Source organism: Marinobacterium sp. xm-a-127, from assembly GCF_013283425.1.
Classification (GTDB): Bacteria; Pseudomonadota; Gammaproteobacteria; order Pseudomonadales; family Balneatricaceae; genus Marinobacterium_E.
In genome coordinates, this window is sequence record NZ_WBYH01000004.1 from 230686 (window position 1) to 287156 (window position 56471).

The 56471-nt window shown below is 47.5% G+C and carries 59 protein-coding genes and 9 tRNA genes (2 of these 68 only partly in view); 19 read left to right on the top strand and 49 right to left on the bottom strand.

Annotated elements, in window-relative coordinates; all coding sequences use genetic code 11:
• On the bottom strand, nucleotides 1-910 hold the 5' portion of the coding sequence (gene alr, locus XMA127_RS08950; RefSeq protein WP_173484614.1) for an alanine racemase. 158 nt of this gene lie to the left of the window's left edge; 910 of the gene's 1068 nt are visible here — the first part of the coding sequence; it begins with the start codon at nucleotides 908-910; its stop codon lies off the left edge, out of view.
• Nucleotides 911-912: 2 nt separating this feature from the next.
• Nucleotides 913-1302 carry a RidA family protein gene (locus tag XMA127_RS08955; RefSeq protein WP_173481365.1) on the bottom strand — a complete coding sequence of 130 codons (390 nt, stop codon included), beginning with the start codon at nucleotides 1300-1302 and terminating at the stop codon, nucleotides 913-915.
• 109 nt (nucleotides 1303-1411) lie between these two features.
• Between XMA127_RS08955 and XMA127_RS08960 the strand changes: the two genes are divergently transcribed.
• Nucleotides 1412-2176, top strand: a complete 765-nt coding sequence (locus tag XMA127_RS08960) for a TlyA family RNA methyltransferase (RefSeq protein WP_173484613.1) — start codon at nucleotides 1412-1414, stop codon at nucleotides 2174-2176.
• Between the two features lie 35 nt (nucleotides 2177-2211).
• Here XMA127_RS08960 and ftsZ read toward each other — a convergent pair whose 3' ends face one another.
• From ftsZ to XMA127_RS08980, 4 genes are all read right to left on the bottom strand, one after another.
• Nucleotides 2212-3417 carry a cell division protein FtsZ gene (gene ftsZ, locus XMA127_RS08965; RefSeq protein WP_173481367.1) on the bottom strand — a complete coding sequence of 402 codons (1206 nt, stop codon included), beginning with the start codon at nucleotides 3415-3417 and terminating at the stop codon, nucleotides 2212-2214.
• Nucleotides 3418-3482: 65 nt separating this feature from the next.
• Nucleotides 3483-4760 carry a cell division protein FtsA gene (gene ftsA, locus XMA127_RS08970; RefSeq protein WP_173481368.1) on the bottom strand — a complete coding sequence of 426 codons (1278 nt, stop codon included), beginning with the start codon at nucleotides 4758-4760 and terminating at the stop codon, nucleotides 3483-3485.
• Between the two features lie 47 nt (nucleotides 4761-4807).
• On the bottom strand, nucleotides 4808-5269 hold the full coding sequence (locus tag XMA127_RS12090; protein WP_173481369.1) for an Lrp/AsnC family transcriptional regulator: 462 nt from the start codon (nucleotides 5267-5269) through the stop codon (nucleotides 4808-4810).
• Between the two features lie 521 nt (nucleotides 5270-5790).
• Nucleotides 5791-6147, bottom strand: coding sequence for a hypothetical protein (locus XMA127_RS08980; RefSeq protein WP_173481370.1), 357 nt, complete (start codon nucleotides 6145-6147; stop codon nucleotides 5791-5793).
• A 50-nt stretch (nucleotides 6148-6197) separates the two neighbouring features.
• Here XMA127_RS08980 and XMA127_RS08985 point away from each other — a divergent pair, with 50 nt between their 5' ends.
• The 3 genes from XMA127_RS08985 to XMA127_RS08995 all read left to right on the top strand — a co-directional run bounded on the left by XMA127_RS08985 (nucleotide 6198) and on the right by XMA127_RS08995 (nucleotide 8241).
• Complete coding sequence (locus tag XMA127_RS08985) at nucleotides 6198-6509, top strand: hypothetical protein (RefSeq protein WP_173484612.1); 312 nt, start codon at nucleotides 6198-6200, stop codon at nucleotides 6507-6509.
• 11 nt (nucleotides 6510-6520) lie between these two features.
• Nucleotides 6521-7171 carry an O-methyltransferase gene (locus XMA127_RS08990; protein WP_173481372.1) on the top strand — a complete coding sequence of 217 codons (651 nt, stop codon included), beginning with the start codon at nucleotides 6521-6523 and terminating at the stop codon, nucleotides 7169-7171.
• Nucleotides 7172-7281: 110 nt separating this feature from the next.
• Entirely contained in the window at nucleotides 7282-8241 is a 960-nt protein-coding gene (locus tag XMA127_RS08995; protein ID WP_173481373.1) for a hypothetical protein, read from the top strand.
• Here the strand turns inward: XMA127_RS08995 and XMA127_RS09000 are convergent.
• The 5 genes from XMA127_RS09000 to XMA127_RS09020 are packed head-to-tail and all read right to left on the bottom strand — an operon-like array spanning nucleotide 8238 to nucleotide 12668.
• Entirely contained in the window at nucleotides 8238-8612 is a 375-nt protein-coding gene (locus tag XMA127_RS09000) for a translation initiation factor Sui1 (protein ID WP_173481374.1), read from the bottom strand. The genes XMA127_RS08995 and XMA127_RS09000 overlap by 4 nt on opposite strands.
• Before the next feature lies 1 nt (nucleotide 8613).
• Nucleotides 8614-9933 (bottom strand): deoxyguanosinetriphosphate triphosphohydrolase, encoded by a 1320-nt coding sequence (locus tag XMA127_RS09005; protein ID WP_173481375.1) that lies wholly within the window; start codon nucleotides 9931-9933, stop codon nucleotides 8614-8616.
• Nucleotides 9934-9974: 41 nt separating this feature from the next.
• Nucleotides 9975-11360 (bottom strand): deoxyribodipyrimidine photo-lyase, encoded by a 1386-nt coding sequence (locus tag XMA127_RS09010; RefSeq protein ID WP_173481376.1) that lies wholly within the window; start codon nucleotides 11358-11360, stop codon nucleotides 9975-9977.
• 55 nt (nucleotides 11361-11415) lie between these two features.
• Entirely contained in the window at nucleotides 11416-12066 is a 651-nt protein-coding gene (locus XMA127_RS09015) for a ChrR family anti-sigma-E factor (RefSeq protein WP_173484611.1), read from the bottom strand.
• Nucleotides 12063-12668, bottom strand: coding sequence for a sigma-70 family RNA polymerase sigma factor (locus tag XMA127_RS09020; protein ID WP_173481378.1), 606 nt, complete (start codon nucleotides 12666-12668; stop codon nucleotides 12063-12065). The genes XMA127_RS09015 and XMA127_RS09020 overlap by 4 nt, the downstream gene beginning before the upstream one ends.
• Nucleotides 12669-12830: 162 nt before the next feature.
• On the opposite strand from XMA127_RS09020, the gene XMA127_RS09025 reads away from it, so the two are divergent.
• The 5 genes from XMA127_RS09025 to XMA127_RS09045 are packed head-to-tail and all read left to right on the top strand — an operon-like array spanning nucleotide 12831 to nucleotide 18041.
• Entirely contained in the window at nucleotides 12831-14189 is a 1359-nt protein-coding gene (locus tag XMA127_RS09025; protein WP_173484610.1) for an NAD(P)/FAD-dependent oxidoreductase, read from the top strand.
• Nucleotides 14189-14983: a DUF1365 domain-containing protein gene (locus XMA127_RS09030; protein WP_173481380.1), complete on the top strand. Its 795-nt coding sequence runs from the start codon at nucleotides 14189-14191 to the stop codon at nucleotides 14981-14983. The genes XMA127_RS09025 and XMA127_RS09030 overlap by 1 nt, the downstream gene beginning before the upstream one ends.
• On the top strand, nucleotides 14970-16205 hold the full coding sequence (locus XMA127_RS09035) for a cyclopropane-fatty-acyl-phospholipid synthase family protein (protein WP_173483381.1): 1236 nt from the start codon (nucleotides 14970-14972) through the stop codon (nucleotides 16203-16205). The genes XMA127_RS09030 and XMA127_RS09035 overlap by 14 nt, the downstream gene beginning before the upstream one ends.
• Nucleotides 16177-17493 carry an MFS transporter gene (locus tag XMA127_RS09040; protein ID WP_173499155.1) on the top strand — a complete coding sequence of 439 codons (1317 nt, stop codon included), beginning with the start codon at nucleotides 16177-16179 and terminating at the stop codon, nucleotides 17491-17493. The genes XMA127_RS09035 and XMA127_RS09040 overlap by 29 nt, the downstream gene beginning before the upstream one ends.
• 29 nt (nucleotides 17494-17522) lie before the next feature.
• Nucleotides 17523-18041 carry a DUF3833 domain-containing protein gene (locus tag XMA127_RS09045; RefSeq protein ID WP_173481476.1) on the top strand — a complete coding sequence of 173 codons (519 nt, stop codon included), beginning with the start codon at nucleotides 17523-17525 and terminating at the stop codon, nucleotides 18039-18041.
• On the opposite strand, the gene XMA127_RS09050 is transcribed toward XMA127_RS09045, so the two are convergent.
• Genes XMA127_RS09050 through XMA127_RS09060 form a run of 3 tightly spaced genes read right to left on the bottom strand, consistent with a single transcriptional unit; the run spans nucleotide 18013 to nucleotide 19884 of the window.
• The gene (locus XMA127_RS09050) at nucleotides 18013-18438 is read right to left on the bottom strand and encodes a nuclear transport factor 2 family protein (protein ID WP_173481383.1); all 426 of its coding nucleotides are present in this window, start codon (nucleotides 18436-18438) and stop codon (nucleotides 18013-18015) included. The genes XMA127_RS09045 and XMA127_RS09050 overlap by 29 nt on opposite strands.
• Nucleotides 18435-19169 (bottom strand): SDR family NAD(P)-dependent oxidoreductase, encoded by a 735-nt coding sequence (locus tag XMA127_RS09055; RefSeq protein ID WP_173481384.1) that lies wholly within the window; start codon nucleotides 19167-19169, stop codon nucleotides 18435-18437. Before XMA127_RS09055 ends, XMA127_RS09050 begins: the two co-directional genes overlap by 4 nt.
• Nucleotide 19170: 1 nt before the next feature.
• Nucleotides 19171-19884 (bottom strand): DUF6134 family protein, encoded by a 714-nt coding sequence (locus XMA127_RS09060; RefSeq protein ID WP_173481385.1) that lies wholly within the window; start codon nucleotides 19882-19884, stop codon nucleotides 19171-19173.
• A 100-nt stretch (nucleotides 19885-19984) separates the two neighbouring features.
• Between XMA127_RS09060 and XMA127_RS09065 the strand changes: the two genes are divergently transcribed.
• Nucleotides 19985-20539: a peptidylprolyl isomerase gene (locus tag XMA127_RS09065; RefSeq protein ID WP_173481386.1), complete on the top strand. Its 555-nt coding sequence runs from the start codon at nucleotides 19985-19987 to the stop codon at nucleotides 20537-20539.
• On the opposite strand, the gene XMA127_RS09070 is transcribed toward XMA127_RS09065, so the two are convergent.
• Genes XMA127_RS09070 through XMA127_RS09095 form a run of 6 tightly spaced genes read right to left on the bottom strand, consistent with a single transcriptional unit; the run spans nucleotide 20536 to nucleotide 26278 of the window.
• Complete coding sequence (locus XMA127_RS09070) at nucleotides 20536-22743, bottom strand: heavy metal translocating P-type ATPase (protein ID WP_173481387.1); 2208 nt, start codon at nucleotides 22741-22743, stop codon at nucleotides 20536-20538. The two genes, XMA127_RS09065 and XMA127_RS09070, sit on opposite strands and share 4 nt — an antisense overlap.
• Nucleotides 22744-22752: 9 nt before the next feature.
• A complete protein-coding gene (locus XMA127_RS09075) occupies nucleotides 22753-23193 on the bottom strand; it encodes a YiiD C-terminal domain-containing protein (protein ID WP_173481388.1) in 441 nt (146 codons plus the stop codon).
• Complete coding sequence (locus tag XMA127_RS09080) at nucleotides 23186-23746, bottom strand: nitroreductase family protein (RefSeq protein ID WP_173481389.1); 561 nt, start codon at nucleotides 23744-23746, stop codon at nucleotides 23186-23188. Before XMA127_RS09080 ends, XMA127_RS09075 begins: the two co-directional genes overlap by 8 nt.
• A gap of 11 nt (nucleotides 23747-23757) precedes the next feature.
• Nucleotides 23758-24582 carry an NADPH-dependent 7-cyano-7-deazaguanine reductase QueF gene (queF, locus tag XMA127_RS09085; protein ID WP_173499156.1) on the bottom strand — a complete coding sequence of 275 codons (825 nt, stop codon included), beginning with the start codon at nucleotides 24580-24582 and terminating at the stop codon, nucleotides 23758-23760.
• Complete coding sequence (locus XMA127_RS09090; RefSeq protein ID WP_173483389.1) at nucleotides 24582-25355, bottom strand: ABC transporter permease; 774 nt, start codon at nucleotides 25353-25355, stop codon at nucleotides 24582-24584. The genes queF and XMA127_RS09090 overlap by 1 nt, the downstream gene beginning before the upstream one ends.
• On the bottom strand, nucleotides 25355-26278 hold the full coding sequence (locus XMA127_RS09095; RefSeq protein ID WP_173481392.1) for an ABC transporter ATP-binding protein: 924 nt from the start codon (nucleotides 26276-26278) through the stop codon (nucleotides 25355-25357). The genes XMA127_RS09090 and XMA127_RS09095 overlap by 1 nt, the downstream gene beginning before the upstream one ends.
• 82 nt (nucleotides 26279-26360) lie before the next feature.
• On the opposite strand from XMA127_RS09095, the gene XMA127_RS09100 reads away from it, so the two are divergent.
• Complete coding sequence (locus XMA127_RS09100) at nucleotides 26361-26774, top strand: PA2817 family protein (protein WP_173481393.1); 414 nt, start codon at nucleotides 26361-26363, stop codon at nucleotides 26772-26774.
• Between the two features lie 11 nt (nucleotides 26775-26785).
• On the opposite strand, the gene XMA127_RS09105 is transcribed toward XMA127_RS09100, so the two are convergent.
• The 6 genes from XMA127_RS09105 to XMA127_RS09130 form a co-directional block, all read right to left on the bottom strand.
• A tRNA-Gly gene (locus tag XMA127_RS09105) sits at nucleotides 26786-26861 on the bottom strand.
• A 5-nt stretch (nucleotides 26862-26866) separates the two neighbouring features.
• Nucleotides 26867-26942, bottom strand: a tRNA-Glu gene (locus XMA127_RS09110).
• A gap of 16 nt (nucleotides 26943-26958) precedes the next feature.
• Nucleotides 26959-27034, bottom strand: a tRNA-Gly gene (locus XMA127_RS09115).
• Between the two features lie 3 nt (nucleotides 27035-27037).
• Nucleotides 27038-27113 (bottom strand) — tRNA-Glu (locus XMA127_RS09120).
• 151 nt (nucleotides 27114-27264) lie between these two features.
• On the bottom strand, nucleotides 27265-28107 hold the full coding sequence (locus tag XMA127_RS09125; RefSeq protein WP_173481394.1) for a pirin family protein: 843 nt from the start codon (nucleotides 28105-28107) through the stop codon (nucleotides 27265-27267).
• A gap of 33 nt (nucleotides 28108-28140) precedes the next feature.
• Entirely contained in the window at nucleotides 28141-28728 is a 588-nt protein-coding gene (locus XMA127_RS09130; RefSeq protein ID WP_173495283.1) for an FMN-dependent NADH-azoreductase, read from the bottom strand.
• 114 nt (nucleotides 28729-28842) lie between these two features.
• Here XMA127_RS09130 and XMA127_RS09135 point away from each other — a divergent pair, with 114 nt between their 5' ends.
• On the top strand, nucleotides 28843-29721 hold the full coding sequence (locus XMA127_RS09135) for a LysR family transcriptional regulator (protein ID WP_173495282.1): 879 nt from the start codon (nucleotides 28843-28845) through the stop codon (nucleotides 29719-29721).
• Here XMA127_RS09135 and rmuC read toward each other — a convergent pair.
• Nucleotides 29703-31142, bottom strand: coding sequence for a DNA recombination protein RmuC (rmuC, locus tag XMA127_RS09140; protein WP_254443872.1), 1440 nt, complete (start codon nucleotides 31140-31142; stop codon nucleotides 29703-29705). The genes XMA127_RS09135 and rmuC overlap by 19 nt on opposite strands.
• Nucleotides 31143-31246: 104 nt before the next feature.
• Between rmuC and XMA127_RS09145 the strand changes: the two genes are divergently transcribed.
• Entirely contained in the window at nucleotides 31247-32275 is a 1029-nt protein-coding gene (locus XMA127_RS09145) for a Gfo/Idh/MocA family oxidoreductase (RefSeq protein WP_173495281.1), read from the top strand.
• On the opposite strand, the gene XMA127_RS09150 is transcribed toward XMA127_RS09145, so the two are convergent.
• Together XMA127_RS09150 and XMA127_RS09155 are read right to left on the bottom strand one after the other, a co-directional pair.
• Entirely contained in the window at nucleotides 32272-32889 is a 618-nt protein-coding gene (locus XMA127_RS09150; RefSeq protein WP_173481399.1) for an L-threonylcarbamoyladenylate synthase, read from the bottom strand. The two genes, XMA127_RS09145 and XMA127_RS09150, sit on opposite strands and share 4 nt — an antisense overlap.
• Before the next feature lie 15 nt (nucleotides 32890-32904).
• The gene (locus tag XMA127_RS09155) at nucleotides 32905-33753 is read right to left on the bottom strand and encodes a PHP domain-containing protein (RefSeq protein WP_173494821.1); all 849 of its coding nucleotides are present in this window, start codon (nucleotides 33751-33753) and stop codon (nucleotides 32905-32907) included.
• A 54-nt stretch (nucleotides 33754-33807) separates the two neighbouring features.
• Between XMA127_RS09155 and XMA127_RS09160 the strand changes: the two genes are divergently transcribed.
• The 4 genes from XMA127_RS09160 to XMA127_RS09175 all read left to right on the top strand — a co-directional run bounded on the left by XMA127_RS09160 (nucleotide 33808) and on the right by XMA127_RS09175 (nucleotide 35874).
• Nucleotides 33808-34359: a septation protein A gene (locus XMA127_RS09160; protein WP_173481401.1), complete on the top strand. Its 552-nt coding sequence runs from the start codon at nucleotides 33808-33810 to the stop codon at nucleotides 34357-34359.
• Between the two features lie 8 nt (nucleotides 34360-34367).
• Complete coding sequence (locus XMA127_RS09165; protein WP_173481402.1) at nucleotides 34368-34667, top strand: YciI family protein; 300 nt, start codon at nucleotides 34368-34370, stop codon at nucleotides 34665-34667.
• A gap of 108 nt (nucleotides 34668-34775) precedes the next feature.
• Nucleotides 34776-35384, top strand: a complete 609-nt coding sequence (locus XMA127_RS09170; RefSeq protein WP_173484601.1) for an OmpA family protein — start codon at nucleotides 34776-34778, stop codon at nucleotides 35382-35384.
• 67 nt (nucleotides 35385-35451) lie between these two features.
• Complete coding sequence (locus tag XMA127_RS09175) at nucleotides 35452-35874, top strand: DsrE family protein (RefSeq protein WP_173481404.1); 423 nt, start codon at nucleotides 35452-35454, stop codon at nucleotides 35872-35874.
• Nucleotides 35875-35941: 67 nt separating this feature from the next.
• Here the strand turns inward: XMA127_RS09175 and XMA127_RS09180 are convergent, their stop codons facing one another.
• Nucleotides 35942-36607 (bottom strand): response regulator transcription factor, encoded by a 666-nt coding sequence (locus XMA127_RS09180; RefSeq protein ID WP_173481405.1) that lies wholly within the window; start codon nucleotides 36605-36607, stop codon nucleotides 35942-35944.
• Nucleotides 36608-36744: 137 nt separating this feature from the next.
• Nucleotides 36745-38697, bottom strand: coding sequence for an acetate--CoA ligase (gene acs / locus XMA127_RS09185; protein ID WP_173484600.1), 1953 nt, complete (start codon nucleotides 38695-38697; stop codon nucleotides 36745-36747).
• Nucleotides 38698-38889: 192 nt separating this feature from the next.
• Here acs and XMA127_RS09190 point away from each other — a divergent pair.
• Both XMA127_RS09190 and XMA127_RS09195 read left to right on the top strand, forming a co-directional pair.
• Nucleotides 38890-38966: transfer RNA gene (locus tag XMA127_RS09190), tRNA-Arg, on the top strand.
• Nucleotides 38967-39089: 123 nt separating this feature from the next.
• Nucleotides 39090-40040: a diguanylate cyclase domain-containing protein gene (locus tag XMA127_RS09195; protein WP_173481407.1), complete on the top strand. Its 951-nt coding sequence runs from the start codon at nucleotides 39090-39092 to the stop codon at nucleotides 40038-40040.
• 71 nt (nucleotides 40041-40111) lie between these two features.
• Here XMA127_RS09195 and XMA127_RS09200 read toward each other — a convergent pair whose 3' ends face one another.
• The 18 genes from XMA127_RS09200 to XMA127_RS09285 form a co-directional block, all read right to left on the bottom strand.
• Nucleotides 40112-40690 (bottom strand): response regulator, encoded by a 579-nt coding sequence (locus XMA127_RS09200; RefSeq protein ID WP_173484598.1) that lies wholly within the window; start codon nucleotides 40688-40690, stop codon nucleotides 40112-40114.
• Nucleotides 40691-40879: 189 nt separating this feature from the next.
• Nucleotides 40880-42181, bottom strand: coding sequence for a sodium ion-translocating decarboxylase subunit beta (locus tag XMA127_RS09205; RefSeq protein ID WP_173484597.1), 1302 nt, complete (start codon nucleotides 42179-42181; stop codon nucleotides 40880-40882).
• Between the two features lie 17 nt (nucleotides 42182-42198).
• Nucleotides 42199-43983 carry a sodium-extruding oxaloacetate decarboxylase subunit alpha gene (gene oadA / locus XMA127_RS09210; protein WP_173484596.1) on the bottom strand — a complete coding sequence of 595 codons (1785 nt, stop codon included), beginning with the start codon at nucleotides 43981-43983 and terminating at the stop codon, nucleotides 42199-42201.
• 39 nt (nucleotides 43984-44022) lie between these two features.
• On the bottom strand, nucleotides 44023-44256 hold the full coding sequence (locus tag XMA127_RS09215) for an OadG family protein (RefSeq protein ID WP_173481411.1): 234 nt from the start codon (nucleotides 44254-44256) through the stop codon (nucleotides 44023-44025).
• A gap of 399 nt (nucleotides 44257-44655) precedes the next feature.
• Nucleotides 44656-44732, bottom strand: a tRNA-Arg gene (locus XMA127_RS09220).
• A gap of 23 nt (nucleotides 44733-44755) precedes the next feature.
• Nucleotides 44756-44832, bottom strand: a tRNA-Arg gene (locus XMA127_RS09225).
• A gap of 51 nt (nucleotides 44833-44883) precedes the next feature.
• Nucleotides 44884-44960, bottom strand: a tRNA-Arg gene (locus tag XMA127_RS09230).
• 10 nt (nucleotides 44961-44970) lie between these two features.
• Nucleotides 44971-45060, bottom strand: a tRNA-Ser gene (locus tag XMA127_RS09235).
• Between the two features lie 61 nt (nucleotides 45061-45121).
• Nucleotides 45122-45313: a carbon storage regulator CsrA gene (csrA, locus tag XMA127_RS09240; protein WP_173481412.1), complete on the bottom strand. Its 192-nt coding sequence runs from the start codon at nucleotides 45311-45313 to the stop codon at nucleotides 45122-45124.
• 75 nt (nucleotides 45314-45388) lie between these two features.
• Nucleotides 45389-46624, bottom strand: coding sequence for an aspartate kinase (locus XMA127_RS09245; protein ID WP_173481413.1), 1236 nt, complete (start codon nucleotides 46622-46624; stop codon nucleotides 45389-45391).
• Between the two features lie 30 nt (nucleotides 46625-46654).
• Entirely contained in the window at nucleotides 46655-49249 is a 2595-nt protein-coding gene (gene alaS / locus XMA127_RS09250; protein WP_173499161.1) for an alanine--tRNA ligase, read from the bottom strand.
• Between the two features lie 165 nt (nucleotides 49250-49414).
• Nucleotides 49415-49903 carry a regulatory protein RecX gene (locus XMA127_RS09255; protein WP_173495280.1) on the bottom strand — a complete coding sequence of 163 codons (489 nt, stop codon included), beginning with the start codon at nucleotides 49901-49903 and terminating at the stop codon, nucleotides 49415-49417.
• A gap of 38 nt (nucleotides 49904-49941) precedes the next feature.
• Nucleotides 49942-50988, bottom strand: coding sequence for a recombinase RecA (gene recA, locus XMA127_RS09260; protein ID WP_173483400.1), 1047 nt, complete (start codon nucleotides 50986-50988; stop codon nucleotides 49942-49944).
• A 98-nt stretch (nucleotides 50989-51086) separates the two neighbouring features.
• Nucleotides 51087-51557, bottom strand: a complete 471-nt coding sequence (locus XMA127_RS09265; RefSeq protein WP_173484594.1) for a CinA family protein — start codon at nucleotides 51555-51557, stop codon at nucleotides 51087-51089.
• 581 nt (nucleotides 51558-52138) lie between these two features.
• Nucleotides 52139-53656: an aldehyde dehydrogenase family protein gene (locus tag XMA127_RS09270; protein WP_173483401.1), complete on the bottom strand. Its 1518-nt coding sequence runs from the start codon at nucleotides 53654-53656 to the stop codon at nucleotides 52139-52141.
• Nucleotides 53604-55148: an FAD-dependent oxidoreductase gene (locus XMA127_RS09275; RefSeq protein WP_173499157.1), complete on the bottom strand. Its 1545-nt coding sequence runs from the start codon at nucleotides 55146-55148 to the stop codon at nucleotides 53604-53606. Before XMA127_RS09275 ends, XMA127_RS09270 begins: the two co-directional genes overlap by 53 nt.
• An 8-nt stretch (nucleotides 55149-55156) precedes the next feature.
• Nucleotides 55157-55705 (bottom strand): gluconate 2-dehydrogenase subunit 3 family protein, encoded by a 549-nt coding sequence (locus XMA127_RS09280; protein ID WP_173495278.1) that lies wholly within the window; start codon nucleotides 55703-55705, stop codon nucleotides 55157-55159.
• Nucleotides 55706-55886: 181 nt separating this feature from the next.
• Nucleotides 55887-56471, bottom strand: the 3' portion of a protein-coding gene (locus XMA127_RS09285; RefSeq protein ID WP_173483404.1) for a sigma-54-dependent Fis family transcriptional regulator. Its footprint extends 1191 nt past the window's final position; the window shows 585 of its 1776 coding nt (coding positions 1192-1776); the start codon falls outside the window, past its right edge; its stop codon occupies nucleotides 55887-55889.

A 56471-nucleotide genomic window follows, 5' to 3' on the forward strand; every position in this document is an offset into this window, starting at 1 on the left:
CGGTAATCATATCCATTGAGACACGACCGACGATCGGTGCTTCAACACCATTAACCAACACAGGTGTACCTTGCTTCGCTTGGCGCGGATAGCCATCGGCATACCCAATGGCGATCGTCGCAATTTTACGAGGTGATTCCGCGGTATAGGTTGCACCGTAACCCACCGACTCACCCGGTGAAATATCGCGCAACGCAATAATGGCTGTTTTCAGCGTCATAGCAGGCTGCAAACCTTGCAAACCCAGCTCACTCGGCGTTCCACCATAAAGCCCAATGCCTAGCCTCTGCCAACTATCAGCAGGCGTTGCTTGGGTAAAAATTCCGGCAGAGTTAGCAAAACTACTGAGGTTAGTTTTGACTGGATTAAACCGCGACTGTGCAAACTCATTACGAGGATGGGCAGGCTGATCGGCGCAGGCAAAGTGACTCATCATAACCGGTGTAGGCAGTCCCTCTATAGAGGAGAACTGCTCCATTACACCCGCTACGGCATCTGCATCAAAACCGAGGCGATGCATACCAGAGTCCACTTTTAACCAGATCTGTGGTCGCCAATCGGTCGTCGACAGATAGCGAATTAGCCACTCAATTTGATAGTCACTGTGACAGACCACCCAAAAGTTTTGACGCTCACAAGAGGCTAACTCCTCCTCTGAAAAGCAACCTTCAAGCAGCAGAACAGGCGCTTTAAGGCCACCCTCACGCAGCTCTAGCGCTTCCTCGATAGAGGCAACACCAAAGGCATCGGCATCAGACTCTAAGGCTAGCGCCACCTTAACAGCGCCATGACCATAAGCATTCGCTTTAACCACGGCCAGAGTTTTGGCCTGCAGATTTTGCTGCTTGGCCAGTGCCAAATTATGTTTGAGGGCAGCTAAATCGATCTCAGCAACAAGAGGACGAGGCATGATTAGTCGGCTGTCACCATGATGGCATCGATCTCGATATCGACTGACTTAGGCAACTCTTTCACAGCAAACGCAGCACGCGCTGGATAGGGCTCGTCGAAGTAACGCGCCATCACCTCATTGACCTTGGCAAAGTGCGACATATCACTCAAAAGAATAGTCAATTTCACTGCTTCGTTGAGCGAGCCACCTGCCGCTTCAGCAATCGCTTTTAAATTTTCAAACACCTGAACGGCCTGCGCTTCGAAGCTTTCAGTCACCAGCTCCATCGATTCTGGAATCAAAGGAATCTGACCTGAGATGTAGACCGTGTTACCCACTTTGACAGCTTGTGAATAGGTACCAATGGCAGCCGGTGCATTGGGTGTAGAGATGGTGCTGCGATTAGACATGAAGCGCTCCTGATCAAGAATATTAAACTCAGGCCATTATCGCAGAGATCCTGGTTCTGACAAGTAGTAGAACTTTGTTTACTATTAGCCAACTAATTTGGGAGCCAAGATGAAACGCGCTGATCAACTACTGCTGGATAAAGGTCTGTGTGATAGTCGCACGCAAGCACAACGTACCATTAAAGAGGGGCGCGTTAGCTACCTTGATAAAGCCTGGCGCATCTTAAGCAAACCCGGCATCAAGCTTCCCGAGTCGACTGAGTTTCAGGTGACTCTGTCTGAAGTCGACCAGTACGTTTCGCGTGGTGCACTGAAACTGAAAGGCGCCGTTGAGATCTGCCAAATTGATCTTAACGATGTTCATGCCATCGATGTTGGACAATCAACCGGTGGCTTTACCGATTACCTCGTTCAACAGGGTGCCGCCTCTGTACTAGGTATTGAAGTGGGACATGACCAGCTGGCACAGAAGCTGAGATCCAACCCAAAGGTGACCTGCCTTGAAGGCTATAACGCGCGTGAACTCAAGCCTGAGCTAAAAGCACACAGCCCCACTGGACAGTTTGATCTAGCCGTTATGGATGTCTCATTCATTTCGCAAACCCTTATTTTGCCGGGACTTTGCCAACTACTGGACAGAGGGAGCTACCTAGTCACACTGGTGAAACCTCAGTTTGAGTTAGGAAAGGAGCACATAGGCAAGGGGGGAATCGTCAAATCGACGGATCTCTATAAAGAGCTGGAGGAGCGTTTTAAAACGCTGATGTCCGAGTTAGAGATGAGAGTAGTGACCTACATCGACAGCCCTATTAAAGGGGGTGATGGGAATCACGAGTTTCTGCTCGTCGCAGTAAAAGACCCGCTCACCCAATAATGGGGAGCGGGAAACCTGGACGGTTTAAAACTTAATTAATCGGCCTGACGACGCAGGAAGGCTGGGATATCCAAGAACTCCATATCATCAGTACCGGTTTTCTGTTGTACTGGCTCTTCCATCTCAACCGCCTGCTCGGCTTGTTGAGCCTGACGATTACGGATTACTGTTGGCAACTCAAGCTGGCTGAAATCAGAGGCCGTAGGTGGCGCCGTTTTCACCTCTACTTGAGTTGGACCACCGGTTGTCACATCACTGTTTACAACACGGGCACCCGCCTGTTGAGCCTGAGCTAAACCAGTCGCTACTACCGTGACTTTGAGCTCTTCACTCATATCTGGATCGATAACGGTACCGACCACAATGGTCGCATTGTCTGACGCGTACTCTTCAACAATTTCACCCACTTCAGCGAACTCACCCAGGCTAAGGTCCATACCCGCTGTGATGTTCACCAAAATGCCACTTGCGCCTTTCAGATCAACATCTTCAAGCAGTGGACTCTTAATCGCCGCTTCCGTCGCTTCTGCTGCACGCTCATCACCACGCGAATGACCAGTACCCATCATGGCCATGCCCATTTCAGACATCACCGTACGAACGTCTGCAAAGTCGACGTTGATCATACCCGGACGGATAATGAGGTCAGCAATGCCTTGAACGGCGCCCTTAAGTACATCGTTGGCTTCACCAAAGGCTTTGATCAAGCTGGTGTTTTTACCTAGCACAGGAAGCAGTTTCTCGTTAGGGATAATAATCAGAGAGTCGACCTGCTCCTGCAGCTCACGAATACCCTCTTCCGCAATCTTCATGCGTTTTTTGCCTTCAAATGGGAAGGGTTTAGTGACGACCGCCACCGTCAGAATTCCCATCTCTTTAGCCACTTCGGCAACGATCGGTGCAGCACCCGTACCGGTACCACCACCCATGCCAGCAGTGATGAAGACCATGTCGGCACCACGCAGAGAGTCGGCAATCTGTTCACGGTCAGAGACCGCTGCCTGACGACCAACATCCGGGTTAGCGCCCGCACCCAAGCCTTTCGTCATATCACCACCGATATGAAGGGCTGTACTAGCGGCCATTTTTCCAAGTGCCTGAGCATCGGTATTGGCACAGATAAAATCTACACCCTCTACATCCGACGCGACCATGTGGTTGACTGCGTTACCGCCACCACCACCGACACCGACAACTTTGATTACTGCGTTCTCGTTTGTATCTTCTACTAACTCAAACATATCTTCCTCCAGGTTTTATGTAAGGCAGGCCCGATCTTTGCCGGTTACTGCCAACTAAGCTCTGATTAAAAGTTACCTTTTAACCAAGATTTTGTTTTAGAGACCCACCCTTCTGATGGCTCTTTTTTAACTCGTTTTTTCTCAGGCTGATGCTCAGCAATATCGTCCGGCATCAAACCAAAATCGGTCATTGTTTCGGCATCCACATGCTGATCAAGGTCGTTATCCGCCGAGTAGAGCAACAGACCAATCGCCGTTGCGTAGATAGGGTTACTCAACAGATCATCAACACCGCCTACACCCGTTGGCTTAGCCAAACGAACAGGCATGTGGAATATCTCTTCAGCGAGCTCAACCGCACCTTCCATCTTCGAAGTACCGCCGGTCAGGACGATGCCGGCTGCCGCTAGATCTTCAAACCCACTGCGGCGAAGCTCTTGCTGAACTAGGGTAAACAGCTCTTCATAACGCGGCTCCACCACTTCAGCCAGAGCTTGGCGTGATAGATCTCGCGCAGGACGATCACCGACGCTTGGAACTTTGATCGTCTCATCAGCACGCGCTAACTGCGCCAATGCACAGGCGTACTTCATTTTGATCTGATCGGCATGCTGCATTGGGGTGCGCAATGCCATGGCAATATCATTGCTGACTTGATCGCCCGCAACAGGAATCACAGCTGTGTGACGAATTGAACCTTGAGTAAAGATCGCGATATCGGTGGTACCACCGCCGATATCAACCATGCAGACACCCAGATCCTTCTCATCATCAGTCAACACCGCGTAACCCGATGCCAACTGCTCAAGAACTACGGCATCGATCTCAAGACCACAGCGGCGAACACACTTCTCAATATTCTGAATGGCGTTAGTCGCACCGGTAATCAGATGAACCTTAGCTTCCAAACGCACACCGGACATGCCAAGCGGCTCTTTGATGCCCTCTTGGTTATCAATCAAATACTCTTGCGGAAGGATGTGCAGAATGCGCTGATCCGCCGGAATCGCGACCGCTTGAGCAGCCTCAATGACACGCTCTACGTCTGATTGAGTCACCTCTTTACTCTGCAGAGCAACAATACCGTGTGAGTTTTGACTCGCAATATGGCTACCAGAGACGCCCACACTGACTGAGTGAATTTTGACTCCCGCCATCAACTCAGCCGCTTCAACCGCTCGCTGGATCGACTGCACAGTAGATTCGATGTTAACGACCACACCGCGTTTTAAACCGCGTGATGGGTGAGAGCCGACGCCCACGACCTCAATATCACCGTCCGTACCGATCTCGGCCACCATACAGACGACCTTAGAGGTACCGATATCAAGAGCTACAATCATTTTTGAATCCACGATTCACACCCAATTTTCATTACGTTTAACCATTGTTATGCGCTCTCCGGCGCGTACTCCAAGTGATTGACGATTTCGCGTAAAGCAAACGACGTCTGCATACGTGAAACATGCGGTAAATCACTCAAAACCTTTCGGCGCAACCGTTCAAAGTCACGCAAATCTCTTGCTGCTACCTTTAATAGATAATCCGCATCGCCGCTCATTAGGTAACAGGATCTGACACTCGGGACCTTAGCAACCGCACGCTCAAACTCTGATTGAGCCGCATCAGACTGGCTATCGAGCGTAATTTCAACCATGACGGTGGCGGTATAACCAACCTTATCGGGATCTACGAGTGCGGTGTAACCAGAAATGATGCCGTCTTTTTCTAGACGTGCGATACGGCGAGACACGGCCGAGCCTGAGAGACGAACGCTATCCGCGATCTCATTCGTGGTGCGACGTCCATCTTGCTGGAGCGCACGAATTATCTCCCAATCTTTTGCATCCACAGATTACAAATCCTAAAGCCAGTGATGACGATTAAATCGTCCATTGCTCAAAATATACACAACCCAACCAAGCATTCCAACACTTAACGCAAAATATTTGCGTTTATCTTTAATTTAATGAGAAATTTTTGCAAAAACTACCAATGCAACCCATATAAATCATATAAATCATATAAATAACAATATTTTCTAATTTACGCACAAATTTTGCGTCATTATTGATAAATAGACAGTAACTTAATTATATTTACAAAAAATTAACGAAACTAATGCAAATTATAGATATGAAACAACAATACTAACACACAAATAAAACGCCAATAATTTTTAATTTATGCAAAATATTTGCATTAAAATTAGATTGTAAGCACAAAATCAAAATATATTATTGATAACCGGCAAAAAACACTCTCTTAGGTTTACATTAGATTTACACATAACATCGCAACATTTTTGCGTCTTAAGAACTAAAAACAAAAAACGCAGCCGAGGCTGCGTTTTTAGGTAGGACAAATTAACGATTAGGGCCAGTAGATATAGAGCACCGCAATAGAGGCCAAGGTAGCAGGAACTGTTAAGAATAGTGCCTTGGTAGCACCGATCAATTTGACCACCAATAACTGATGCACGATCGGGAAGGTGATGAACATTGAGCTCAATGGAATCGACCAGTGCAAGGTCTGAAATCCATAGGCCAGAGAACCCACCAGCGTTAGCGCAGCAAGATTACCGAGCACCACCATCATGACCATATTCTGCTTCACCGCAAACCATGCAGGACGATCAGATTCTGGCATTTTGTTGATGGCACCTACACTCAGCGCAGCCGACATTGAGAAGACGCCGGTTAACAGAAAGATGTATAGCGATTCGTTCATAGTTATAATCTCCTTTTAGCGATATTGTACGGACCTGCACAGAGATTAAAATGAAAGTTAGACAAATAATTTTAGGATCGCTCGCTGCACTTGCACTCACTCCAACCGCCAACGCTCTTAGCGATGAAGGAAAGCACTGGGTGTGCGAAACCGAGTCTCTCTATCGCTCGCTGTTGAGCGCACGTCTGTATGGAGTGGGCAAGGAGCCAGAACAGGGCTGCCAAACCCTACCTACCGGTGTCGCAATCAGCCAGCAAAGCTGCATTGAGTCTGATATTAAACTTTGCCAATACCTTTGGACCGAAGATGGAAAGAGCGTCACCATGTGGGGCAGCGCCATCATCTCCACCCTTAATCAATAACTGAGTATCCCATGCCTGACTTTCTCGTCGACGAACAGGTCGAAGACTATGCCTTTATCTCTACTTCAGCAGAGCCCGAACTCCTGCAGGAGTTGATCGACCAAACCAACCAAAATATGGGATGGCCACAAAAGCTATCTGGCCGCCTGGTCGGCCGAACACTTAAGATGCTCTCTGCGATTGCTCAGCCGAAACGCGCCCTTGAAATTGGTATGTTCACAGGCTATTCAGCGCTATCCATTGCGGAAGGCATGCCGGATAATGGCAAGCTTATCTGCTGTGAAACCAACCCACGCGCGATCGACTTCGCAAAAACCTTTTATGAGCGAAGCGAACACGGCAAAAAGATTGACGTGATCTTTGGTCCTGCCATCGACACCCTTGAAACTCTTGCAGATCAACTTGATGGCCCATTGGATTTCACCTTTATCGATGCCGACAAACGCAACTACCTAAACTACTACTTAAAGGTTAAAGAGCTGACTCGCCCAGGTGGCTTAATCGTACTTGATAACGTGCTCTGGTCTGGCAAGGTCATTCAACCAGAATCCGATATCGATGATGTGTTAGTTGAAACAAACCGACTGATTGCAGAGGACCCCGAGGTGGAAAACGTCTTTCTGACTCTGCGCGACGGTGTCAACGTCGTTCGAAAGCTCTAAATTGAACGTCATGCATATCTTAAGAAAAAAATTTCATGGGATATGCAATTTTCATGAAATCCACTCACGTTTATACTAAGCCACACTTAAAAGAAGCAATTGGAATAGAGATGAGCTGCTCACTTCAGGACAAATTAATCGGTACGGACCAAGGGGTTTATGTCATCGGTACTACCCCACCCAAAATGGGCACCGAAGATGAAGTGATGTCAGGCATTGCTGACAAGCTGCTGGAACGACTCGACCGTATCGCGTTCGATGGCATTATCGTTTATGACATTCAGGACGAGAGCACTCGCATCGACACACCTCGCCCATTCCCCTTTGCTCAAACACGTGACCCGCGCCACTACGCTAAATTGCTTCACGAAAAGAGCGGCTGCGGAACCATCACCTACAACAGTGTTGCTCAAGGTAGTCGACAAGAGTTTGAAGAGTGGGTAGAAGAGACGACTGAGACCTACCACCAGAACAATATCGTCCTGGTTGGCGCCCCCTCCTCGGAAGGTGACTACAAGTTCAGTTTGAATGATGCCTACCAATCACTGGAAGAGTCTCATAAAACAATTGCCCTTGGCGGTGTCTGTATCGCAGAGCGCCATCAGAAAAAAGGCGATGAACACGAGCGCATGGTGACCAAGCAGAAAGAGGGCTGTCACTTCTTCATCTCGCAAGCGGTTTATAACGCACAAGCGACCATCGACATGCTGACCTCCTATGCTCGTCGCTGCAAACAGCTCGATATGGAGCCGGCACGAATCATTTTGACTTTCACACCTTGTGGCAGTGAGAAGACCCTTGAGTTTATGAAGTGGTTGGGTATTTCGGTACCAGAGGCGACCAGCTACCGAATTTTGGATGCCGATCAGCCACTTAAAGAGTCTATTAAGATCTGTTACACCAACTTGCAGATGATTTTGGAATCTTGCGCCGAATTGGATCTACCGCTGGGCTTAAATATCGAGAGTCTTACGAACCGCAAAGAGGAGATTGATGCGGCAATACAGCTTTACTCTTTGCTGCGCGCCCGAATGGAACTGGCACTCTCGGAGCGAGCAATCGGCCTCTAACCGCCCGCTAACTTAACGGTAAAACCCTCTTTCTCTAAGAGGGTTTTAAGTTTGTCGCGGTGATCACCTTGAATCTCAATAATTCCCTCTTTGACAGCACCGCCTGAACCACACCCCTGCTTCAACTTTTTCAGAAGCGTCTTTAATTCAGACTCAACTCTTGGCACACCGGAAATGGTAGTGACGGCTTTGCCTTTTCGCCCAGAGGTTTCACGACGAATGCGAACTACCCCATCCATTGCGGCAATGCGCGTCTGCTCTGCCTGCTCTGAACAGATACAAGCGGTTAACGCTTCGCCACAATCAGGACAGAGGTTACCTTTTTCCGTGCTGTAGACGAGTCGACTAAGCTGATCTTGAAGTGATGCCATATTAAACCTTTATTCCTCCACCGATCTGTCGAGCAAGGTAGCTTGCATAGGAGTCGGTCATACCGCTAATAAAGTCCAAGGCACGCATGTAGCCTTGATAGAGCGACTCACCCGAAGAGGGGGCATGAATCCCCATCAGACCGATAATCTTTTCACTGCGATAACAGAGATCTTCTCCCTGCTTTTGGTGCTGCTCCCAGACCGCCTCGATAAAAGCCTCAACCAACACACCTAGAATAGTATAGGCACCCACCTCTAGCTCTGCTTTTCGATTGTCTGGAAAGACCCGCTCTTGGGCGATACGTTTCGCTGCAGCCAACCCATCTCTAACCATGGGATCGCCATCACTGAGAAGCTCACCCTGATATTGACCTGACAAGATCTCTGGCAGCTGATCGGCAAACACCTGCACCGCTGAGTCGACCATGTTCTCCATCGCTCGACCACGAAGTGCCGAAATCTTACGTCGTGCAGAGGCCTGGGTCGCGAAGATCTCATCATCAAACTCCAGGTCGCCGCAGAGCGTTAACAAGATAGGTTTAACCTCATCGAAACTAAGCAGGTTCAACTCAATAGCATCTTCAAGATCCAATATGGCGTAACAGATATCATCCGCCGCCTCCATTAGGAAGTTCAGAGGGTGACGCGCCCAGCGATCCTCTTCAAGCTGAGGCAGACCAAGATCTTTGGCCAGTGATGCTACTAAAGGAAGTTCCGCTTGATAACAGCTGAACTTACCCTTCTTACCACCGTGACGAGCTGTCCAAGGGTATTTCAATAGTGTTCCTAGAGTTGGGTAGGTTAAGCGCAGACCACCATCAAAGAGATGGTTCTCGATCTTGGTGACGACCCTGAGCCCCTGCGCATTACCTTCAAAGGTTTTTAGATCTAAAAACTCGTCTTCAGAGAGCTGCGAGAAACGCTGATCCTCTTGACGCTGACGGAACCAATCACGAATGGCGTACTCGCCAGCATGACCAAAAGGGGGGTTACCAATATCGTGAGCCAGACAGGCCGACTGCACAATCATCCCCAAGTCATCAGGCGATATGCCCTTTGGCAGCTGATCAGCAATCAACTCGCCGGCACGAATGCCCAGACTACGCCCAAGACTGCCTACCTCAATGGAGTGAGTCAGACGAGTATGGATGTGATCGTTGAGGGACATAGGGTGCACTTGCGTCTTACGACCCAAGCGACGGAAAGCACTACTAAAGATGATTCGGTCATGATCTTTGTGGAAGTGGCTTCGACCCTGCTCCGCCGATTCTACTTCGTCGTGACCATAACGTTTGCGCGTTAGCAGCCTTTCCCAATCCATTTACACTCTCCCAAAAAACTTGGAAGGAAGTGTGCCAGATCCTAGCCCTCTTTATAAGCGTCCAACGCGCGTTTTCGCTCAAGAGAGTAATCAATGATCGGCGCGGGACGACCAAACGCCTGCCCTGCCCCCGGCTTATGACGCTCTTTAGGCGGTAGCGCGGCCAGCTCTGGCAACCACTTCACAAGAAATTCACCTTTGGCATCGAACTTCTCGCTTTGCGCAGTCGGGTTGAAGATTCGAAAATAGGGAGCGGCATCAGCACCCACTGAAGCAGACCACTGCCAACCACCGTTGTTGGATGGGAAATCAGCATCAATCAGATGCTCCATAAAGAACTTCTCACCGCGGCGCCAATCGATGCCAATTAATTTAGTTAAAAAGCTGGCCACGACCATACGCAGTCGATTGTGCATCCAACCTGTTGTTAACAGCTGTTTCATCGCTGCATCGACAATCGGAAACCCTGTCTCACCCTGACACCAAGCCTGCCACAGCGGCTCACGATCCAACCACTGAATCTTCTGCTCAGTTTCTGGTCTAAACGGCTCAAGTTTAGACAGCTCTGGAAACGCAACCGTCAGGTGACGATAGAACTCACGCCAGATGATCTCATTGAGCCAACTGCTCTCTAACCAGCCATCGTTCTCACGCTCCTGTCTTTGAACATGCATCAACTGTAGTGGTGACACAGCACCAATGGTCAAGTAAGGCGATAACTGGGAGGTCCCGTTGATTGCTGGAAAGTCACGATGCTCTTTGTAATCCAACTCCCGTTCACGGACAAACTCGTAGACACGTTCACGGATCGCTTCGGTCTCAACGGGCCACAACTCTTTATCATAGGACAGTGGGCGCCAGCCAAGATCATCTGGAATCTCATCCGAGGGAACAGAGGCAGCTGGAAAAGGGATGTTCATCGCTTTAATTAGGTAGTCAAATCGAGGTAACGCTGCCCGCCATGCACGCGAGAATGGGGTATAGACTTTAAAGTCTGTGCCCGTTTGAGTTTTAACCTCACCCGGTGGAATGATCACCTCACCATGAAAGCCCTGACAGCTCACATCGGGTTGAAGGGCTGCAACGACTGCATCATCGCGCAACTGCTCATTTAGTGGATACTCGTGATTGAAGAAAAAGTGAGTTGCTGACAACTCTGTTGCCAGGTTTCTAATGGCACTGGCACAGTGATCAAAGTGCCCTGCCTGAATCACTTTTAAAGGCACATTCAGAGATTCAAGCTCGCCTTTAACCTGCAGTAACCGATCTCGCCATAGCCCCATACGTTGAGGCGATTCGTTATGTTCCGACCAGCTCTCATGAGTCAGACAGACAAGGGCCACCGTGGCCAATCCATTACGTTGCGCAGCTTCCAATGCTGGGTTTGCGGCTACTCTAAGGTCATTGCGAAACCAGACGATATTCATGTTTTCCCCAAAAAAAAGACCGGCTTTAAAACCGGTCTTCTTATTTCAATAGTGATTACAGACCAATGAATGGCTGAGCCAGACGACCCATAATACCTGTAAATTTAAGTGGCGCTTCAGTTGCGATCAGACAGATGCACTCAGAACCGGTATCAACGATCGGCTGGTGTTTGATCTCTTCATCAAGATCTGCGACATCGCCCTGACAGAAACGCCCCACATCGTCACTGTACGAGCCACGAAGGATCATCGTCAGCTCATTACCCTTGTGGGTATGGTGCGGCACAGAGACGCCAGGCTGAATTCTAAGAAGACGACACGCTCCCTCTCCAGGGAAATTAAAATCGTAATGTTGCACACCCGGGCCAAGACGCTTCCACTCAATGGCATCCAGGTCAGATCCGACAATTTGCGCCAGAGGTTCTGGAACTTCTGCACTGCCTTTGACTTTGACAGCTCGTTCAGCAACCACCTCTTCGCTACCATCGAGCATACCCAAAATGGAGTCTAAAGAGCCTTCGCTCATCGCTTGCGGTTGGATGTCAGAAAGTAACTCACCGCCGATACACTCTGCTTCCCACGCTTTAGTTTGACAGGTCTTGCACCAGTGAAGATGACTATCAACCAACAGTGTCATACCATCAGACAGCGCGCCGGCGGCACGTGCCATAAGGGTAGCATCGTCAAGATGATGACTTATTTTCACTCTTCTTCTCCCCAATGAGCTTTGAGTTTGCTGAATGCCAATCTCAATCTCGATTTAACGCTGCCGAGCGGTATACCTAACTGCTCGGAAATTTCTGAATGACTCTTACCCTCATAATATGAGAGGTAGAGAACCTGTGCCTGAGCTTCAGGCAACTTGGCGATGGCTCCACTCATTCTCTCTTCAAGAACGGCATGCTCGCCGTAATGACGTTGATCGGGATCGATCTCTTCTTCAGGCAACTCGTATTCAACCGCTTTCTCTCTGCGAAGGCGATCGATGCATTGGTTTCTTGCCAATGTGAAAATCCAGGTACTGGCACTGGCTTTACTGCGCGTGTACAGGTGCGCTTTACGCCATACGGCCAGCATCGATTCCTGTGTCAGCTCTTCGGCTGCCGCTACCGGCATTCCAAAACGGATAATGTACGCTTTCACTCTGGGTGCAAAATGTTCGTATAAGCGGCTGAAATCCACTTTACTGCGGGTTTCAGAAAGCGACGCGAGCAGGTCTGACCATGCATCCCGCTCCTTCTTCTTTTTTTGCTCCGCTATTGCCACTGCTGCAGTCACATCAGTTTCCTCGGATCTGTTATCAGTCATCGCTTTCACTACGTTAGAGGGTTTATAAATGGATCACATTTTGAACAGTAAATAGTAAAAATTGACCGTTGGCCACTTTTTTGAAAATAACCGACATCTTTTGATCTATCAAGGTAGACTGTTCGTAACGAAATTCAAGCTTGTTTTTGCATGGACTCAATAATGAATGTAAGGCCTTTAAAACCATTGAATATCGCAGTTATCGGTTCTGGTATCTCCGGATTATCCGCCGCCTGGCTTTTAAGTAAACGCCATAACGTTTCACTTTTTGAAAAAGATGATCGCCTTGGCGGCCACTCAAATACCGTTGAGATCGACACTCCCGAAGGCAACGTTCCGGTGGATACAGGGTTTATTGTATTCAACCCCGTTAACTATCCCAATCTGGTCGAGTTCTTCAAATATCTCGAAGTAGACACTACCGATACCAATATGACCTTCGGCGTCTCACTAGAGAAAGGCAAAGTGGAGTATAGTGGCTCTGGCTTGGGCGGCTTTTTTGCACAGCGCCGCAACCTCCTCTCTTTTAAACATTGGGGTCTACTTCGTGAGATCTTAGCTTTTTACAAAGATTCTGATCGACTCCATAACGACCCTAGTCTGGCCGAATTAACGCTTGGACAGCTTTTGGAGCGCGAGGGTTACAGTCAAACCTTCATTAATGAGCACCTTCTGCCCATGAGCGCTGCAATCTGGTCAACGCCCATGGATAAGATGCTGGACTACCCTGCAGAGACCTTTATGCGTTTCTGCATGAACCATGGTCTCGTTCAAGTGAAGGACCGCCCACAGTGGCGTACAGTGATAGGTGGTAGTCGCCAATACGTTAATAAAATCGCTGAGCAACTGGGTGATGGCGTCATCTTGAATGCTCGCGTACACCGTGTCGAACGCGATGCTGACGGAGTTACTCTGATCGATCACCACGGACAGAAGCGTCGCTTCGACCAGGTGGTATTTGCCTGTCATGCTGATCAGACCCTTGAGATGCTGTCTGACGCAACACCGGAAGAGCAGCGACTTCTGAGCGCCTTTCCTTACCAACGCAATCGTGCGCTGTTACACACTGACACTAACCAGATGCCAGTCCGTAAAGGTGCTTGGTCAGCTTGGAACTATCTGGCCTCAAGCGATCAAGGCGAAGGTGAGCTTGCAGTGACCTATTGGATGAACGCACTGCAGCCTCTGCAAACCAAACAAGATGTGTTTGTCACACTCAATCCTATCGAAGAACCTAAAGCCGATAAGATTCTTGGCAGTTTCCTATACGACCACCCTGCGTTTGATCAACGTTCCATTGAGGCACAGAAGGAGATTTGGGCCATTCAAGGTCAACAACGCAGTTGGTTCTGCGGTGCTTGGATGGGCTATGGTTTCCACGAAGATGGTATCCAATCAGGCCTCGCAGTTGCGGAACAGCTCGGAGGCGCTTTGCGACCTTGGACCGTCGACAACCCCAATGGACGTATTCATGTTCAAGAGCCCGTTAGAACAACGCAAACATCCGAGAGCGCAGCCTAATGTTTAGCTCCGCGCTCTATGAAGGCAAGGTGATGCATCACCGCTTCAAGCCTAAGCGTCACCGTTTCATCTACTCAGTTGCCTCAATGTTGATTGACCTTGATGAGCTAGATAGCCTCGACGCTAATCTGACTCTGTTCTCAAAAGAGCGTTGGAATCTATTTAGCTTTAAAAACCGTGATCATGGCGAAGGGAGCGACCGAGACCTCGCTGAACAGGTGAGAGAGCAGCTGCTGCAATACGAGCTGTCTGAGTATGGTCACAGTATCAAATTACTCTGCTACCCCAGAATGTTTGGGTACGTCTTTAATCCACTCAGTGTCTTCTACTGTTACGACTGTGACGGCAACCTTGGTGTCATTCTTTACGAAGTAAACAACACCTTCGGTGAGCGACACAGCTACCTGATCCCAACCAACAGTAAGAGTGATCAGATTCGTCAAAGCAGTGAAAAGAGCTTTTACGTCTCTCCATTTATGCCTATGAAGGCGCCCTATCAGTTTCGCATGCTGGCACCCCATCAGCGAGTCTCTGTCTGCATTCGACAGTCCGACTCAGAAGGGTCCCTTCTGCACGCCACCTTTACTGGTAAACGAACTGAGCTGACGAACAGAACACTGCTAAAAGTCCTGTTTAAATACCCTTTGATGACCTTCAAAGTGATTGCTGGCATTCATTGGGAAGCGCTCCAACTCTGGCTTAAACGCGTACCACTTCAAAAACGAGTCAAAGGTACGACTCATCAAGTGGTTTTAATCGATAATAAAACGAGGGTTTCTGATGCGTCCTTCTGAATACACTACGACCCTTTCCAACCAGCAGCTGTCGTCTCTCGGTTGGTTCAACCGTCGCGCATTGAATCTGTTGCACAAAACACTCGATGGACAGATTAAAGGGCGACTGACTCTTGAGCTACCCAACGGCATGATTCATGACTTTGGCCAGCAGACAGATAATGAACATCACGCCATCATTAAGATTAATAGCTTTAAATCCTTGCGTCGTCTTGTCCGAGGTGGATCTATCGGCTTTGCAGAGAGCTTTATGGATGGCGAGTGGCAAACACCCGATGAGGTCAGCGTTATTCGCTGGGCTCTAGCCAACGAAAACTTAGTGAATGACATCCTAAAGGGCCACCCCCTTCTGCGTTTATTCAATCGTTTAAGCCACTTAGGCCGTGCGAATACGAAAAAGGGCAGCCGCAAAAATATTGCTTACCACTACGACCTAGGCAACGACTTCTATGCTCAGTGGTTAGACCCAAGCTTCACCTACTCCTCAGCTCTGTTTGAGAGTGATGAGACACTGGAAGAGGCACAACTCAACAAGTACCGAACCATTTGCCAGATGTTAGATCTTAAGGCCGGTGAGCATGTGCTTGAGATCGGATGTGGCTGGGGTGGTTTTGCTGAGGTAGCGACCAAAGAGTTTGGCGCCAAGGTAACAGGAATCACTCTATCAAAAGAGCAGCTCGCATTTGCCAAAGATCGAATGAGTCGCTTAGGTTTAAACAATCAGGCGGACCTACAGCTTATCGATTACCGTGACATCCAAGGTGAATACGATCACATTGTCTCAATAGAGATGTTTGAAGCGGTCGGCGAAGAGCACTGGCCAACCTACTTCGAGACTCTAAAAAAACGTCTTAAGAAAGGGGGAAGCGCGGTCCTGCAAATTATTAGCATTGCCGATGACCGTTTTGAACAGTACCGCAGCTCTGCCGACTTCATACAGCGCTACATTTTCCCTGGCGGCATGCTACCAAGCCCTACCGCGCTACAAGGCGAAATCTTGTTAGCGGATCTTAAGCTCTGTGAACAGAAGTTGTTCGGTTTGGATTATGCCAAGACCCTAGAGATTTGGCGCCGCAACTTCTTAAACGCTTGGCCAAGCATTAAGGCGACCGAAGCGTTCGATGAGCGCTTTAGACGGATGTGGGTTTACTATCTAGCCTATTGTGAGGGTGGATTTAGAGAGGGTTCGATTGATGTCGGACTCTACAAAATACAGCACTAAGCTTTCGAAGAGCCAGATAGTATTTTATGGCCTTCCGGCTCTTCCGCTCTCACTTCCAACTCTAGCGCTCTATATCAACCTACCCACCTGGTACCACGAACAGTGGGGCTTATCGCTTGGTCTGATCGCGCTGATTCTTTTTTTTGCAAGAGCGTCAGATCTCGTCGTAGATCCCTTCATAGGGAAGTTAAATGACCGACTATCAGACACAACTCAAAGAGCGGTCATCATTGCAGGTGGGTTGATCTGTATCCCATCCTCACTTTTATTGATCTATCCCGCAGAATCCTTTGTTGCCATCTCTATGAGTCTAGGTTTAATAGGTCTCTTTTTTGGTTGGACGCTGATTCAAATCCCCTACCTCAGCTGGCTAGTACGCCTTAGCAGCGATGCACAAGAGCGCATAACGATCGCTTCGTTAAGGGAGTTTTTAGGCTTGATAGGCCTTCTGCTCTCCGCGCTCATACCTGCACTGATGGTCTATCTTGGTTACTCAGGCACCGAAGCTCTCAGAGCCGTTGTTTGGATTGCACTGCTACTGGGGGCCATCACACTGACACTATTGATGGCTAAGGTTCGTTTAAAACCTTTAAATAGAAAAGAGGACTCTCAAACAGATTCAGCCTCCACATGGCGACCGATTCAACGAAATCGCTTAGCAAAGAGACTGGCAATCTCTTGGTTTTTTAATGGTTTAGCGAATGGCGTTCCTGCGACGCTGTTTCCGCTCTACATCACAATGGTTCTTTTATTACCAGAGAGTGACCGAACACTCTACATTGCGATCTACTTTCTCTCTTGCATCCTCTCAATCCCAGTATGGATTAAGCTGACGCGAACCCTAGACCGAATCGATCTTTGGCGAACGGGTATGTTGATTAGTGCCGTCGTATTTGTACCCGCCAGTATGCTGGGTAGTGACACTGCTTGGTTATTCATTCCTATCTGTCTATTAACCGGTGCGATGTTGGGCGCTGATCTGGCGATACCCCATGCGATTCAGGCTGACGTCGCTGATTACCATCAGTGGCGATTTGGACAATCCCAAACGAATTTGCTCTTTGCATTGTGGAACATGATCACAAAACTGGCACTGGCACTTTCAGCCACCCTCGCCTTTGGTCTGCTTGAACTGTTTGGCCAAACACCCTTAGTTTTGGCATTGATCTACGCACTTATCCCCAGCGTACTTAAAATCATAGCCGTGTTGGTCGTAAGAGATTTTAGGTTAAGCGCCAGCACACACAAAAAAATCAAACAGCGTTTAGCTCAGGAGACCATCCGTTGAAAAAAGCGATAGCAGTTTTACTGATGGTTATGTTGAGTGGGTGTTCACAGATGCAGATCGATCAAATCAGTCAATCGCAGCCAGCATTGAAGATTGAGGAGTACTTCAATGGCAAGGTCTATGCTTGGGGTATCTTCGAAGATCGTTTTGGCACCATCAGACGTCAATTTCAAGTTGAGATTGATGGTAACTGGGATGGCCAAACGCTCACCTTAGATGAACAGTTTCTCTATGATGATGGCGAGCGCGACCAGCGCATTTGGGAGATCACATCATCCAACCCAGGTCGTTATGAAGGCCGCGCAGATGACGTTATTGGTTCAGCAACCGGAACCAGCCAGGGCAATGCATTGAACTGGCAGTATGACATCGATTTAAAAGTGGGCGATGGCAGCTGGCGTGTCACCTTCGATGATTGGATGTTGCTGCAACAAGGCGGAGTACTGATCAACAGAGCCTATGTCAAAAAGTGGGGGTTCACGATTGGTACCGTCACCCTAAGCTTTATGCGCGGTGATGCTATGAAGGAAGCGCCATTTTCGCTTTGATCGAGCGCAGAATTCGTCCTAGAAGGGGTAGTTTCATGTACAAGGGTGCACTATCCCAATAGTCTAAATGTTCAGTAATCAATCCGCTCTCATTAATAGAGAGACGACTGACCCCCTCTGTTGTAAACACCCCCAATACAGGCAACTTTGCACGGAACTCCCACCGAACATAAGCCGCCTCTGGCTGTTCACACCATTCAAAGACGGTAAATGATGGATCCTCTGAGCGTTCAAACATATCGGTCAGAATTTCACACATCTTCGAAAAGCCACGAACGTCATTAAACGGATCGGCGAATCGAACATCTGGAGTCACCAGTGATTCAAACTGAGTGACACTGTCCGGTGTTAAGTTCTCAAAAAGCTCAACGTATTGTTTTACCGATGTTTGATTCATCGTTTAGTGACTCGTTTTACCAGAGGGAAATAGAGTTTGTAGGGCAAGTGCCGCAACAAGGCAAGTGTAGCAGCAAAGAGTTTAGGAAAGCGGATCTCAAAACTACGCCCTTTCAGCCCTTTCACAATCTCCGCAGCGGCTTGCTCAGGCGATATCAACGCGGGCATTTGAAATTGATTCTTGTCTGTGAGAGGTGTCTTAACAAAGCCCGGATTGATCAACCGTATATCGACCTTTGAATCCTCTAGCTCAACTCTCAGGGACTCGCACAAATTGATCAGCGCAGCTTTAGAAGCACCGTAGGATGATGCATAAGGGAGTCCTCGGTAGCCTGCTAGAGAGGAGATGACACCAATTTGCCCACCTGATTTAAGATAGGTAGGAAGTATCGCCTCCAGCAGGTAGACCGCCCCGAAATAGTTCACCTGCATTAGCGATTCACAGTTATCTGCATTAAATTCAGTGGCTGGCATCTCTTGGTGCGTACCCGAGCTGATGATGACTTTATCGGGCATGCACTCTTGGCAAATCTCGGCCCAAGCGTTAATACAGGAATCGCGATCTGTCACATCCAGAGGCATATATTGGCAGCCGATAGACTCGGCAAAGGTTATTAAGCGCTCTTCGTTTCGAGCACTGATTAGGACTTGATAGCCCTCATCCAGGTAAGCCTTAGCGAGCGCAGCGCCAATTCCGGTACTGCCTCCAATTATCCAAATTCGACTAGCCACGCTACTCCCTATTCTGAGCCAGAGAGGTCTCTTTAATCAGCTGACCTCCGTTCCATATCACCTGAATATCAGACCCATCCTTGGCTTTAAACTCAAGTGCTCGCCATCGCCCATCGCGATCGTACCAACTGACCGTTCTATCCAGATCACCGCCAAGGCGATAGCCATCCAATTGTACGGTTTCACCTCGGGCATCTAAGAGCGCAGAGCCCACAGACTCTGGTGAAATCTCATCCATATTACCGGTGATACTATTTAATACCTGCCGCTGATCAAGAATCTGCCGATACCAGTGATGGGTCGTCATTAACTCCGCTGGGTAGGCATGCACTCGCCCTTTTTTATCCACTGTCTCTAAAACATCGGATTTTTGGACGGCCGTGACCGATGACTCTTTTTTGTTGCTAACCGTTTTCACGTTGAGCTGCATGAGTCGATCATTTTGCCAAACCTCATTAGCCTGATATCGGTACTCATAGTTGAAAAAGCCAAAGACTTTCGCCGTTAACTCCATCTCGATCTCAGCGGCGACACGATCGTGGGTGACATCACTGAAACGAAGTGTGTAATGACCGACCGGCTCACCTTTGCGATAGACATCGTAAGTGATGACTTCTGGGTAGAGCTTGGCCTGACCAACCAATTGAGAGGCATTCAGGATAGGCGCTAAAAAAAGCCCCATCACAAAAACAGACTGTCTAATTATTAACATCATAGTCTGGATTACGACACCGAGAGAAAAGTGGTTCTCAGCCGGCAAGAAATTGGGTAGTCTTAGACTAAAGAATTAGTATAAAACGACTTGGAGATAATCGATGCGTTTCAAGAACAATCTGTTCATCGCTTCACTTGTTCTAACCGCTCCGCTGGCTTTTGCTGGTCCTAAGGTAGTGATGCAGACCAGCATGGGAGAGATCAAATTTGAACTCAACGATGAGAAAGCCCCCATCTCTACCGAAAACTTTCTGAACTATGTCGACAAAGATCATTATGAGGGTTTGGTTTTTCACCGAGTCATTCCAGGCTTCATGATTCAAGGCGGTGGTATGGATGCCGAGATGCGTGAGAGAAACACGGGCAGCCCGATTAAGAATGAGTCGATGAATGGGCTGAGCAATGTTCGAGGTTCCATTGCCATGGCCCGAACCCAAGCACCTGATAGCGCCACAGCGCAGTTCTATATCAACACAGTTGATAACTTAGGTCTTGATGGACGAACCAATCGCCCTGGATATGCGGTGTTCGGCAAAGTCATAGAAGGGATGGAGGTCGTCGATAAGATTTCCGCGGTACAAACCGGCAATGTCAGTTACTACCGGAATGTACCAAGAGAGCCGATCACAATTTTGAGCCTAGAACGTATCGATTAGCGCGATAGGTTCACTTGGTTCAGCCTGCGCGCATTGGCAACGACCGTCACTGACGACAGTGCCATCGCTGCGCCGGCGATCATCGGATTGAGTAAAAGACCAAACACGGGATATAGAATACCCGCAGCAACAGGAATCGCCGCGACATTGTAGAAAAATGCGCCGAACAAATTCTGTTTGATATTGTTGACCGTTAATCGCGACAACTGAATCGCATCCGCTACCGCATGCAAAGAGTTCTGCATCAGTGCTACATCAGCAGAAGCTAACGCCACATCAGTACCACCACCCATTGCATAACCAACATCCGCTTGCGCCAGCGCTGGGGCGTCATTAATACCATCCCCAACCATAGCAACCACCTCACCCTCGGCCTGAAGTTGGGCGATTGTCTGCAGTTTTTGCTCAGGCTGAACACCGGCAATGACTTCACTAATGCCTGCTTGTTTGGCGATCGCTTCAGCCGCCACTGAGTGATCGCCCGACAGTAGTACTAATCGAAGACCCATCACTTTGAAACGCTCGACGGCAGATTGACTATCATCACGAAGGGCATCATTCAAAGCAAACAGGGCTAAGACTCGGCTGCTATTAAACAACCAGACCAATGAGGCGCCCTCTTCACTCCACGCTTCTGCATCACAGACAAAATCGGATGAATCGATATCAAAGGTTTCCATCCATTGCCCGCTACCCAAACGATAGGTTTCATCGTCAATGACCGCTTCCACACCAGAACCAGAGATCGATCTGAATTGATCAACCTCGCAAGCGCCTCCCTCGAGTGAATGACTTAAGGCTTTAGAGAGTGGATGCTCAGAGTGTGAAGCAAGCGTTTTGGCGATTGCTGCATACTCAGGTGCAGCATGCTGATGAGTCAGTGAGGGTTTGCCTTGAGTCAATGTGCCGGTCTTATCCATGACGACACAGGTCAGGTCTTGTGATCGCTGCAGGGCATCGCCCTCTCGAATAAGCACACCCATTTTAGCAGCACGACCCACACCCACCATCACTGCCATTGGGGTCGCCAGACCCAACGCACAAGGGCAGGCCACAATTAATACGGTCATGCTGGCTAGAGTGGCATAAGACCAAGTCGGTTCTGGACCAACAAACCACCAGAGTGCAAACACAAGCAGTGCAATAAGAATGACGACGGGTACAAAGATAGAGGCTATTTTATCCGCCAACTTACCCAGTGCAGGTTTGCTGTTTTGTGCCTCTCTGACAGACGATAGGATTTGAGCGAGGCGAGTCTTCTGCCCTACTTCGGTCACACGAACCAGTAAAACGCCCTCACCATTGAGCGTGCCTCCGGTCACTTGGTCATCTAACTGACGTTGAACTGGAACAGACTCACCGGTCAGCATCGATTCGTCAACATAGCTACTGCCTTCAACCACTAGGGCATCAACCGGTATCGTCTGTCCTGGTAGGACTCGGACCAGATCACCAGGCAGCAGGAGTTGAATAGAGACCTCTTTGGCTTCACCTTCAATCACTTTTAGCGCTGTTTTCGGTTGTAAATTCATTAGGTGACGCAAGGCTTCTGCGGTCTGATTTCGCCCCTTAGCCTCTAAGGCTTGACCCAGCAGGATGAAGCCAATAATCATAACTGAGGCTTCAAAGTAGAGGTGTCTGGCTTGCGTGGGGATCGACTCTGGAATCCATTGAATGAACATCAGCAGAAGTGCTGAATAGAGCCAGGCTACCCCGGTGCCCAAGGCAATCAGTGTATCCATATTAAAATCGAGACGTTTAAAACTCTGAAGCGCCCCTCGGAAAATATGGCCACCTGAGTGGAACATCACCATCGCGGAGAGTGTAGCCGTGATTAGGCCATTCACCAGACCCTCTGAACTCTCCACCGGCGGCATGAGGCCTGCCAACATCTGAACCATCAAAAATGCACCCAGGCCAATCGCAACCCAGGCATGAGTGAAGGTCTGTTTTAGCTCTTGTTGATTCTGTTGATCACGAGCCGCAAGATCCTCTTCATTCTCTATAAGAGCGGCACCGTAGCCAGCATTGATGATCAGTTGTTCAACCTCAGTGGTTGGAAGATTCGACTCAACAGTAGCTGTTCGATCGGCGAAGTTGATCGCAAAATCAGAGATATCATCAGAAGCATTCAAGGCCTTTTCGATTGATCGAACACAGCCGGCACAACTGACTTTTGACAAAGCATATTGATGGATCGTCATGACACACTCCTATCGCTGTATAGCGGCGTAATCACCCTGCAGTTCAAACACTGTCTGCTCATTACCCACGGCGACGCTGATTGGTAGCCGCGCACGCTGTTTCTCTTGAAAACGCTGCCAGAACTGCTCAACGACAGCGTCATCTGGCAGTGTCGCAACCGCTTTCAGGCGATCGGTGACAGGGGCTAAATAGCGCTGTTCGCTTTTGGCAATCATAACATCGGCATCAATGCCACGCTCTCTGAGCCATAAGGTCAGCAGACACCAACCGCTCAGTGTCGCGATGGAGGCTATGGAACCCGCAAAGCCCGTTCCCTTATCGTTCAGATTCGGTTCTAGCGGTGCACTAAGTTGAAGTTGATTGCCAGTGTAATCGATCTCATCAATCTGCATAGCAGCCGTTAATGGAATGGCCTGATGCAGCCAACTAAGAAACGCCTGATCACTCACCCGTCCACTCCGCAACATATAGGGACTGATCCATTTCTGGAGCTTGGCGATCTCGCATTGGTTGACCTAAATAGATGAAGCCGACGATCTCTTCATTGTCATTAAGACCCAATCCCTTCTGCACATTCGCATCAAACATCAGATCACCCGAACGCCACATAGCTCCGACACCTTGTGCGTAAGCTGCCTGAACCACAGCTTGCGCGGCACAGGCGGCTGTCATTACCTGCTCAATCTCAGGCACTTTAGGGTGCTGTTGTATCACCGCAATCGCGACCACGATCATCGGTGCTCGAAGAGGCATATTCAGTAGGCGATTTCGTTGCGCCTCTTCAATATCAGGATTCTTAACTAAGGATGCATCAAGGTAGAGCTGGCCTAAACGATCAAGCGCAGATCCTTGAATGGTTAGGAAGCGGTAAGGTCGAAGCAGACCGTGATCGGGCGCTCGCGATGCGGCCTGAAACATCAGCTCCAGCTGCTTTGCTGTAGGCGCAGGCGCTTCCAACATGCCACAAGAGGTACGCTGGGTTAACAGTTCAATCGCATCCATCACAGGGCTCCTTATTGTCGGCTTAATCGTGGATTTTTTGGCAAAGTATCGAGCGTACTACGGTAAGGGTTGATATCCAGACCGCCTCGGCGCACGTAACGCGCATAAACCGTCAACTCTTTGGGCTGACAACGCTCTAAAATATCCATAAAGATCGTCTCTACACACTGCTCATGGAAATCGCCGTGTTCACGGTAGGAGATCAGATAGCCTAGCAGACCCTCCTCATCTATTTTCGGTCCACTATAACTGATTTGAACGCTCGCCCAATCGGGCTGACCTGTCACTGGACAGTTGGATTTAAGCAGGTGAGAAACCAGTGTCTCGGCGATCTTTTCACCTTGACTTGATAGTAGCTCAGGAGCTGGTTCGTAGTGTGCCACCGTGATATCAAGATCATCAATGCAACGACCGTCAAAGGATTCAATCTGAACCGCATCTTGAGGGGAGGTCAAGGTCACCCGAACCTGACCGCCCGCCGCGTTTGATAGATCCTTAGCCATCTGAGCAGCTACCTCATCAGCAGACTCAAACCGACTCAGATTGTAGGAGTTTAGGTAGAGCTTAAATGACTTAGACTCGACGATATGCGTCGACGTTGCTGGGATATGAAACTGAGCCAGTGCAACAATCGGTTTGCCCTTAGCGTTCAACCAACTGATCTCATAACTGTTCCAGATATCTTCCCCAAAAAAGGGCAAGCTGGACCGATCAACGCCGCGCGCTTGCCAATTGATATCTCGCTCTATGGGGTAAAGCAGTGACGGATCGTACTGGTTGGCGTAGACCGTCTCTTTACCTAGGGGTGAGTGGAGGACCTTTTCTGGTTCGTTCATTAGCTTCGAATCCCCTTACCTGTGTTTAGAAGGTGCAGCGCAAAGCCACCTAACACTGCAATAAACAGAATGATCATGCCAAACGCAAAGGTGACGTCAATATCACTAACGCCCAAGATTCCATAACGGAATGTATTCACCATGTAGAGAATGGGGTTGAGCTGAGAGACCCCCTGCCAAAACTCAGGCAACAGTGAGATTGAGTAAAACACGCCACCTAAATAGGTTAGAGGCGTCAGAATAAAGGTTGGCACCACCGCAATATCATCGAACGAATTCGCGTAGATCGCATTGATGAAGCCACCCAAAGAGAAGACGACAGCAGTCAAAAACAGAATGCTGAGCGTTACAAAGGGGTGCGCTAACGTCAGATCAGTGAAGAACAGCGACAATAGAGTGACGATGAATCCAACGGCTAAACCACGAGCAACACCACCGATGACGTAACCGGCCAAAATCACCCAGTTAGGCACCGGTGCAACGAGCAGCTCTTCAATGTGACGTTGAAACTTAGTACCGAAAAATGACGAGACAACATTACCGTAAGAGTTGGTAATCACCGACATCATAATCAGACCCGGCACGATGAACTGCATGTAGTCGAATCCATCCATCTCTCCGATTCGAGAGCCAACCAGATTACCGAAGATAATAAAGTAGAGCGTCATGGTGATCGCAGGCGGAATCAGTGTCTGAACCCAAATTCGAGTAAAGCGTCGAACCTCTTTCACTACGATCGTTGAGAAGGCGACCCAAAGAAGATTTCCGTTCATTATTTAGCCCCCTTGTGTTCAACCAGTTCGACAAACAACTCTTCAAGACGGTTGGCTTTGTTACGCATACTAAGCACAGCGATGTTTTGTGCTGTTAACTGCGCGAATACGCTGTTGAGACCATGCCCCTTAGGCAGATCGACTTCCAGGGTATGCTCATCGACTAAACGCGCCTCCAAGCCATCGAGATCGGGGAGACTCTTAAGATCTCGATCAAGATCTAGAATAAAGGTCTCGTTATTCAGTTTAGCCAACAACGATTTCATTGAACTATTTTGAATAATTTCACCCTGATCGATGATCGCGATATTGCGACAGAGTGACTCAGCCTCTTCAAGGTAGTGAGTCGTCAGGATGATCGTCGTGCCCTCTTCGTTGATCTTGGTAAGAAACTCCCACATCGATCGACGTAGCTCAATATCCACGCCTGCAGTCGGCTCATCCAGAATCAGCAATTTAGGGTTATGAACCAACGCACGAGCAATCATCAGACGACGTTTCATACCACCTGAGAGTTGGCGTGCTCGATTGTCACGTTTATCCCATAAACCCAAGGCTTTTAGGTAGTGCTCTGCACGCTCTTTGGCGATAGAAGAGGGGATCCCGTAGTAACCCGCTTGAGTCACAACGATGTCTTCAACTTTCTCAAAGAAGTTGAAGTTAAACTCCTGAGGGACAATGCCCATGCAGAGCTTTGCTTGGGTCAGGTCAGAATCAATATTGTGGCCAAAGACTGACACACTACCATCCGTTTTATTGACCAAGGATGTGACGATACCCAAGGTGGTCGATTTACCCGCCCCATTGGGACCTAGCAGAGCGAAAAAATCGCCCTGCTTTACATCCAGATCGATCCCTTTAAGCGCTTTAAAGCCATTCCCGTAGGTTTTTTCCAACCCACGAATTTGAAGAGCAAGTTCCATTCAGTGCTAACCTTTGAGAAAATTAACTCAGTAACGTATTCATAGTTAAACGCAAATTATACAGACAAACAGGGACTATCCGTTGACCGATTTTCATCAATTTCATCTAAATCTACTGAAGCTTGGCTATAACAACCTTATAAAGCAGCCACCTTTCAACAGTGACGAAACCTTAACAACGGAGTCCGATGAGCTGCTTGCGCTGTTTGAACAGACAATCGCTGCCTACGAAGAGCACTCAGCGGACGCGTTTGAACTGGGCCAGACCCTAATGACGCGAATCGTGGGAGCATTCCCACAACACCTACCCCTGCTATCTCGCGATTTACTCTGGCTATTTGGCGGTGATTGTATTCACTATCTGGGCGATGAGGAGATTGCACAGTACCAAGCACTCGACGAAGCACGATTCGAGCAAGAGTCACAAGATGCAACAATCGACTATCTTCAGCTACGAAATATGATGATTACGCCGTTAGACGATAAGAGACATTAAGAAGAGGAGATTGGAGCGGGAAACGAGGCTCGAACTCGCGACCTCAACCTTGGCAAGGTTGCGCTCTACCAACTGAGCTATTCCCGCAAAAATGGCGTCCCATAGGGGGTTCGAACCCCTGTTACCGCCGTGAAAGGGCGGTGTCCTAGGCCACTAGACGAATGGGACGTCGTAGACAATACATTGGAGCGGGAAACGAGGCTCGAACTCGCGACCTCAACCTTGGCAAGGTTGCGCTCTACCAACTGAGCTATTCCCGCGGATGGCGTCCCATAGGGGGTTCGAACCCCTGTTACCGCCGTGAAAGGGCGGTGTCCTAGGCCACTAGACGAATGGGACAACACTTAATGTATTGCGTTCCTCTGTGAGGAGGCGCAAATAATACGGAGCACCCTATTAGCCGTCAACCCCTCATTTCGAAAAAATTACAATTTTCCTCGAATATTTGAGTCAACTGATTAAATTCTAGGCACCCTCCCCGTTAAAACCTCTAACCTGTCAAACGGTTGGCACGATAATCGGCAATCGCCTGCTCTATCTCATCCGTTGTATTCATGACAAACGGACCATACTGTGCAATTGGCTCACCGATCGCTTCACCCGCAATCAACATCAGTCTCGCCCCCTCTGCACCCGCTGTCAGTTGAATCGCATCACCGTCGGACAACTCGGCTGCCTCATGGATCTCTAGCTTATCATCAGCAAGATAACCCGTCCCTTCGAATAGATAGACAAAACCTGACAGGTTCTCAGCGACAGGCAGTTCAAGCTCGGCATTCGGTGATAAACGAACCTCCATAAAAATGGGCTGACGACTGATCCCTGACACTGGCCCAGTGTAGTGCTGACCATCAAACTCAAACGAACCCGCCACCAATCGAATGAAGGCATTAGGTAGTTGAATCTCGGTGATCTCCTCGGGTTCAATATTTTGATAAGCCGCCGGCTTCATCTTCTCGCTTGCAGGTAGATTGACCCATAACTGGAATCCGCGCATTAAGCCGTTCTCTTGCTGAGGCATCTCTTCATGAATCACACCGCGCCCCGCTGTCATCCACTGCACACTCCCTGGACGCAGGATCCCCTCATTACCCATATGGTCACGATGTTTCATTAAGCCATCGAGCATGTAGGTGACTGTCTCAAAACCACGGTGCGGATGGGCAGGAAAACCGGCAATGTAGTCATCAGGATCGTCTGACGAGAAGCAATCCAACATCAGAAATGGATCGATGCGTGCGAATTGGCTTTTGCCTACACTGCGACGAATCCGAACCCCAGCACCATCCATACTGTCGACGCCGGGCACTCGACGCTTAATCACTCGGTTCATAACGATTCTCCTTTTTATTGTCGTTTCAGCCGTTTACACAAACGCTGCTCGAGCCTGTTCTAGTGACTGATCTCGATGCGTATCCATCGCGAGCCCTTCAGCCAAAACAAGACGAGTATCTTTAAGCCCAATAAAGCCTAGGAACTGTTTCACAAAATCGACTTGGAAGTCTTGCCCCTGCTCTGAGTATAGACCGCCGCGAGTTGCTACTAGGTATACGGGTTTATCTTCGATTAGACCTACCGGGCCTTCCTCTGTGTAATGGAACGTGACGCCAGCACGTGCCAAATGATCGAACCAAGATTTAAGCTGACTTGGAATGTTGAAGTTATACATAGGCAAGCCGATAACTATCGTATCGGCCGATTTAACCTCAGCAAGCAGTGCATCAGCTAATGCAACAACAGCTTCTTGATCAGCGTCACGCTCTTCAGCAGGACTATTCAATGCAGTGACACGAAAAGCATCCAAGTGAGGAAAAGGATCACTGGCTAGATCGCGTTCGATCACAACACCATCGCTATTGTCTGCCAGCCATTTATCCACAAAGCTTTTAGCCAATTGCGCAGACTGTCCATTGTCGCCAAATAGTGAAGTTTTAATATGAAGTAGAGTTGCCATTTCAATATCCTTTTAATCAATAACTTATTTGTTGAAAGCATAATCTCATCTATAATTTCGATGATAAATAGCAAAAATTAGTTTAATTAAATCGATAATTTAGATGGATATAGAGTGATATCTTTAGAACAGTGGCAGGCTCTTATTGCCGTGGCTGATAACGAAAGCTTTGCGAAAGCGGCCGAAGCGATCAATAAAAGTCAATCAACGCTTAGTTATGCTATCAAACAGATTGAGCAGAGTACCGGCGTACAACTTTTCACCACTCAAGGTCGGCGTGCGGTCTTGACCACAGAGGGTGAACAGCTAGTGGTTCATGCCCGTGAACTGGTCGCGCGAGCAACCCGCATTGAGACTCTCGCCAGTCAGTTTGCATTGGGCGCAGAGGCTCGTATCAAGCTTCGTATTGAGGCAATTTACCCGAACAGTATCATTCTCGAAGCGCTAGAACGTTTTTCAAAACAGCAACCGCAGACCAAGATTGACTATCAACGCTCTGTTCTTAGCGGTTCTGAGCAGGCTCTGCTAGAGCGGAATGCCGATATCGTCATCGGTGGTCGAGTGCCACCAGGCTTTGTCGGTCAGAGTTTAGGACGATTTAGATTTGTAGCGGCCGCAGCCCCCTCCCACCCACTGCATCAAATTGAGACACCCATTACTCTCGAGATGCTTCAAGAGCACCGACAACTCGTCGTAAGAGACACAGGCGTTCGTAATATTGATGCGGGGTGGCTCGGGGCCAATCAGCGTTGGACGCTCGATTCGCCCGATCTCTCTATTGAGGCTGCTATTAAGGGCATGGGGTTCGCCTGGTACGCCGAAGCGCTGATTGCAAACCACCTCGCCAGCGGTGCGTTAAAACCCCTCAACTTAGCAGAAGGCAACGAGCGGTTTGCTGAGCTCTACCTAATACTGACGCATGGCGAGACATCCACTCCAGGAGTAAAAGCGTTAGCACAGCTGATCACCGAGGTTCAGTCAGAGTTTTGTTGAGACTCAATTCTTGCTGGATCAGATGCGTCTGATGTGCTTTCTGTATAGGGAGCATCTAATTCAAGCGAAGCTTTCTCAACCAAATCAGCCGGTAGCTCTTTTTGAACAGAGACACCCAACTCTTTAAACTCAGCCGCCTGTTTGATGAGGTTCCCCTTACCTGAATAGAGCTGACCCAAGGCTTTATCGTAACTGGTGCGCGCACTGTCGAGCTTACGCCCAACATCTTGCATACTAATGAGGAAAGAGCTGAGCTTGCTATAGACTTTTTCTGCACGATCGGCCAACTGAGCACTGTGTTTTGATTGATCTTCAAAGCGCCACAGCTGACGCACAATATTCAAAGCTGTTAATAGCGTCGTGGGTGTTGCCACCAGCACCTGCTTTTCGATCGCCTCTTGGAATAGCGTCTCATTGTATTTGAGCGCTTCAACATAGGCCGATTCAATCGGCACAAACATCACAACCACCTCTGGTGAGTTAAGCCCGTTGAGCTTGAAATAGCTTTTGTCGGATAGCTCTTTAATGCGCGCCTGCATCGCTTCTGCATGCTCTTTGAGCGCCTGAGTTCGCTCATGGGGATCTTCTGCATTTACGTAGCGTGTGTAAGCAGATAGTGAGGTTTTGGCATCAATAATCAAATGCTTGTTCTGTGGAAGATAGACCACAACATCAGGGCGCTGCCTCCCCTCTTCAGTGTTGATGCTTACTTCACGCTTATAGTCTTTATCTCGGCGCAATCCACTGGAATCGAGGACATTTTCGAGCATCAACTCACCCCAGTTACCCTGCATCTTCTTCTGACCCTGAAGTGCGGAACTGAGTCGTTCGGCTTCAGTTGTTATCTTCGCATTGAGATCTTTTAGCTGCTGCAGTTCTGTGGTTAGTTTGGATCGCTGCTCGTTATCGAACTGGTGTATCTTCTCGATGCGCTCTTTGAACCCTTTCATCTCAGACGTCATCGGTTTTAACAGAGCGTCCAAACGCTGCTGGCTCTGCTCCTGGAAGCTTTTCCCTTTCGCTTCAAGAATCTCTTGCGCCAGCGCTTCGAACTCCCTTTTTAAAAGGGTGCGGCTCTCTTCCACCTGTTTGATCTGCTGAGCGAAATGCACCTCTTTCTGCTCAAGCTCAGTGTCACGACGCGCTTTCTCTTCTCCCAACTGCATTAGCTGGTTACGTAACTGAGCCGACTGCTGTCTCTCAACGTCCAGCTCGCCTTTTAATTCAGATAGACGGGACTCCTTTTCTGCAATCAGGGACTCTTTATAGGTCAGTTGAGACTCGACCACCGCCAACTTAGATTCAAGCTGCACTTGCTGTTGAGCCACCTCTGAAAGTCTATGGGCAAGGGATGAGCGGTGCCATAGATAACCCACAACTATGACAACAACACTGAAACCTAACGCGACTAACAACTCCAAAACCCACTCCTAAAACCGATCAAACAGCTTGTTCAAATTAAGGACACAGATTAACCTGTTTCAATAAGTGGACCCAAGCCCCGAGTTAAGAAATAGAGCATTTAATGACGATAAAAACCGCCATCATTGGCTATGGATTTGCAGCTAAAACCTTTCACGAGCCTTTTTTAAGAACACTTGATGGCTATGAACTGATTGCAGCTAGCGGATCTAATGCAACCGAGGCCAAACAGTACTGGCCTGAGATGATCGCCTATCGCCACTATCAAGAGATGCTCGAATCGAGCAGTGCGGAACTCTACATTGTCACCACTCCAAACGATTCCCATTTTGAGATCACTCAGGCTCTGCTTAAAGCCGGAAAGCGGGTTATCCTCGACAAGCCCGCCTGCACATCGAGTTCACAGTTGAACGAGTTAATTCGTTTAGAGAAGGAATCATCGGGCTCGGTCAGCATCTTTCAAAACAGACGCTGGGATGGTGACTTTCTCACCCTTAAAAAGCTACTTAGGTCAGGTCGATTGGGTGAAATCAGACGTTTTGAGTCGCACTTTGATCGTGCCAGGCCAATCCCTAAAACTCGCTGGCGCGAACTTCCCGGTGATGGAGCGGGCATCTGGTTTGATCTTGGGCCTCACCTTGTTGACCAAGCCTTGCAACTCTTTGGTAAACCCTCAGCCGTCACCGCGGATATCAGGACGTTAAGGGAGGGAGCTTCTGTTGATGACTATTTTGATGTACTGCTTCACTACTCAAACACAGTCGTTAAACTGCACAGCTCACCCTTCTGCTTTGGCCGCCCTCTAAGATTCGATGTTCAGGGAACCCAAGGTCGATTTGTGAAATATGCACTGGATCCTCAAGAGGCGCAGCTGATTAACGGCAAAGCATTCTCTACGCCAAGTTGGACCGCAGAGGAGTTTGCTAATTTTGGCAGATTGCATAACGAACAAAGCGATGAGAGGGTCACAACAGAGCCAGGCAATTACGCCCAGTTTTTTGAGCAGGTTAAAGGCTTTATAGAGGGTGTTGCAGAGAACCCCGTCCCTTTGGAATCTGTTGTCGATCAAATCGCCATTATTGAAGCGGGATTTCTATCCTCACAGGAACAGAAGAGTATCGAGCTCATTTAGAATGTATCGGTAGGTCCTGCACCTTCACGAACAATAACGACTTCGTCATCTGTCAGGTTTAGCACTGTCGTTGGATCCATACCGCAGTATCCACCATCGATAACAAGATCAACAGCATGCTCTAGCAACTCGCGAATTTCATAAGGATCAGTAAGAGGCATCTCTTCATCAGGCATGATCAGAGTCGTACTCATGATCGGCTCGCCCAAGGTTTCTGCGATGGCCATGGCAATTTTATTATCCGGTATGCGAATCCCAATGGTACGGCGCTTAGGATGCATTAAGCGTCTAGGCACTTCCGTCGTCGCATTGAGAATGAAGGTATAAGCACCCGGAGTATGTGACTTAATAAAGCGAAACATACTATTACCCAACTTTGCGTAGGTTCCAATCTCTGAGAGGTCACGACAGACCAGCGTGAAATTATGCTTATCATCGAGCCTGCGAATACGCTGAATACGCTCCATGGCGTTCTTATCACCAAGGTGACAGCCTAGTGCATAACCTGAATCCGTCGGGTAGATAATCACTCCGCCCTTATTCAAAATCTCAACGGCCTGCGACACCAGTCTCGCTTGCGGGTTATCGGGGTGAATCGAGAAGAACTGGCTCATAGTAACTCCGTGCCCTTAAGCACATAACTGCTCAACGATGACTCGTTGTGCATCAAAATGGGGATAACGACCTAACGCCGTCCAACGTTGATCGGGGGAGTGGAAGTCACTGCCTGCAGAGACCCAACAATTTGCTCGATCAGCCAACTTAATCAGTTCATGCTGATGACCCGGTGTCACTCCAGGATAGCTCACCTCTAACCCATCAGCCCCCGCTGAAAGCATGTCAGCCATCAGTTCACGAAGCTTAGTAAAGGTCATCTTGTACTTGGTGGGGTGAGCCAGAATCGCCACGCCACCTGCCTCTTTAATCAGTGCAATACTCTGCTCGATGGCAGGCCATTCCGCTTTAACATCGCCCGCACAACCTTGACCTAAGTATTTATCAAAGGCCTCTTGCATCGACTCGACTTTACCGAGCTCTAGTAGCGCCTGTGCAAAGTGGGGGCGACCAATTTGCCCCTCTCCTGAATACTGTTTAGCCAGATCAAACAGACCTCGAGCAACACCACGCTTCTCTAATCGCGCTGCAATCTTCTCTGCACGCTGGTACCTGAGCTGAATTAAGTGATCCATATAAGCTTCAAACTTGTCAGAACTGGGATCGAAGCCAAGTCCCACCAGATGAATAACGCGACCACGCCAGTCACAGGTCAACTCAACACCGTTTATAAACTGGATGCCGAGGCGATCTGCTTCCGCTTTCGCTTCAGCCAATCCACCTAAGGTATCGTGATCCGTCAATGCCATGACCTTCACATCGGTTTTGGAGATGCGCTGCACTAACTCCGTTGGACTTAAGGTGCCATCGGAAACATTACTGTGCATATGAAGGTCAAATTGACCGATTGCTGGAATCATCATTTTTAACTTTGCGTTTGAGCTTTTATACTGTGGCAAATTTTTCAGAGGTTCTATATGAAGATACTACTCGATTTTCTTCCAGTTATCGTCTTTTTTGCGGTCTATAAGTTCACCAATGACATTTTGTTGGCGACCGCTGTTCTAATACCGGCAACCCTTTTGCAGATGCTCTACTCTTGGAAAGTTCAAGGCAAGATCGAGAAAATGCAGCTTGTGACACTGGTCTTAGTGGTTCTACTGGGTGGTGCAACACTCGCCTTTCAAGACAAAGCGTTCATCCAGTGGAAGCCGACCATCGTTAACTGGCTATTTGCGGTAGGCTTTTTAGCCACTCAGTTCATTGGTGACAAGACCGTCGTTGAGCGTCTGATGGGCTCAAGCATGGAGTTACCCAAAGCGGTATGGTCACGTTTGAATCTTGCTTGGGTCGTTTTCTTTGTTGCAGTCGGCATTGTCAATCTCTACGTTGCCTACAACTTCAGTGAAGAGATCTGGGTCGATTTCAAACTCTTCGGTATGCTCGGTTTAACCATCCTTTTCATCATTCTTCAGGGCCTCTATATTGCAAAACATGCAAAAGAGCCTGAAGCACCCACCGAAAAATAGAGGTGTTTATGTACTACGCTATTATCTCTGAAGATAAACCTAATTCACTGGATCGCCGATTGGCTGCTCGCCCTGAGCACTTAGAGAGACTTAAAGCATTAAGTGCTGAAGGTCGACTTCTGGTTGCAGGCCCCCACCCTGCGATCGATTCTGAAGATCCGGGTGAAGCAGGGTTCACAGGCAGCCTAGTGATCGCTGAATTTGCCTCTCTGGAAGATGCAAAATCTTGGGCAGATGCGGATCCCTACGTCGCCGCTGATGTCTACGCAGAGGTTAAAGTAAAGCCGTACAAAAAAGTTTTACCTTAAATCACATTTTTTCAAATCTTGGTCTACAGTTAAATTAGGGTTAAGACTCGCCCAGTTAATATAGGCATTAAGACTTAACAACAGGTCGAACAAGATAGGAATTAGATAATGAAAAAGATCGCACTCGCTACAAGTATGTTACTAGCTATTGCTAGCGGTTCAGCAATGGCCCATGGCGAAAATGCTGGCTACCTAGTCTCTGCAACCGATGGTTCGTTTGTCCGTGACGGTAATGGAAACTGCATCATGACTCCAAACTCAACACTTATGGAGCCGGCTACAGAATGTATGACTGCAGCTCCTGCTGTAGAAGAGGAGATCGCAAAACCAGCAGAACCAAAAATGGTCGAAGTCGAAGCTAAACGTAAATTTGCTGTCTACTTTGACTTCAACAGTACCAAAGTGGGCTCGCTTAGCAGCGTAATTGATTTTATTAAATCACTTTCATACCTTGAGAGCGTTAAGCTAGTAGGCTACGCAGACCGCATCGGTTCAGACGCTTACAACCAGAAGCTATCACTAGATCGTGCTACCGCTGTTGCATCAGAGCTTAAAGGCGCTGGCGTTACAGATTGGAAACTACGAGTGGATGCTAAAGGTGAAACAGCTCCGGTAGCGAACTGTACTGGCAAAGGCGCTCAACTAATCGCCTGTCTTCGTCCAGACCGCCGTGTCGACATCGAAGTAGCAGGTGAAAAAACTGAGAAGCAGATGTAATCTAAGAGTTACACACGCTTCAAGAGCCGGCGCGTAGCCGGCTTTTTTGTATTTAAGGTATCTGAAGATGTTTAAGACTTTCGCTCTGTTTGCTCTTTTATCCAGCCCCCTAGTCATGGCCAACGACTATGAGCCGCAAAAGGTGGTGTATCACATCAACTATGGGGATGAATCACGCATTGGTCACACCTTCAGCAACATCTCAAATCATATTAATGAATTGGGTGAGGACAGTGTCGAGATCAAAGCGGTTATCCATGGTGAAGCGATCGAATACTTTATGTCGGCAGTTGACGATACCGCTAAACAGGGCGCCATAGATACGCTGAAGTTTATGGGGACAGAGTTTGTGATTTGCGGAAACTCACTGACCGGATACAAAATAGGCTACGACGCACTTTACGATGTCAGTGAAGAGGACGTCGTCAAAGCCGGACTCCCTGAAATCGTCCGACTGCAGCAACAGGGTTATATCTACGTTAGACCCTAGATGCCAACACAAGCTTTAGATACAAAAAAGCCGCTTCAAGTATGAGCGGCTTTCTTATGAGCAGCTGTTAACCCTCTGTCTTGGGAGGTTCTACTCCAAGACGCTGTGCAGCGATGACAGCTTGGGTCCGACTGTGGACACCCAACTTACGAAGAATCGCCGTCACGTGAGCTTTGATGGTGGCTTCAGAAACGTTTAAATCGTAAGCGATCTGTTTATTCAATAGTCCTTCCGTCAGCATCGTCAGTACACGGAACTGTTGTGGCGTCAAAGAGGCAATCGCTTCAGCAAACTTCTGATCCTCGTCTGTAACAAGGTCATCCATTGACTCTTCTAACTCCTCTGGCAACCACTCATCACCTTGAAGAACAGCAACAATCGCTTCTGAAATGGTCTCTAGCGGAGATGACTTAGGAATAAAGCCTGACGCGCCGTAATCGATCGCACGCTTCATAACATGAGTCTCTTCACTGCCTGAGACGACAATCACTGGAACACCAGGGTGTTGACCACGAAGGAATACCAGACCAGAGAAACCCTGAGCACCTGGCATATGGATATCCAAAAGCACCAAGTCAGCATCACCATGCTCTTCAACGGCATTCTGAACAGACTCAAGAGTATCCGCTTCGATAATCTCCACTCCGGAAACCGCTTGGGAAACCGCCTGTTTCAGCGCTGCACGAAACAGTGGGTGATCATCCGCAATGATAATTTTTTGAGCCAGTTGCATAGTATTCTCCGACAAGCCTAGAAAGGCAGTATAGCGCTTTTTTGTAGGGTATAAGTTAATCGAATAATGGATTAGTTTCCAGTTCAAATGGAAATAAAAAAACCCACGACGAGTCGTGGGTTTTTTAATAAGAGTGTTTAGCTCTTACGATTCATGCGGTTTTCGATCAGGTCATCCACCACACTTGGATCTGCCAAGGTAGAGGTATCACCAAGAGCACCGAAATCGTCTTCCGCAATCTTGCGAAGGATACGACGCATGATCTTACCAGAACGTGTCTTAGGTAGACCGGGTGCGAACTGAATCAAATCCGGTGATGCAATTGGACCAATCTCTGTACGTACCCAGTTACGCAGTGTCACTTTAAGCTCATCAGAAGCTTCCATGCCTTCCTGCAGCGTTACGTAACAGTAGATACCCTGACCTTTAAGATCGTGTGGGTAACCTACCACCGCAGCTTCAGCAACCGCTTCGTGAGCGACCAACGCAGACTCAACCTCTGCGGTACCCATACGGTGACCAGATACGTTGATTACATCGTCTACACGACCAGTGATCCAGTAGTAGCCGTCCTCATCACGACGTGCGCCATCGCCCGTTGTGTAGTAGCCAGAGAAACTAGAGAAGTAAGTTTGACCGAAACGTTCGTGGTCGCCCCAGATTGAGCGAGATTGACCAGGCCAAGAGTCCTTAATGACCAGGTTACCTTCACCTGCACCTTCAATCTCTTTGCCATCGTTATCCAGTAGCGCTGGCTGAACACCGAAGAATGGACGAGTTGCTGAACCCGGCTTAGTCGCTGTCGCACCAGGTAGAGGTACGATCATGATGCCGCCTGTCTCAGTCTGCCACCAAGTATCAACGATTGGGCACTTACCAGCACCCATGACACGGTTGTACCACTCCCAAGCTTCTGGGTTGATTGGCTCACCAACCGAACCTAGCAGTTTAAGAGAGGATAGATCAGAGTCGCCTAGAACATCTTCACCTTTCTGCATCAAGGCACGGATGGCCGTGGGCGCGGTGTAGAATTGGTTAACTTTGTGTTTTTCGATAACGCGACCGAAACGGCTCATATCTGGGTAGCTTGGAACACCTTCAAACATCAGGGTCGTTGCACCGTTTGCTAGTGGACCATAAACAATGTAGCTGTGACCTGTTACCCAACCCACATCGGCTGTACACCAGTAGATATCACCCTCTTGGTAATCAAAGACGTACTGATGGGTCATTGATGCGTAGACTAGGTAACCACCTGTAGTGTGCTTAAGACCTTTAGGCGCGCCAGTAGAGCCTGAAGTGTAAAGAATGAACAGTGGATCTTCAGCGTTCATCTCTTCAGGTGGGCAATCAGCAGAGGCTTTTGCCATCTCCTCTTCATACCAAACATCACGGCTCTCATGCCAAGCAACATCTTGATCAACGCGGTTTACAACAACCACTTTTTCACAGAACTTAGCTGCACCAGGGTGAGTCAGAGCTTCATCAACGTTCGCTTTAAGTGGAACCGCTTTACCACCACGAAGTGAGAAGTTAGAAGTCACAACCAGTTTAGAGTTAGCGCCTTCTATACGAGCTGCAAGCGCTTCTGGAGAGAAACCACCAAATACAATCGAGTGAACGGCACCAACACGAGCACAAGCCAGCATAGCGACAGCGGCTTCAGGGATCATTGGAAGGTAAAGAGTGACTACGTCACCTTTACTAATACCCTGCGCTTTAAGCACGTTGGCAAACTTACATACACGCTCGTGAAGATCGCGGTAAGTGATCTTTTCATCTTCTTCTGGGTTATCACCTTCCCAGATAATCGCAACCTGATCACCACGAGTCTCTAAGTGGCGATCCAAACAGTTTGCTGCAACGTTCAACGTACCATCTTCGAACCAACGGATATCAACATTATGAGTATCAAACGATGTGTGCTTAACCTTAGTGAAAGGCTTGATCCAGTCGATACGCTTAGCTTGCTCAGACCAGAACGCATCTGGGTTCTCAACTGACTGCTGGTACATCTCGTTGTATTTAGCTTCATCAGCATGGGCGTTAGCAGCAAACTCTGCAGATACTGGGTAGATCTTATCGCTCATTAGTTCTTTCCCTTAGATTGATTGGGTACGGCAATCATTGCCACACTCTATTTATTAAAGTGCAATATTTATAACCTGAGCTACCCTAAGTCAGAATTAGACATTGGTCTGTTCAAAAGGACTCTTTAGTCTAAGTAATTCAACAGAATCCTATTGCATAGTCGAAATGAGGCTTTAGAATTCACTGCCAGTGCCCCAGTAGCTCAGCTGGATAGAGCAACCCCCTCCTAAGGGGTAGGTCGGACGTTCGAATCGTCTCTGGGGTGCCAGTCTCCTATCTCTCTTTTCACAATGAAAAACAGATTATTTTTACTGATCAATTTGACAGATCCCAGACCCTAAACTATACCTTAAGTCATATGACATAAATGACCCGAAGGACAGTTGTACTGATGAGCTCTTTAGACAATAGCCGATACCTTGATCGGACCGAAGCCGCTAAGATTTTATGCGTGGATGATGAGGAGTCTGTCGTTAACTCGCTTCGCAGGGTGTTACGTTCAAGCCACTACGAAGTTATCGGTTTCACATCTGCACCGGAAGCCCTGAAGTACCTTGAGTCCAATGAAGTTGATCTGATTGTTTCTGACATGCGAATGCCTGAGATGAGAGGTGATGAATTCCTGGCAAAAACCATGTCGATCACACCCAATACGGTTCGTATTCTACTGACTGGTTATTCAGATTTTGATATGACGGTGAGTGCCATTAATGAAGGTAGAATTCACCGCTACATGTCCAAGCCCTGGGACAATAGTGAACTGCTTGCGATCATTAACGAAGAGCTCGTTCAAAAACAACGTGATGATGAGAAACGTAATTACGATGAGCTAGTGAAAAGCCTAACTGCGACTGATCCACTGACCGGTCTACTCAATAGAACGGCTCTGATGGAGCAAGTAGAGGCTCAAGCGATTGTTGGCACGGCCTTGCCAGGCGTTGCCCCCTCCTACCTAATTCTCTTAGATGTCGATAATTTTAGCTCTATTGTTGAGTCCGTCGGGCCTCAAACCAGTGAGGACGTTTTAAAATTGGTCGGCAGACTATTAAGTTTTAATCTTCGCTCAGGCGATATCATTGCTCGTACCGAGGACGATGAGTTTGGCATCATGTTGAATCAGTATGCTCCCGAGGACTGTATTAACGGCATTATGGAACGGGTCAGAATGAAACTGGCCTCACGTAGCTATCTAGTGCGAAACCAGAAAGTCGACATACAAATCACTCTAGCAGCCAAGGCAATCGATATCGGTGATGACCCTGAAGAGCTCTATAAAGCAGCGAAAAAAGCGCTGAAATTCGCAAAATCCGAGGGAAAGAATCGCTCAGAAATCGCTGACTAAACGCCTAGTAACAAAAAAGCCCGCTAACAAACATTAGCGGGCTTTATTGTGGTTTGCTGTCTGAATAGCTGTTAAATATCTTCAGCTTTCGCCGCTGTTCCAACCAACTTATTGATCACTTCGACCAACTCATGATTATCAAACGGCTTATTCAAAATCGCATCGGCTCCCAAATCGATCGCCTTTTGGAGGGCTTCACTGCCCAATGCCGAGATGACCAATATTTTGGTTGAAGCTATTTCTGGAGTTTCGCGAACAAAACTCAGTACATCGTAACCACTTAGGCCCGGCATACTGAGATCCAAGGTCACCAGAATTGGGCGATCTTTCATCAGCTTGGTACCCGCTTGAAAACCATCAGCGGCCACCTCTGCGACCAAACCATGCTTACGTAACACTCGTTGTAATGCACGTGCGATGGCAGGCTCATCATCTACAACAAGAACCTTTCGACTATCTTCCTGCAGTTCAGCAGGAATCGGGATCTCATGCTCAACCAGAAAGGCTAAGAAGTCCTCTACGCGAACTCTGTTATTCCCTCGACCTGGAAGTTTAAAGCCCTTTAAAGCCCCTCGCTCGATCCAACGAATGACGGTTCGTAAATTAACGTCACAAAGCTTAGCGATTTCACCTGTACTGAGCGTCTTCATTCTTCAATTCCTAAAGCGCAGATACTGCCTTTATACTGCGGGTCTATTTTCTTTCTCTATACACAGCATAGACGATAAAAAATAAAACGAAGTCACTTTTGTAAAAAAAGTTAGAGAATATTCAAACTTCACAATTGTCAGGTAACAAAAAAGCGCCCGAGGGCGCTTTTTATAATGGTTAATCAAAGATTAACCAACAAACTTAATCATGACACCTGCAGCAACCGCAGAGCCAATCACACCCGCTACGTTAGGGCCCATGGCATGCATCAGCAAGAAGTTTTGAGGGTTAGCCTCTAAACCGATCTTATTGGAGACACGAGCAGCCATAGGAACAGCAGAGACTCCCGCTGAACCAATAAGTGGGTTGATTGCATTACCACCCTCAAGCTTATTCATCAGCTTAGCCATCAAGACACCTGCAGCTGTACCGATACCAAAAGCAACGATACCAAGGAGCAAAATGCCCAGTGTGTTCAAGTCCAGGAACTTATCAGCGCTCAACTTAGAGCCAACCGATAGACCTAGGAAGATCGTCACGATGTTGATTAGAGCATTCTGTGCTGTATCACTCAGACGGTCCACAACGCCACATTCACGCATCAGGTTACCGAAACAGAACATACCCAATAGTGGGGCTGCATCCGGAAGCAACAGTGCGACAAGAATCAACAGCGCTATCGGGAACATGATCTTCTCAGTCTTAGAGACATGACGAAGCTGGTGCATTGCGATCTTACGCTCCGATTCAGTCGTCAATGCACGCATGATTGGCGGTTGAATCATTGGCACTAGTGCCATGTATGAGTAGGCAGCTACAGCGATCGCACCCAGTAATTGAGGGGCAAGCATGCTGGCAACGTAAATAGCTGTTGGACCGTCAGCACCACCTATGATACCGATTGCAGCTGCATCTTGAACTGTGAAGTCCATGATACCCATCGCTGAAAGACCCACAGCACCCAATACCGTTGCAAAGATGCCGAACTGAGCTGCAGCACCCAAGAATAGAGTCTTTGGATTAGCAAGGAGCGGACCAAAATCAGTCATCGCACCAACGCCCATAAAGATCAGTAGCGGAGCAACACCCGAAGCAATGGCTACAGAGTAGAAGTTATAGAGCATACCATTGCTGTAACCCGCGTCAGCAGCAACCATAGTGGCTGCATGATGCGTAGACGGATTAGAGCCGTGGTAAGCATGCAGTATCTCGTGAGGATCCACACTGGTAATATTCAATGAAGCAGCCAAACCCTGAAGCACTTCAGGTTTTGCAAAGTGAACCGCATTCTCTACTGCAGAAAACGCGAGTCCAGCCTCGGGAATATTCGCCATGATGCCACCAAAACCGATTGGCACAAGCAGCAGTGGCTCAAAGTTTTTGCGGATTGCCAAAAAGAGCAACAACAAACCAACAGCGATCATAGTTACCTGACCGGCTGAGATGTTGTAGATGCCCGAGGCTTCCCACAGTTGAAGGATCTTTTCCATTAAACCGTCACCTCAAATTAGGCAAGAGATACCAGAGAGTCGCCAACCTGAACGGCATCGCCCTCTTTAACGTCAACTGAAGTCACTGTACCAGCACGCGCTGCACGAACTTCTGTCTCCATCTTCATCGCTTCCAAGATAACAAGCACATCGCCCTCTTGAACCGCTTGACCAGCAGAGACCTGAACTTTCCAGATGTTACCGGCCAGTGGAGCTGGCACAGGCTCACCTGAACCTGCAGGCGCAGCGGCTGGAGCGGCAGGTTCTGCAGCAGCAGGAGCAACGGCTGTAATGTCACCACCTTCAGCCACTTGAACAACGTAGTTCTGGCCATTGACTGTGATTGTGTAAACTTCTGGTCCTGATTTCTTAGGTGCTGACATAGCTAGCGCATCCTCTAAAGTGGGTACTGGTTCAAACGCGTCTGGGTTACCGCGATTTTCAAGGAATTTAAGGCCGATCTGAGGGAACAGAGCGTAAGTAAGCACGTCATCAATTTCACGCTCACCCGTTTCTAGCTCAATACCCTTTTCAACTGCGATCTCTTTAAGCTCTGCAACAAGCTTATCCATCTCTGGCTCGATGAGATCAGCTGGACGGCAAGTGATAGCCTCTGCTCCATCAAGAACTTTGGCCTGAAGCTCAGCATTGTATGGCGCAGGAGCTGCACCGTACTCACCTTTAAGGATACCCTGAACTTCTTTAGATATAGTTTTGTAACGCTCGCCAACGAGTACATTGATAACCGCTTGAGTACCAACGATCTGTGATGTTGGTGTCACCAGTGGAATGTAACCAAGATCTTCACGTACTCGTGGGATCTCAGCCAACACTTCATCAAACTTATCCGCTGCGCCCTGCTCTTTAAGTTGACTCTCCATGTTGGTCAACATACCACCAGGAACCTGAGCCACTAGAATGCGGCTGTCAGTACCACGCAGTGAGCCTTCAAATTTAGCGTACTTCTTACGAACTTCACGGAAGTAGGCTGCAATCTCTTCGAGTGCTTCTAGGTTTAGACCGGTATCACGATCCGTACCTGCTAGAGCCGCTACTACAGACTCTGTTGCTGTATGACCGTAGGTCATCGACATTGAAGAGATCGCTGTATCAACACGATCAATGCCCGCTTCGACCGCTTTCAGGATGGTCATATCAGACAGACCTGCCGTTGCGTGAGCATGCAGCTGAACTTCAAGCCCCGTCTGAGCTTTCAGACGAGATACAAGATCAAACGCACCGTAAGGGGTCAAAATGCCTGACATATCTTTGATGTTGATTGAATCAGCACCCATGTCTTCAAGGGTCTTAGCGTAATCCACCCACATGTCGATGGTGTGAACTGGGCTAGTAGTGTAAGAGATCGTACCCTGAGCGTGTTTGCCAGTCGCTTTAACGGCCGCAATCGCTTTCTCAAGGTTACGAGGGTCATTCATCGCATCGAAGATACGGAATACGTCGATACCGCTCTCTGCTGAACGCTCAACAAAACGCTCGACCACATCATCACCGTAGTGGCGGTAACCTAATAGGTTTTGACCGCGCAGTAGCATCTGCTGGCGAGTGTTTGGCATTGCTGCTTTAAGTTGGCGAATACGATCCCAAGGATCTTCACCTAGATAACGAATACATGAGTCAAAAGTGGCACCACCCCAACTCTCTAGCGACCAGTAGCCAATCTTATCTAGCTTCTCAGCAATAGGAAGCATGTCATCGAGGCGAAGACGAGTCGCAAACAATGATTGGTGCGCATCACGTAAAACTACATCCGTGATACCAAGAGGCTTATTTGCATCAGACATAAACTTAAGTTCTCTCTTGTTAAAAGGCAGTGCCTAAAATTACTTACGGTATTTATGAACCGCTGCCGACAATACAGCCAACAACTCATCATTGTTGCCTGCAGCTTGAGGCGCAGACGCTTTGGCTTTTGGCTCTACAATCGGTTCTGGCAAAAACTTGTTTACCAGCTTAGACATCAATGTAGTGACAATGACCAGCAGCGTAAGGAATACGAAAACGAACCCCATACCATAGACCATAAGGTTGAGGCCTTCTGATATCAGACTATTCATCTACTCTACTCCAATAAAAATAATTCAAAGGGCTTGGCATAATCCTTGGATCTATGCGCAAAGTAACCCCTACCCAACAGCATAGGAAACATTTATCCCATAGCCCCGCAGCCATATCAAGCCCACTTTGTATGTAGTGAATTTACAAAAAAGGTCGTTTTTTTAACTTACCAGTCAACTTACGAATGAAGCTGCAGTATTTACGCACTCTGTAACGGCGTATAAGTGTTAGTTTCGGAATGACTTTCATTGCGACTAAAGAATGAGAAAGTCTCAATTTGTTTTAAGGTGGGTAGTGGAGATGGTGCCCTGCGCTTCAGTCGAACGAGCACGCTGACTCGGCTGGACACGTCAAGTTCAAAAAAAATGCCACCCTAAAGGTGGCATTTCTTTTGAATATGGCGCGCCCGGCACGATTCGAACGTGCGACCGCCTGGTTCGTAGCCAGGTACTCTATCCAGCTGAGCTACGGGCGCTGAAGTATTGCGTGATTCTGAAATGGCGCGCCCGGCACGATTCGAACGTGCGACCGCCTGGTTCGTAGCCAGGTACTCTATCCAGCTGAGCTACGGGCGCTTATTTCAGATGTTGGTCGATGAAAACACTAAAGAAGTGAAAACTCAAGATTGGCGCGCCCGGCACGATTCGAACGTGCGACCGCCTGGTTCGTAGCCAGGTACTCTATCCAGCTGAGCTACGGGCGCTTAATCTTGATGGCGGAGCGAGAGGGATTCGAACCCTCGATACGCGTAAACGTATACACCCTTAGCAGGGGTGCGCCTTCAGCCACTCGGCCACCGCTCCTGATCAACGGCGCGTATAGTACAAGAGAGGTGACTAAAGTTAAACCCTAAAAGGGAAAAACTTACGACTTTCCGCTATTTTCCTGCTCTTTTTCATCCAAGATCCTTTGGTAGATCTCTTCACGATGAATGGAAACATCTTTTGGTGCATTCACACCGATTCGCACCTGATTACCTTTGACACCAAGAACAGTGACACTGATATTGTCACCAATCATTAGAGTTTCACCAACTCGCCTTGTCAGTATTAGCATCAGCTTCTCCTAAATCCATTTAAGATAGGCGACCAAGTGATCGCCATGTGCGAATCCAATTATGCTAGATAGCGATTATTCAGCGACGCTGTCTGCTTGATCGAGTTCAAACGCACTGTGCAGTGCACGAACCGCTAGCTCCATATACTTCTCTGAGATTACTACAGAGACCTTGATCTCGGAAGTTGAGATCATCTGAATATTGATATTCTCTTTAGCCAGGGTTGTGAACATATTGCTTGCAACGCCTGCGTGAGAACGCATACCCACACCCACGATAGAGACTTTAGCAATCTTATTGTCGCCTTTCACTTCACGCGCACCTAGCTCGTTAGCCGTCTCTTCAAGGATAACCAAGGCTTTATCGTAATCATTACGGTGTACTGTGAATGTAAAGTCGGTAGTCTGATCGGCTGCTACGTTTTGAACGATCATATCTACTTCGATATTGGCAGACGAGACAGGACCTAGGATACGTGATGCAATACCTGGAAGGTCAGGCACACCCAACACCGTCAGTTTTGCTTCGTCACGGTTAAACGCGATGCCTGAAATAATTGGATTTTCCACGCTATCAGTTTCCTCTGTAGTAATAAGTGTACCGCCACCATCTTGGAAGCTAGACAATACACGTAATGGAACATTGTATTTACCTGCAAATTCAACCGAGCGAATCTGCAAAACCTTTGAACCGAGACTGGCCATCTCTAGCATCTCTTCAAAGGTGATTTTATCGAGACGACGGGCACCTTCTACCACGCGCGGGTCTGTCGTGTAGACGCCGTCGACATCCGTATAGATCTGACACTCATCAGCTTTTAAAGCAGCCGCCAGAGCAACACCCGTTGTATCAGAACCACCGCGACCTAGGGTCGTGATATTGCCGTCATCATCCATGCCCTGGAAGCCGGCTACAACTATGACGTTACCTTCATCAAGATCTGAACGCATTTTGCTGGTATCGATGCTTTGGATACGCGCTTTGGTGTGTGAGCTATCAGTATGGATACGAACCTGACCGCCAGTGTAAGACTTCGCACCTAGACCACGCTTTTTCAGAGCCATAGAGAGCAGTGAAATCGTCACCTGCTCACCCGTTGATACCAAAACATCGTATTCACGTGGATCTGGATTATCAGTGATATCTTTAGCAAGACCGATAAGACGATTGGTCTCACCGCTCATTGCAGAGACAACCACGACAATGTCGTGACCCTGATCCTTAAATCGTTTTACTTTGTCAGCGACTGCTTCAATACGCTCTACTGAACCTACTGAGGTACCGCCATATTTTTGTACAAATAAAGCCATCTATCTCTATTTCCAATTAACGCTGCACGATTAAAGTGCAGCTCTAACTAATTCCGGTACCGCAGCAATCGCCTGAGGAAGAGCCGCTATATCGGTGCCACCGCCCTGAGCCATATCGGGTCGACCACCGCCTTTACCGCCAAGTTGAGTGGCAAGCTCACGAATCAGATCACCCGCTTTTACTTGACCAGTAAGATCTTTCGTCACACCCGCGACAAGGCTAACCTTTTCACCATCGTGTGCTGCAAGCACAACCACACCGCTACCCAACTTATTCTTAAGCTGATCCAGCATGTCGCGAAGTGATTTAGGGTCAACACCTTGAACTTCTGTTGCCAAAACCTTGATACCGTTGATCTCAACCGCCGACGAGAGCAGCTCACCACTCTGGGCAGCCGCCAGTTTTGCATTCAATCGTTCAATCTCTTTCTCAAGGGAACGGCTACGTTCGTTCAATGCTTGGAATTTCTCTAGCAGTGAATCTCGAGAACCTTTAACCATTACGCCGAGTTCACCCAGTAGTGACTCACTCTCTTCAAACCAGTTGAGAGCAGCAAGACCGGTAATCGCCTCGATACGACGCACGCCTGATGCAATACCCGACTCAGAGACAATCTTCATCATACCGATATCACCCGTACGAGAAGCATGAGTACCACCACAAAGCTCTACTGAGAAGTCGCCACCCATGGATAGAACACGTACTTCATCATCGTACTTTTCACCAAATAGGGCTTGAGCTCCGCGCTCCTTCGCAGCATCAATCGCCATGATTTCGGTTTCTACTGACGTATTTGCACGAATCTGTTCATTGACCATCTGTTCAACGGTTTTGAGCTCTTCGTCAGTAACCGCTTCAAAGTGTGAGAAGTCAAAACGGAGACGTTCATCATTACACAGCGAGCCTTTCTGCTGCACATGCTCTCCGAGCACGCGACGAAGCGCTTCGTGTAAAAGGTGCGTTGCTGAGTGGTTAAGAGCCGCAGCTTGACGACGAGCTTTGTTAACCAGTGCGTTAACTTGGTCTCCGAGCTTTAAAACGCCCTCAGTCACAGAGCCGTGATGGACATGGCTCTTACCCTCTTTTGTACAGTTTGCCACATCAAACGTACCGCGACCCCAAACCAGCTGACCAGTATCACCGACCTGACCACCCGATTCAGCGTAGAAAGGTGTACGAGTCATAACCACAAGACCGGACTCTCCAGCAGATAGCTCTGTGACTGATTCGCCCTCTTTGAAGATCGCTTCAATCTCAACACGATCTTCCAGAAGCTCATAACCAGAGAACTCGGTAACGCCATCGATCTCTAGCTTATCGTTGTAATCCACATTGAAAGATCCTGATGCACGAGCGCGCTCACGCTGATCAGCCATTGCTGCTTCAAAGCCTTCCATGTCAATGGTCAGTTCACGCTCGCGCGCAACGTCGGCGGTCAAGTCAACCGGGAAACCATAAGTGTCATAGAGTTTGAATACTGCTGAGCCAGGAACGACCGTACCCTGAAGATTTGCAATCTCCTCTTCAAGAAGTGCCAGTCCTTTGTCTAGGGTACGAGCAAACTGCTCCTCCTCTTTAAGAAGCACTCGCTCAACCTGTTCCTGCATTTTTGCAAGCTCAGGATAGGCTTCGCCCATCTCTTTAACTAGGGGCGCAACCAATTTGTAGAAGAAGGTTCCTTGAGCACCGAGTTTATTACCGTGACGAATGGCGCGGCGCATAATACGACGAAGAACATAGCCACGCCCTTCGTTTGAAGGCGTCACGCCATCAGTGATTAAGAATGAACATGAACGGATATGGTCAGCGATTACGCGAAGTGATTTGTTATCGCGATCCTTGGTACCAATTACTTCAGCTGTCGCTGCAAGTAGGTTTTGGAACAGATCAATTTCGTAGTTCGAATGAACGCCCTGCATAACGGCAGCAATACGTTCAAGACCCATACCGGTATCAATTGAAGGGCGCTCTAGCGGTGTCATTTCACCATCAGCAGAACGGTTGTACTGCATAAAGACAACGTTCCAGATCTCGATGTATCGATCCCCATCTTCCTCTGGGCTTCCTGGTGGGCCACCCCAAACATCAGGACCATGATCGAAGAAAATCTCTGTACATGGACCACAAGGACCTGTATCACCCATCGCCCAGAAGTTATCTTCATCAAGCTTAGAGAAACGCTCTGGGTCGATACCCATGGTCTCTTTCCAGATACGTTCTGCCTCATCATCACTGTGGTGAACGGTTACCCATAGACGCTCTTTTGGAAGACCCAAGGTTTCCGTTAAGAAGGTCCAAGCAAATCGAATGGCATCTTCTTTAAAGTAATCGCCAAAGCTGAAGTTACCCAACATTTCAAAGAAAGTGTGGTGACGAGCAGTGTAGCCTACGTTCTCTAGGTCATTGTGTTTACCACCGGCACGAACACAACGTTGCGAGGTTGTTGCTCGAGAGTAGTTGCGTTTATCGCTACCCAGGAATACGTCTTTAAACTGAACCATACCTGCGTTGGTGAAAAGCAGTGTGGCATCGTTGCCAGGGATCAGTGGGCTTGAAGAAACCACCTCATGTCCCTGACTAGCAAAATAGTCCAGAAATGCGTTTCGAATTTCAGCACTGGTCATCTTTTTCATAGAATCAGCCGAGTCTCTATCATCTTAAATTGACACCAAAATAGTCGTACCTAAATTGATACAGGTACAACCTTGGCAAAATAGCGGATAAGTATATACAAACTAGAGTGAAACTCGTAGGGGGTAGTGCGGGGGAATTGACCAAATTAACGGTGATTAGTCGTAATCGGGATCACTATTTTGATAACGAAATGCGTATTCGATTTCACCATAGTTGAAACCACGTCCAGCCATATGTCTAAACCATTTTGCTTTCACTTTCATATCTTCAGGAGGCTCTTCACCAAATTTGCGTTTTAGATACTCAAGCGCGACCTGCTTGGGATCGTCTTTGCGACTATCTAATAACTCTTCGATTAATTGCTTAGAAATTCCTTTACGACTCAGATCGAAAGCTATTTTCTTACCACCTTGCCCCTGATCGGATTTCACTCGAATGTAGCTCTCTGCAAAGCGGCTATCAGACTGATACCCCTCTTCAACAAGGTAAGTTAACACCCTCTCTATGAGTTCAGGTTTTTCACATCTTTTTGCAAGACGCTCACGTAATTGACTCTGCGAATACTCTTGCCTAGCCAAATAACTGAAGGCAAAGGACCTTAGCTCGGATTCTGTTTCTATAGGTCTCTTTTGTCGTTTTTGCATAGAAATAAAAAAGGGGCCGAAGCCCCTCTATTCTGTGATTAAAATTCTAACTCTGCATTAGTTTCAGAACCTTCATCACCTTTTTCAGGCTTGGCTGGTACAGATAGCAACTCTTTACGAATTTGTGACTCAATTTCGTTAGCGATCTCTGGATTTTCTTCCAGGAACTTGGCTGCATTCGCTTTACCCTGCCCGATCTTATCGCCATTGTATGCGTACCAAGCACCACTCTTATCAATCAGCTTTTGCTGCACACCTAGGTCGATTACTTCGCCCATGTGATAGATACCTTTGCCGTACATAATCTGGAATTCTGCTTGGCGGAATGGCGGAGCAACTTTGTTTTTAACAACTTTTACACGAGTCTCGTTACCGATAATCTCATCACCCTGCTTCACCGCACCAGTTCGGCGAATATCCAAACGAACTGAAGAGTAAAACTTAAGCGCATTACCACCCGTAGTCGTTTCAGGGTTACCAAACATGACACCGATTTTCATTCGAATCTGGTTGATGAAGACTAGCAAACAACCTGACTGTTTAACGGTACCCGTCAGTTTACGAAGTGCTTGAGACATCAAGCGTGCTTGCAAACCGACGTGCGAATCACCCATATCACCTTCGATTTCAGCTTTAGGCGTCAATGCAGCAACCGAATCGACAATGATCACATCAACAGCGCCCGAGCGAGTTAGCATGTCGGTAATTTCAAGTGCTTGTTCACCTGTGTCCGGCTGAGAAACAAGAAGCGAGTCGACATCAACACCAAGTTTCTCAGCATAAATCGGATCTAAAGCGTGTTCAGCATCCACGAATGCACAAGTTTTACCCTGCTTTTGAGCTTCAGCTATCACTTGCAGGGTTAGTGTTGTTTTACCAGAGGACTCTGGACCGTAGATCTCTACAACACGTCCGTAAGGAAGACCGCCTATACCTAGGGCAATATCCAATCCTAGTGAGCCAGTTGAAACTGCAGGGATAGCCTCACGAGGCTGCTCACCCATGCGCATGACTGCGCCTTTACCGAACTGTCGTTCTATTTGTGAGAGTGCTGCGTCTAATGCTTTCTTACGATTCTGATCCATGAGAAATTCCTTGAGCTGTCTACTGGCTAACTACTGTATTAATAACCAGTATTAAAGCACAGGTAAAAAATATGTCAAACAGGAATACGAAAATAATTTCACAAACGCTCTAAGAGCCCCGTAATAGCTGCACTTATGGTCGCCTGCCGAATTACGGAACGATCTCCATCGAACTTAAAACAGCGCGCTTCTGACTGTTTATTAGGTATCTTCCAGGCAATCCATACAGTACCGACAGGCTTATCTTTACTACCACCAGTGGGACCAGCTATACCAGTCACAGCGACCGCCAAATCCACGCCCTCTTGATTTGCCGCCCCTTCAGCCATCGACTTAGCAACGGGCTCACTTACTGCACCCCACTGATCAATCAATTCGTTTGGAACACCCAATAAACGCTGCTTAGCTTCATTGGAGTAGGTAACTAGACCACTATCAAACCACTGTGATGAGCCCGATATATCAGTGAGCGCCTGAGCAATACCACCGCCGGTGCAAGACTCTGCCGTCGCCATCATTAATCGTGCATCAATCAGCTTTTTAGCCAACAGATCAATTTGCTTATTCATCACTCTTCACAGTCAAAGCTTTCATTAAAATTTATTGTTCTCGTCACTCGATAATCAAACAGATTCAAGTAGAATCTGATCTTTAGCTCGCTTTAATAATTGTAAATTTTATGTCCAATAGTCCACAAGATCTTTCCCAGCACACTCCAATGATGCATCCGGTTGTATTGATACATAAATCAATAATTTAAATACACACAAATATTTATACTATACCAAATGCTACACTAATATGCAGCTCAGGCCTGAGTTGCATCCCACCCAATCGCTAAAGAGTTTAACTTAAGAGCACCAGAGCCAATCCCCTGTGGCCACAAATATATTTATACGTAAAATGGGTTAGGTACTTTGCCAGATTCAACACCCCACCCCCATGGGGGAGTCCACTTTCATTTTGGGTCCCTATAACAATCTAGGTATTACTATTTCAGACGAACGAATTGAGATATTTTCATTTCTCGCTTAAGAGCAACTGAAAGCTTAATCCCATCAAAATCGGTCCAGTGAAAATTTAAATTTTTAGTCTGTCAAAAAAAAAGCCACCTATTAAGGTGGCTAAGACAACATTCACTAATGAAAAACTAGAAGGGATAAACTATTCCTTTCTCCATACTGCTGATCCATTTAGTAGTAGTAAATTCATCTAAATTAACTGGCCCGCCAATTCGACCAGCATCTCCAGAAGCCTTCAACCCACCAAATGGGACTTGGTATTCATTGTTTACTGTTTGATCGTTAACATGGATCATCCCTGCATCAACTTGATCTGCAATCATATTTCCACGAGCAGTATTAGCAGTATGTATAGATGCTGACAAACCATGCTCAGCTTGGTTTGCCAATGCAACAGCCTCTTGATCATTTGCAAATGTGATAATCGGTGCAACTGGACCAAAAATTTCTTCTTTGAAGATTGGCATTTCAGTGGTTACATCAATCATGACGGTTGGAGATATTTTCAAACCGTCCCTAGTACCACCACAAATAACTTTTGCCCCCATAGCAACAGAATCATTTATTAACTTCATAACTCTATCAGCTTGGCTTGAATTAATTAGGGGGCCCAAGTGACACTGCTCAGAATGCGGATTACCAACATACAATGCTTCAGCTCTAGCTTTAAGTGCCGAGGCGTAATCCGATGCTTTTGATTCGTGCACTATATGTCTACCCGCTTGCATACAAATCTGTCCTTGGTGCAGAAATGCTCCCCATGCGCCACAAGATGAAGCAGATTCAAGATCAGCATCATCGAGAACGATAAATGCATTATTACCACCTAATTCAAGAGATGTTTTCTTAAGGTTTCTTCCACAAGTAGCCGCAATCTCCTTGCCGACGAGAGTAGAACCTGTAAATGCAATCATCCCAACATCACTATTATCAACAAGCGCAGCGCCGACATCCCCAGCGCCATATGCTACCGTCACTATCCCTTCTGGCAAGCCAGCCTGCTCAAGTAGTTTCTGGATTAATAGACCGCCTGTAATGGAACTTTGTGGATCCGGCTTAATGATTACAGCATTACCCATTGCAATCGCTGGAAGCACAGCTCTCAGAGAGAGTAGTAACGGGAAGTTCCAAGGTGATATAACACCTACAACACCTATTGGTACTCGCACTCGCTTATTCGTTCTACCAGGCATGTTTGATGGGTAAATTTCACCAGAAGGCATCATAGTCATGGCTGCACACATATGTGTTTGATCAATACTAGCCTGCAATTCCCACTGAGATTTAGGAACAATTGACCCACACTCTCTTGCGTTCCAAGAGTGAATCAGATCCGCATTTTGCTCAAGCAAATCAGCAAACTTTCTTAGAATCTTAGCTTTACTGTCAAAATCAATAGCAGACCATTTAACTTGTGCCATCTTAGCAGTTACTACCAACCCAGCTACTTCAGATGCAGTAGCAGCTTGAAGCGTTCCCAATGATCTTCCAGTAGCAGGTTCTAATAAGTCGAAGCTAGGACCAGTAAATCCAGTTTCGAAAGCAAGATTGAACTCTTCATTTTTAATTTCTGTGAATTCCATTTTTTCCACCTTAACTTGGGTTGGCTTCAATAATTTTGTCAGCAATGTAAGAAGCAAGCGCATACACTGTCTCCGATGGGTTATAACCGATTGAAGTTGGTAGCAAGCTCGCATCGGCCACATAAAGCTTTTTCACATCATGCGTTTCACCAAATTGATTAACTACAGTTTTTGCTGGATCAGCACCCATTCGACAAGTACCTTGAGGATGGAAAGATGTGTATCTGTAGCGGGCAGGTTCATTTACCAGCCCATCTATAACAGAATCTATCTCGGATTCACTGTTGATAAGTGTTTTATCTGATGTCGGCAAATATAAATACTTAGCACCAGCAGCAAACAAAATTCGAGCATTATGCTTAAGTCCCAGTTTCATTCCCTCGAAATCTTGGTTATCGACATCGTATTTAATTTCTTTGTAGCCCTTCTCAATAGTTACTTCACCAACATTTTTATCATGAATCAGAGTAATTAAGCGGATCGTATTTCTATACCTCTCCATATAATTCATATAAGGCTTACCTGTTCCAGGCTCCGCCTGAAATGATGCTTCCACAGGCTCCTGAACCGCATTCAAAAGGATGTAACCACCTTTGTCCGGCAGAGTGTTTGTATCAACAAACAAACTATGAGTTGCACCATGAAAATCATCAACTTGCTCGTCAAATACTGCGGTAACAGACATTGAGGGATGACATGCAAAGTTTTTGCCTACTTGTCCGCTAGAGTTAGCGAGGCCTGATTGTTGAAGAATTATAGGAGAAGCAACTGGACCAGCAGCCAAAACTACAATTGGAGCACTAACTTGAACTTCTGCCTTCACTTCACCCGTTTTTGGATCTACAACCTCGGCAAGCACCCCTGATGCAGAACCATTTTGGGTTAAGATTTTTGACACGCGAGTATCTGCGTATATTTCTGCCCCATGATTACAAGCCCAAGGTAAGTAGGTAACCAACATTGACTGTTTCCTATCACTTTTACATCCAGAGAAGCAAAAACCAGATAACGAACAATCTTTGATATTACGATGAGCAGGACCTCTAACCATTCCAAGCTTATCGATGCCTTTGCCAATTAGTTCTGCACCAGCGCTTGTTTCATGACTTTTGACTTGAGTGATCGATAAGTTACTTTCAACTTTCTCAAAATAGGGCGCCATCATCTCAGATGTTAAATTTGTAAGACCAAACTCATCCGCCCATAACTTTAAATAATAATCTGGGGTTCTGAAACATAATGCAGCATTAACGACGGTTGAACCGCCAACACAACGTCCTTGGAGAACAGTAATATCGCCGCTTGTATTAGACTGACCACCTTCATCCTGATACAAGGTACCCATTGCTACGGCCATCATTTCTTGAAATTGAGATGATGGAACATAAGGACCTGCTTCAAGAACAATAACTTTCTTGCCGCTTTTAGCTAGCTCATAAGCGTTAATAGCGCCACCCGCACCAGAGCCGATTATGACAGCATCAGCTTTAAGATTGAGTGAACCCACAGAAAAGTCTGCAGCTGTTTTGATATTTAGAGTATTTGCAGTTGTCATATGTCACCTCAAACTTTTGGCTCTGGAGCATTACCGTAAATTTTGATTCCAGCTTTATCTGTAACCGGCCCGTCATAACCCAACGGGGCCCAAGTATTAGGGATTGCCCAATATGCTAGAACTGTAAGTTTTTTTAGCCCCATAGCTAAAGCTCGATGAGGAATTTGATCTGAGCCTGACCAATCATCAATAAACCTAGCTGCTTTCGATTCAGATAATTCAACAAACTCTGATCCAAATTGATCTTTTGTAGCGCTGTTAAAGTAACCGATTCCGCCCCTAAGACCCTGACGAATATGAGGTGCCATACCCGCAAGTAATGCTCCTTCGATAGTTGCAAGGACTGGTAGGGTTGAAGGATCAACAAGATTCGTTCCTTGTGTAGGCAGGCAGACTTGGATTAACTTCGAAAATACCTTCTTCTCGAGGTCATCCATTTTATTTTCATCTGTCAATATTCCAGCACTTACTGGGCTCAACGGTAGAACTGCAGCAGCAGCTGCAATTGATGTTAGAGCCTTCAAAAAAGCTCTTCGGTTGAGAGTTGTATCAATCATTGGTACTCGTCCTATTGTTTTTATTAGCTATGTAAAACATCTAATAAAAAGCATAACGCGTGCCAATTTTTAAAAAAATATAAAAAACAATAACTTAAAAAATTACACAGCAAGACTAATTCATAAACTGTTTCAATTTGATACAGTTTTCACGGCCCAAGTGTTTCTCTGTGAAACAACCTCAATAGCCGTAACTTTTAATTTTTCTATAGAGAGTGGATCTAGAAATCCCCAAGATTTTAGCTGCATATGATAAATTCCCATCAGCTTTTTCAATTGCTGCAGAAATAAGGTTTTTAGTATTGTCTTCAAGATGCAATTTATCTTCGGAATTATTGTGTTTCGATTTTTCCAACAAATTAAGGTACGACAATGGAAGGTCGTTTAAGCTTAATACGCAATCAGGTGGAACAATTGCATCCAACTGAATCAATAGATTTTTAAGCTCTCTGATGTTGCCGGGCCATTCGTGCTTCGTGAAGAAATCTGCTAATCCATCTGAAATTTTTCGATTTGAAGCAGATATATCGCTAAGAATACTTTCTGTTAGATGCAATATGTCATTGCGTTTTGCAAGGTTAGGTAGCTCTATACTTAACCCCTTAATCCTATAAAACAAATCGGCTCTAAATTTACTTTCCTTAACGCTCTGCTCTAAATCTATATTGGTTGCAGATATTAACTGAAAGTTTCCCAACAAAGGTTTTACACCGCCAACTGGGCGGTACTCACCGGACTCTAACAGTCTGAGAAGCTTAGACTGGAT

Bases quoted from the DNA above. Each gene is read 5' to 3' on its own strand.
- XMA127_RS08960 (WP_173484613.1), top strand. From the start codon at position 1,412: ATGAAACGCGCTGATCAACTACTGCTGGATAAAGGTCTGTGTGATAGT.
- XMA127_RS09195 (WP_173481407.1), top strand. From the start codon at position 39,090: ATGAGCTCTTTAGACAATAGCCGATACCTTGATCGGACCGAAGCCGCT.
- oadA (WP_173484596.1), bottom strand. From the start codon at position 43,983: ATGTCTGATGCAAATAAGCCTCTTGGTATCACGGATGTAGTTTTACGT.
- XMA127_RS09025 (WP_173484610.1), top strand. From the start codon at position 12,831: ATGAATGTAAGGCCTTTAAAACCATTGAATATCGCAGTTATCGGTTCT.
- alaS (WP_173499161.1), bottom strand. From the start codon at position 49,249: ATGACCAGTGCTGAAATTCGAAACGCATTTCTGGACTATTTTGCTAGT.
- csrA (WP_173481412.1), bottom strand. From the start codon at position 45,313: ATGCTAATACTGACAAGGCGAGTTGGTGAAACTCTAATGATTGGTGAC.
- XMA127_RS08995 (WP_173481373.1), top strand. From the start codon at position 7,282: ATGAGCTGCTCACTTCAGGACAAATTAATCGGTACGGACCAAGGGGTT.
- ftsZ (WP_173481367.1), bottom strand. From the start codon at position 3,417: ATGTTTGAGTTAGTAGAAGATACAAACGAGAACGCAGTAATCAAAGTT.
- XMA127_RS09145 (WP_173495281.1), top strand. From the start codon at position 31,247: ATGACGATAAAAACCGCCATCATTGGCTATGGATTTGCAGCTAAAACC.
- XMA127_RS09080 (WP_173481389.1), bottom strand. From the start codon at position 23,746: ATGGATGCGATTGAACTGTTAACCCAGCGTACCTCTTGTGGCATGTTG.
- XMA127_RS09265 (WP_173484594.1), bottom strand. From the start codon at position 51,557: ATGAATAAGCAAATTGATCTGTTGGCTAAAAAGCTGATTGATGCACGA.
- XMA127_RS09005 (WP_173481375.1), bottom strand. From the start codon at position 9,933: ATGGATTGGGAAAGGCTGCTAACGCGCAAACGTTATGGTCACGACGAA.
- XMA127_RS09150 (WP_173481399.1), bottom strand. From the start codon at position 32,889: ATGAGCCAGTTCTTCTCGATTCACCCCGATAACCCGCAAGCGAGACTG.
- XMA127_RS09030 (WP_173481380.1), top strand. From the start codon at position 14,189: ATGTTTAGCTCCGCGCTCTATGAAGGCAAGGTGATGCATCACCGCTTC.
- acs (WP_173484600.1), bottom strand. From the start codon at position 38,697: ATGAGCGATAAGATCTACCCAGTATCTGCAGAGTTTGCTGCTAACGCC.
- XMA127_RS09050 (WP_173481383.1), bottom strand. From the start codon at position 18,438: ATGAATCAAACATCGGTAAAACAATACGTTGAGCTTTTTGAGAACTTA.
- XMA127_RS09095 (WP_173481392.1), bottom strand. From the start codon at position 26,278: ATGGAACTTGCTCTTCAAATTCGTGGGTTGGAAAAAACCTACGGGAAT.
- XMA127_RS09170 (WP_173484601.1), top strand. From the start codon at position 34,776: ATGAAAAAGATCGCACTCGCTACAAGTATGTTACTAGCTATTGCTAGC.
- XMA127_RS09000 (WP_173481374.1), bottom strand. From the start codon at position 8,612: ATGGCATCACTTCAAGATCAGCTTAGTCGACTCGTCTACAGCACGGAA.
- XMA127_RS09255 (WP_173495280.1), bottom strand. From the start codon at position 49,903: ATGCAAAAACGACAAAAGAGACCTATAGAAACAGAATCCGAGCTAAGG.
- XMA127_RS09270 (WP_173483401.1), bottom strand. From the start codon at position 53,656: ATGCGCTTGCTTCTTACATTGCTGACAAAATTATTGAAGCCAACCCAA.
- XMA127_RS09200 (WP_173484598.1), bottom strand. From the start codon at position 40,690: ATGAAGACGCTCAGTACAGGTGAAATCGCTAAGCTTTGTGACGTTAAT.
- XMA127_RS09065 (WP_173481386.1), top strand. From the start codon at position 19,985: ATGCGTTTCAAGAACAATCTGTTCATCGCTTCACTTGTTCTAACCGCT.
- XMA127_RS09275 (WP_173499157.1), bottom strand. From the start codon at position 55,148: ATGACAACTGCAAATACTCTAAATATCAAAACAGCTGCAGACTTTTCT.
- XMA127_RS08980 (WP_173481370.1), bottom strand. From the start codon at position 6,147: ATGAACGAATCGCTATACATCTTTCTGTTAACCGGCGTCTTCTCAATG.
- XMA127_RS09010 (WP_173481376.1), bottom strand. From the start codon at position 11,360: ATGAATATCGTCTGGTTTCGCAATGACCTTAGAGTAGCCGCAAACCCA.
- XMA127_RS09035 (WP_173483381.1), top strand. From the start codon at position 14,970: ATGCGTCCTTCTGAATACACTACGACCCTTTCCAACCAGCAGCTGTCG.
- XMA127_RS09040 (WP_173499155.1), top strand. From the start codon at position 16,177: ATGTCGGACTCTACAAAATACAGCACTAAGCTTTCGAAGAGCCAGATA.
- XMA127_RS09175 (WP_173481404.1), top strand. From the start codon at position 35,452: ATGTTTAAGACTTTCGCTCTGTTTGCTCTTTTATCCAGCCCCCTAGTC.
- XMA127_RS09280 (WP_173495278.1), bottom strand. From the start codon at position 55,705: ATGATTGATACAACTCTCAACCGAAGAGCTTTTTTGAAGGCTCTAACA.
- XMA127_RS09045 (WP_173481476.1), top strand. From the start codon at position 17,523: ATGTTGAGTGGGTGTTCACAGATGCAGATCGATCAAATCAGTCAATCG.
- XMA127_RS09215 (WP_173481411.1), bottom strand. From the start codon at position 44,256: ATGAATAGTCTGATATCAGAAGGCCTCAACCTTATGGTCTATGGTATG.
- XMA127_RS09125 (WP_173481394.1), bottom strand. From the start codon at position 28,107: ATGAACCGAGTGATTAAGCGTCGAGTGCCCGGCGTCGACAGTATGGAT.
- XMA127_RS09165 (WP_173481402.1), top strand. From the start codon at position 34,368: ATGTACTACGCTATTATCTCTGAAGATAAACCTAATTCACTGGATCGC.
- XMA127_RS09020 (WP_173481378.1), bottom strand. From the start codon at position 12,668: ATGACTGATAACAGATCCGAGGAAACTGATGTGACTGCAGCAGTGGCA.
- XMA127_RS08955 (WP_173481365.1), bottom strand. From the start codon at position 1,302: ATGTCTAATCGCAGCACCATCTCTACACCCAATGCACCGGCTGCCATT.
- recA (WP_173483400.1), bottom strand. From the start codon at position 50,988: ATGGATCAGAATCGTAAGAAAGCATTAGACGCAGCACTCTCACAAATA.
- XMA127_RS09060 (WP_173481385.1), bottom strand. From the start codon at position 19,884: ATGATGTTAATAATTAGACAGTCTGTTTTTGTGATGGGGCTTTTTTTA.
- XMA127_RS09180 (WP_173481405.1), bottom strand. From the start codon at position 36,607: ATGCAACTGGCTCAAAAAATTATCATTGCGGATGATCACCCACTGTTT.
- XMA127_RS09160 (WP_173481401.1), top strand. From the start codon at position 33,808: ATGAAGATACTACTCGATTTTCTTCCAGTTATCGTCTTTTTTGCGGTC.
- XMA127_RS09205 (WP_173484597.1), bottom strand. From the start codon at position 42,181: ATGGAAAAGATCCTTCAACTGTGGGAAGCCTCGGGCATCTACAACATC.
- queF (WP_173499156.1), bottom strand. From the start codon at position 24,582: ATGAACGAACCAGAAAAGGTCCTCCACTCACCCCTAGGTAAAGAGACG.
- XMA127_RS09245 (WP_173481413.1), bottom strand. From the start codon at position 46,624: ATGGCTTTATTTGTACAAAAATATGGCGGTACCTCAGTAGGTTCAGTA.
- XMA127_RS09070 (WP_173481387.1), bottom strand. From the start codon at position 22,743: ATGACGATCCATCAATATGCTTTGTCAAAAGTCAGTTGTGCCGGCTGT.
- XMA127_RS09090 (WP_173483389.1), bottom strand. From the start codon at position 25,355: ATGAACGGAAATCTTCTTTGGGTCGCCTTCTCAACGATCGTAGTGAAA.
- XMA127_RS08985 (WP_173484612.1), top strand. From the start codon at position 6,198: ATGAAAGTTAGACAAATAATTTTAGGATCGCTCGCTGCACTTGCACTC.
- XMA127_RS09155 (WP_173494821.1), bottom strand. From the start codon at position 33,753: ATGATGATTCCAGCAATCGGTCAATTTGACCTTCATATGCACAGTAAT.
- XMA127_RS09130 (WP_173495283.1), bottom strand. From the start codon at position 28,728: ATGGCAACTCTACTTCATATTAAAACTTCACTATTTGGCGACAATGGA.
- ftsA (WP_173481368.1), bottom strand. From the start codon at position 4,760: ATGATTGTAGCTCTTGATATCGGTACCTCTAAGGTCGTCTGTATGGTG.
- XMA127_RS08990 (WP_173481372.1), top strand. From the start codon at position 6,521: ATGCCTGACTTTCTCGTCGACGAACAGGTCGAAGACTATGCCTTTATC.